The sequence below is a fragment of the Streptomyces marincola genome (assembly GCF_020410765.1).
Lineage (GTDB): Bacteria > Actinomycetota > Actinomycetes > Streptomycetales > Streptomycetaceae > Streptomyces > Streptomyces marincola.
This window is the reverse complement of record NZ_CP084541.1, coordinates 3,717,430-3,775,100: the sequence shown is the minus strand read 5'-3', so window position 1 is coordinate 3,775,100 and position 57,671 is coordinate 3,717,430. Positions and strand designations below refer to the sequence as shown.

52 protein-coding genes (2 of these 52 only partly in view) are annotated in these 57,671 nt (G+C 74.9%); 41 read left to right on the top strand and 11 right to left on the bottom strand.

The annotated features are described in order from the left end of the window. The 10 genes from LC193_RS16435 to LC193_RS16390 form a co-directional block, all read left to right on the top strand. Nucleotides 1-150: the 3' portion of a type VII secretion target gene (locus tag LC193_RS16435; protein WP_226075042.1), read on the top strand. It extends 198 nt beyond the left edge of the window; only the last 150 of its 348 coding nucleotides appear in the window; its start codon lies off the left edge, out of view; it ends in the stop codon at nt 148-150. 84 nt (nt 151-234) lie between these two features. Then, entirely contained in the window at nt 235-2,628 is a 2,394-nt protein-coding gene (locus tag LC193_RS16430; RefSeq protein ID WP_226075041.1) for a TPR repeat region-containing protein, read from the top strand. 35 nt (nt 2,629-2,663) lie between these two features. Beyond that, nucleotides 2,664-6,689, top strand: coding sequence for a type VII secretion protein EccCa (eccCa, locus tag LC193_RS16425; protein WP_226075040.1), 4,026 nt, complete (start codon nt 2,664-2,666; stop codon nt 6,687-6,689). 118 nt (nt 6,690-6,807) lie between these two features. Next, entirely contained in the window at nt 6,808-8,226 is a 1,419-nt protein-coding gene (eccD, locus tag LC193_RS16420; protein ID WP_226075039.1) for a type VII secretion integral membrane protein EccD, read from the top strand. 14 nt (nt 8,227-8,240) lie between these two features. Beyond that, complete coding sequence (locus tag LC193_RS16415) at nt 8,241-9,614, top strand: S8 family serine peptidase (RefSeq protein WP_226075038.1); 1,374 nt, start codon at nt 8,241-8,243, stop codon at nt 9,612-9,614. Next, a complete protein-coding gene (gene eccB, locus LC193_RS16410; RefSeq protein ID WP_226075037.1) occupies nt 9,615-11,153 on the top strand; it encodes a type VII secretion protein EccB in 1,539 nt (512 codons plus the stop codon). Beyond that, entirely contained in the window at nt 11,150-12,349 is a 1,200-nt protein-coding gene (locus LC193_RS16405; RefSeq protein WP_226075035.1) for a type VII secretion protein EccE, read from the top strand. The genes eccB and LC193_RS16405 overlap by 4 nt, the downstream gene beginning before the upstream one ends. After that, complete coding sequence (locus LC193_RS16400; protein ID WP_226075034.1) at nt 12,346-13,071, top strand: hypothetical protein; 726 nt, start codon at nt 12,346-12,348, stop codon at nt 13,069-13,071. The genes LC193_RS16405 and LC193_RS16400 overlap by 4 nt, the downstream gene beginning before the upstream one ends. Nucleotides 13,072-13,228: 157 nt before the next feature. Continuing rightward, complete coding sequence (locus LC193_RS16395) at nt 13,229-13,861, top strand: response regulator transcription factor (RefSeq protein WP_226078665.1); 633 nt, start codon at nt 13,229-13,231, stop codon at nt 13,859-13,861. A gap of 245 nt (nt 13,862-14,106) precedes the next feature. Beyond that, nucleotides 14,107-15,150, top strand: a complete 1,044-nt coding sequence (locus LC193_RS16390; RefSeq protein WP_226075033.1) for a methyltransferase domain-containing protein — start codon at nt 14,107-14,109, stop codon at nt 15,148-15,150. A 56-nt stretch (nt 15,151-15,206) separates the two neighbouring features. Here LC193_RS16390 and LC193_RS16385 read toward each other — a convergent pair whose 3' ends face one another. The 3 genes from LC193_RS16385 to LC193_RS16375 all read right to left on the bottom strand — a co-directional run bounded on the left by LC193_RS16385 (nt 15,207) and on the right by LC193_RS16375 (nt 16,380). Beyond that, nucleotides 15,207-15,470, bottom strand: coding sequence for a type II toxin-antitoxin system RelE family toxin (locus LC193_RS16385; protein ID WP_226075032.1), 264 nt, complete (start codon nt 15,468-15,470; stop codon nt 15,207-15,209). After that, entirely contained in the window at nt 15,467-15,745 is a 279-nt protein-coding gene (locus LC193_RS16380) for a type II toxin-antitoxin system prevent-host-death family antitoxin (RefSeq protein ID WP_226075031.1), read from the bottom strand. Before LC193_RS16380 ends, LC193_RS16385 begins: the two co-directional genes overlap by 4 nt. Before the next feature lie 239 nt (nt 15,746-15,984). Continuing rightward, nucleotides 15,985-16,380 carry a winged helix-turn-helix transcriptional regulator gene (locus LC193_RS16375; protein ID WP_226075030.1) on the bottom strand — a complete coding sequence of 132 codons (396 nt, stop codon included), beginning with the start codon at nt 16,378-16,380 and terminating at the stop codon, nt 15,985-15,987. Between the two features lie 111 nt (nt 16,381-16,491). Between LC193_RS16375 and LC193_RS16370 the strand changes: the two genes are divergently transcribed. Further along, a complete protein-coding gene (locus tag LC193_RS16370) occupies nt 16,492-16,899 on the top strand; it encodes a RidA family protein (RefSeq protein ID WP_226075029.1) in 408 nt (135 codons plus the stop codon). Between the two features lie 42 nt (nt 16,900-16,941). Here the strand turns inward: LC193_RS16370 and LC193_RS16365 are convergent, their stop codons facing one another. Next, complete coding sequence (locus tag LC193_RS16365) at nt 16,942-19,302, bottom strand: sensor histidine kinase (RefSeq protein ID WP_226075027.1); 2,361 nt, start codon at nt 19,300-19,302, stop codon at nt 16,942-16,944. A gap of 126 nt (nt 19,303-19,428) precedes the next feature. Between LC193_RS16365 and LC193_RS16360 the strand changes: the two genes are divergently transcribed. The 3 genes from LC193_RS16360 to LC193_RS16350 all read left to right on the top strand — a co-directional run bounded on the left by LC193_RS16360 (nt 19,429) and on the right by LC193_RS16350 (nt 22,752). Further along, the gene (locus LC193_RS16360) at nt 19,429-20,571 is read left to right on the top strand and encodes a ParB/RepB/Spo0J family partition protein (RefSeq protein WP_226075025.1); all 1,143 of its coding nucleotides are present in this window, start codon (nt 19,429-19,431) and stop codon (nt 20,569-20,571) included. A 418-nt stretch (nt 20,572-20,989) separates the two neighbouring features. Beyond that, complete coding sequence (locus LC193_RS16355; protein ID WP_226075024.1) at nt 20,990-22,150, top strand: sensor histidine kinase; 1,161 nt, start codon at nt 20,990-20,992, stop codon at nt 22,148-22,150. Then, entirely contained in the window at nt 22,147-22,752 is a 606-nt protein-coding gene (locus LC193_RS16350; protein WP_226075022.1) for a response regulator transcription factor, read from the top strand. The genes LC193_RS16355 and LC193_RS16350 overlap by 4 nt, the downstream gene beginning before the upstream one ends. Nucleotides 22,753-22,884: 132 nt before the next feature. On the opposite strand, the gene LC193_RS16345 is transcribed toward LC193_RS16350, so the two are convergent. Beyond that, nucleotides 22,885-23,094, bottom strand: a complete 210-nt coding sequence (locus LC193_RS16345; protein ID WP_226075020.1) for a hypothetical protein — start codon at nt 23,092-23,094, stop codon at nt 22,885-22,887. Between the two features lie 84 nt (nt 23,095-23,178). Here LC193_RS16345 and LC193_RS16340 point away from each other — a divergent pair, with 84 nt between their 5' ends. The 19 genes from LC193_RS16340 (at nt 23,179) to LC193_RS16250 (ending at nt 42,982) form a co-directional block, all read left to right on the top strand. Continuing rightward, nucleotides 23,179-24,609, top strand: coding sequence for an NDP-hexose 2,3-dehydratase family protein (locus LC193_RS16340; RefSeq protein WP_226075019.1), 1,431 nt, complete (start codon nt 23,179-23,181; stop codon nt 24,607-24,609). 41 nt (nt 24,610-24,650) lie between these two features. Further along, a complete protein-coding gene (locus LC193_RS16335) occupies nt 24,651-25,655 on the top strand; it encodes an NAD-dependent epimerase/dehydratase family protein (protein ID WP_226075017.1) in 1,005 nt (334 codons plus the stop codon). A gap of 46 nt (nt 25,656-25,701) precedes the next feature. Further along, nucleotides 25,702-26,421: a class I SAM-dependent methyltransferase gene (locus tag LC193_RS16330; protein WP_226075015.1), complete on the top strand. Its 720-nt coding sequence runs from the start codon at nt 25,702-25,704 to the stop codon at nt 26,419-26,421. Nucleotides 26,422-26,539: 118 nt separating this feature from the next. Continuing rightward, the gene (locus LC193_RS16325) at nt 26,540-27,649 is read left to right on the top strand and encodes a DegT/DnrJ/EryC1/StrS family aminotransferase (RefSeq protein ID WP_226075013.1); all 1,110 of its coding nucleotides are present in this window, start codon (nt 26,540-26,542) and stop codon (nt 27,647-27,649) included. Nucleotides 27,650-27,711: 62 nt separating this feature from the next. Beyond that, nucleotides 27,712-28,332, top strand: a complete 621-nt coding sequence (locus tag LC193_RS16320) for a dTDP-4-dehydrorhamnose 3,5-epimerase family protein (protein WP_226075011.1) — start codon at nt 27,712-27,714, stop codon at nt 28,330-28,332. A gap of 50 nt (nt 28,333-28,382) precedes the next feature. Next, on the top strand, nt 28,383-29,858 hold the full coding sequence (locus LC193_RS16315; protein WP_404819423.1) for an FAD-dependent monooxygenase: 1,476 nt from the start codon (nt 28,383-28,385) through the stop codon (nt 29,856-29,858). Between the two features lie 39 nt (nt 29,859-29,897). Next, a complete protein-coding gene (locus LC193_RS16310; RefSeq protein ID WP_226075007.1) occupies nt 29,898-30,221 on the top strand; it encodes a TcmI family type II polyketide cyclase in 324 nt (107 codons plus the stop codon). A gap of 31 nt (nt 30,222-30,252) precedes the next feature. Further along, nucleotides 30,253-31,527, top strand: a complete 1,275-nt coding sequence (locus LC193_RS16305) for a beta-ketoacyl-[acyl-carrier-protein] synthase family protein (RefSeq protein ID WP_226075006.1) — start codon at nt 30,253-30,255, stop codon at nt 31,525-31,527. Beyond that, complete coding sequence (locus LC193_RS16300) at nt 31,524-32,738, top strand: ketosynthase chain-length factor (protein WP_226075005.1); 1,215 nt, start codon at nt 31,524-31,526, stop codon at nt 32,736-32,738. The genes LC193_RS16305 and LC193_RS16300 overlap by 4 nt, the downstream gene beginning before the upstream one ends. Nucleotides 32,739-32,816: 78 nt before the next feature. Continuing rightward, the gene (gene fabG / locus LC193_RS16295; RefSeq protein ID WP_226075004.1) at nt 32,817-33,614 is read left to right on the top strand and encodes a 3-oxoacyl-ACP reductase FabG; all 798 of its coding nucleotides are present in this window, start codon (nt 32,817-32,819) and stop codon (nt 33,612-33,614) included. 43 nt (nt 33,615-33,657) lie between these two features. Then, nucleotides 33,658-34,605, top strand: coding sequence for an aromatase/cyclase (locus LC193_RS16290; RefSeq protein WP_226075003.1), 948 nt, complete (start codon nt 33,658-33,660; stop codon nt 34,603-34,605). A 4-nt stretch (nt 34,606-34,609) separates the two neighbouring features. Next, complete coding sequence (locus tag LC193_RS16285; protein WP_226075002.1) at nt 34,610-36,040, top strand: FAD-dependent monooxygenase; 1,431 nt, start codon at nt 34,610-34,612, stop codon at nt 36,038-36,040. A 17-nt stretch (nt 36,041-36,057) separates the two neighbouring features. After that, nucleotides 36,058-36,945: a glucose-1-phosphate thymidylyltransferase RfbA gene (gene rfbA, locus LC193_RS16280; RefSeq protein ID WP_226075001.1), complete on the top strand. Its 888-nt coding sequence runs from the start codon at nt 36,058-36,060 to the stop codon at nt 36,943-36,945. Between the two features lie 119 nt (nt 36,946-37,064). Beyond that, nucleotides 37,065-38,069, top strand: coding sequence for a dTDP-glucose 4,6-dehydratase (gene rfbB / locus LC193_RS16275; RefSeq protein ID WP_226074999.1), 1,005 nt, complete (start codon nt 37,065-37,067; stop codon nt 38,067-38,069). A gap of 70 nt (nt 38,070-38,139) precedes the next feature. Beyond that, entirely contained in the window at nt 38,140-39,318 is a 1,179-nt protein-coding gene (locus tag LC193_RS16270; protein WP_226074997.1) for a glycosyltransferase, read from the top strand. Between the two features lie 2 nt (nt 39,319-39,320). Beyond that, nucleotides 39,321-40,475 (top strand): nucleotide disphospho-sugar-binding domain-containing protein, encoded by a 1,155-nt coding sequence (locus LC193_RS16265; protein WP_226074995.1) that lies wholly within the window; start codon nt 39,321-39,323, stop codon nt 40,473-40,475. 106 nt (nt 40,476-40,581) lie between these two features. Next, nucleotides 40,582-40,857, top strand: coding sequence for an acyl carrier protein (locus LC193_RS16260; RefSeq protein WP_226074993.1), 276 nt, complete (start codon nt 40,582-40,584; stop codon nt 40,855-40,857). Then, the gene (locus LC193_RS16255; RefSeq protein WP_226074991.1) at nt 40,857-41,945 is read left to right on the top strand and encodes a ketoacyl-ACP synthase III family protein; all 1,089 of its coding nucleotides are present in this window, start codon (nt 40,857-40,859) and stop codon (nt 41,943-41,945) included. The genes LC193_RS16260 and LC193_RS16255 overlap by 1 nt, the downstream gene beginning before the upstream one ends. Next, nucleotides 41,942-42,982 (top strand): acyltransferase domain-containing protein, encoded by a 1,041-nt coding sequence (locus tag LC193_RS16250; protein ID WP_226074990.1) that lies wholly within the window; start codon nt 41,942-41,944, stop codon nt 42,980-42,982. The genes LC193_RS16255 and LC193_RS16250 overlap by 4 nt, the downstream gene beginning before the upstream one ends. Before the next feature lie 100 nt (nt 42,983-43,082). On the opposite strand, the gene LC193_RS16245 is transcribed toward LC193_RS16250, so the two are convergent. After that, a complete protein-coding gene (locus LC193_RS16245; RefSeq protein ID WP_086159328.1) occupies nt 43,083-43,277 on the bottom strand; it encodes a MerR family transcriptional regulator in 195 nt (64 codons plus the stop codon). Continuing rightward, the gene (locus LC193_RS16240; RefSeq protein WP_226074989.1) at nt 43,274-43,909 is read right to left on the bottom strand and encodes a hypothetical protein; all 636 of its coding nucleotides are present in this window, start codon (nt 43,907-43,909) and stop codon (nt 43,274-43,276) included. The genes LC193_RS16245 and LC193_RS16240 overlap by 4 nt, the downstream gene beginning before the upstream one ends. Before the next feature lie 370 nt (nt 43,910-44,279). Here LC193_RS16240 and LC193_RS16235 point away from each other — a divergent pair, with 370 nt between their 5' ends. Both LC193_RS16235 and LC193_RS16230 read left to right on the top strand, forming a co-directional pair. Beyond that, nucleotides 44,280-45,317, top strand: coding sequence for an ATP-binding cassette domain-containing protein (locus LC193_RS16235; RefSeq protein ID WP_226074988.1), 1,038 nt, complete (start codon nt 44,280-44,282; stop codon nt 45,315-45,317). Further along, entirely contained in the window at nt 45,314-46,168 is an 855-nt protein-coding gene (locus tag LC193_RS16230) for an ABC transporter permease (RefSeq protein ID WP_226074987.1), read from the top strand. Before LC193_RS16235 ends, LC193_RS16230 begins: the two co-directional genes overlap by 4 nt. Nucleotides 46,169-46,204: 36 nt before the next feature. On the opposite strand, the gene LC193_RS16225 is transcribed toward LC193_RS16230, so the two are convergent. Further along, nucleotides 46,205-49,453, bottom strand: coding sequence for an ATP-binding protein (locus LC193_RS16225; protein ID WP_226074986.1), 3,249 nt, complete (start codon nt 49,451-49,453; stop codon nt 46,205-46,207). An 82-nt stretch (nt 49,454-49,535) separates the two neighbouring features. On the opposite strand from LC193_RS16225, the gene LC193_RS16220 reads away from it, so the two are divergent. From LC193_RS16220 to LC193_RS16210, 3 genes are all read left to right on the top strand, one after another. Beyond that, entirely contained in the window at nt 49,536-49,889 is a 354-nt protein-coding gene (locus LC193_RS16220; protein WP_226074985.1) for a VOC family protein, read from the top strand. Between the two features lie 323 nt (nt 49,890-50,212). After that, nucleotides 50,213-51,772 carry a DUF6851 domain-containing protein gene (locus tag LC193_RS16215; protein ID WP_226074984.1) on the top strand — a complete coding sequence of 520 codons (1,560 nt, stop codon included), beginning with the start codon at nt 50,213-50,215 and terminating at the stop codon, nt 51,770-51,772. A gap of 188 nt (nt 51,773-51,960) precedes the next feature. Next, nucleotides 51,961-52,809, top strand: a complete 849-nt coding sequence (locus tag LC193_RS16210) for a transposase (protein ID WP_404819422.1) — start codon at nt 51,961-51,963, stop codon at nt 52,807-52,809. Between the two features lie 79 nt (nt 52,810-52,888). On the opposite strand, the gene LC193_RS16205 is transcribed toward LC193_RS16210, so the two are convergent. Next, nucleotides 52,889-53,524, bottom strand: a complete 636-nt coding sequence (locus tag LC193_RS16205; protein ID WP_226074982.1) for an NAD(P)-dependent oxidoreductase — start codon at nt 53,522-53,524, stop codon at nt 52,889-52,891. A 91-nt stretch (nt 53,525-53,615) separates the two neighbouring features. Between LC193_RS16205 and LC193_RS16200 the strand changes: the two genes are divergently transcribed. After that, nucleotides 53,616-54,233 (top strand): TetR/AcrR family transcriptional regulator, encoded by a 618-nt coding sequence (locus LC193_RS16200; RefSeq protein ID WP_226074981.1) that lies wholly within the window; start codon nt 53,616-53,618, stop codon nt 54,231-54,233. Nucleotides 54,234-54,264: 31 nt separating this feature from the next. Here the strand turns inward: LC193_RS16200 and LC193_RS16195 are convergent, their stop codons facing one another. After that, nucleotides 54,265-55,008: a tetratricopeptide repeat protein gene (locus LC193_RS16195; RefSeq protein ID WP_226074980.1), complete on the bottom strand. Its 744-nt coding sequence runs from the start codon at nt 55,006-55,008 to the stop codon at nt 54,265-54,267. Nucleotides 55,009-55,363: 355 nt separating this feature from the next. Here LC193_RS16195 and LC193_RS16190 point away from each other — a divergent pair, with 355 nt between their 5' ends. Beyond that, nucleotides 55,364-56,119 carry an alpha/beta fold hydrolase gene (locus LC193_RS16190; RefSeq protein WP_226074979.1) on the top strand — a complete coding sequence of 252 codons (756 nt, stop codon included), beginning with the start codon at nt 55,364-55,366 and terminating at the stop codon, nt 56,117-56,119. Nucleotides 56,120-56,156: 37 nt separating this feature from the next. Here the strand turns inward: LC193_RS16190 and LC193_RS16185 are convergent, their stop codons facing one another. Then, on the bottom strand, nt 56,157-57,362 hold the full coding sequence (locus LC193_RS16185; RefSeq protein ID WP_226074978.1) for an MFS transporter: 1,206 nt from the start codon (nt 57,360-57,362) through the stop codon (nt 56,157-56,159). Nucleotides 57,363-57,500: 138 nt separating this feature from the next. Here LC193_RS16185 and LC193_RS16180 point away from each other — a divergent pair, with 138 nt between their 5' ends. Further along, nucleotides 57,501-57,671: the beginning of a LysR family transcriptional regulator gene (locus LC193_RS16180; RefSeq protein WP_226074977.1), read on the top strand. It continues 723 nt past the right edge of the window; only the first 171 of its 894 coding nucleotides appear in the window; its start codon is at nt 57,501-57,503; its stop codon lies off the right edge, out of view.

Below are 57,671 nucleotides of genomic sequence, written 5' to 3'. Positions count from 1 at the left end.
GCGCAGCGCGTGCAGGACACCCGCGGCGAGATCGCGACCGGCGCGGTCACCGCGGCCAACATCGGTGACGAGACCGACGCGGACGCCGGTTACGTGCTCGGCGCCGCCTCGCTCGGCGACGTCGGGCAGGGGATCGCCGACCGCATCTGAACGAACCGACCGTGGCCATTCCGGCCCACTCAACTTACCCGTCACTGCCGCTCTTTCGCGCCCCTGCCCTTCCGGAGCCCCATCGTGTCCGACATTTCGATAACCAAGCAGGACGTCATCGACAAGGCGGGCTGCGATCCATGGGAGCTGGAAAGCGAATTCGCCTCCGACACCGATCTGGAAATGATCGATTCGCTCGCGGGAATCTTCCGGAACGGCGCGGAAGAGGCCGACGACGCGGGCGGGGTCGCGGCCTACGCCTCCACGCTTGAGGAGCGCGCGGGCACGCGCGGCAGCAACGCGATCTACGCGGACGCCTCCGAGCACCTGACGCAGACCTACGAGGACCTGGGCGCGGAGAACCTGGAGAACATCTCCTCGGTGCTGAACCAGGTCGCGGGCGAGGCCGAGGCGGTGCTTGAGTCCAACGACGAGGCGATCACCGGGCCCATGGGGCTCGACTGGGTGGTGGAGACGCAGAACACGGCGGCCCAGGACGACTGGAGCGCGTTCGAGTCCTGGTTCGCCGAGCAGAGCGGCGGCGAGCACGACCTGTTCTCCTACACGATCCACGAGGAGACGTTCACAGGCACGCGGCCCACGTTCCCCAAGGACGACCTGAAGTCCCACATCCGCGACTACCGGCTCGAACTCGCCGCCGACAGCGCCTCGCGCGCGTACGACCGGATGTTCGAGGACGTGGACGACTACTACGCGATGCTGCACCAGAAGGAGGGGCAGCTGAGCGAGTACGGCTACGACGTCTCCGACTCGCCGGTGCCGTTCTGGCACACCGACGGCCGGGCCGAGCACGAGGCGGAGCAGCTGCACGAGCTGCTTCAGGAGGACAACCCGGACCCGGAGGAGCTGGAACGCTACAGCGCGGGCGTCGACCGCCTGGTCAACGGCCTCGACGGCGGCGAGCTGACCTCGCAGGAACGCGCCTACCTGCGCAGCTTCTACGACACCCTGAGCGCGGACGACCTCGCCACCCTCGGCGCCCTGGAGGGCGAGGCCTACGACGGCGTGCGGGAGACCGTGGCCAACGGCGTCAACACGCTGATGTCCCCGGCCCGGGGCGGCCTGCACCCGACGGAGGACGCGGCCCTGGTGCCGGACTCGATCAAGCCGATGATGGACGACGACCTGCTCGACCCCGACCTGTCGGAGGACGAGGTCCGCGAGCGCGTCGCGCAGTACAACGGCCTGGGCGAGCTGATGTCCCACGCGTCGATGCGGCCCGGCGACGTGTTCGGCGAGGAGGTGGCCACGGCCGCCATCCACATCGAGGAGGACTACCAGCACTGGGACCGCGAGATCGCGTCCCAGGCCATCTCGGGCAGCGGCAACTACATCCGCGACGTGGACGACCTCGCCTCGCTCACCGGCGGCTCCGACATGCTGACGATGGTGTCCACCAACCCGGAGGCCGCGGCCCGCACCCTGACCGACCCCGAGCTGCTGGAGAAGCTGGTCACGCTCCGCTGGAACGCGGACGAGGGCGAGGCGGCGGGCGCGTTCATCGGCGCCGCGACCACGCCGCCCGCCGACGGCGAGCCCAGCAGGAACCAGCTCGACGCGGCGCGCAACGTCCTCCAGGTCGTGGGCCCGGACACCGCGATCGGCGATGGAGCCCAGCCCCGCGAGGCCGTGACCAGCGCGATCCTCGACACGGGCCTCGCCTACCTGGACTTCCTCGCCAACACCGGCCAGGAGGGCGTCGAGGAGAACACGGCCCTGACGCTGCTCGGCGATGAGGTGCCGGGCTTCGTGCTGACCCAGGAGGAGCGCGCCGCCTACTTCGAGTTCGTCGCGGGGCAGGAGCAGAACCTCAAGGACCAGTTCTACGGCGGCGTGCAGCGGCACGCGTACGAGCGCACCCTCGACGCGTTCAACGACGACAGCGTGGACATCGGCCAGTACATGGGCAACCTGGCCGACCTGCACGGCGCGATCGACGCCGGCGAGTTCGCGCTGGCCCGCGAGAACCACCCGTTCAACGAGGAACGCGCCACCGATGAGGCGGGCACCGCCGTCCAGCGCAACTGGGCGGCCGGCTTCGAGCTGGCCACCGCCATCAACGACACGATCGGCCTCATCCCGGCCGCGGGCAGCGTCACCGGGATCACCGGCGAAGTGCTCGGTGTCGCCGAGACCGTGGTCGGCGAGTACGTGGGACCGCCGCCCACCCAGGAAGAGATCATGGAGAACCGCCGCTACGAGACGATCCTCGACCAGGGCGGCGACATGCGGTACTGGTTCGCGCAGGCCGCGGCCGAGTCCGGCAACATCCCCGGGGTCAGCCGCGAGGACGCCGAAGCGCTCGCCGACGTCCGCGAGAACAGCCCGAGCCAGTACCGTGACCGTCTGGCCGAGCTTGAGACGTCCGGCGGATACCACGACCCGGTGCTCGACCGGTACTGGGACCGGCGTTCCGAGCTGGTGCTCGGCGCGCCCAACCCCGCGCCCGCCGAGTGACCGCCGCGTGACCGGGGAGAAGTGAGGGACGCACCATGAGCAGCCCGACCACCGTGGTCCGGCGGCCGGCGCGGGCCGCGCAGCCGGCGGTGCCGGAGAACGAGTTGGTGCTCAAGGCGCCGCCGCCGCTGCCGCAGCCCGAGGACAGCAACATCTGGATGACGGCGCTGCCCGCGCTCAGCGGCCTCGGCTCCGTGCTCTACATGCTGACCATGGGGCGCGGCGCCATCGGCTACATCGTGGGCACCATGTTCCTGGTGTCCTGCCTGGCGATGGTGATCGGCTCGGTGCTGCGGCAGCGCGGCTCGGCCAAGAGCCAGGCGCGCAACGACCGGCGCGAGTACCTGCGGTACCTGGAGCGCACCCGCGCGCAGGTGCGGCGCACGGCCGAGGCGCAGCGCGAGGCGCTGGAGTGGAACGCGCCAGAGCCGTCCGTGCTGTGGTCCGTGGCCGAGAGCCGCAGGCTGTGGGAACGCCGGGGCGCGGACGCCGACTTCGGGACCGTGCGGGTGGGCGCGGGGCCGCGCTACCTGGCGACGCCGCTGGTGCCGGGCGAGTCGCCGCCGGTCGAGGACCTGGACCCGCTGTCGGCGGTGGCGCTGAAGCGGTTCATCGACGCGCACTCGGTGGTGCCCGACCTGCCGGTGCAGGTGGCGCTGCGCAGGTTCGCGTCGCTCGCCGTCACCGCGGACGACCCCGAGGCGGCGCGCGCGCTGGCGCGCGCGGTGGTGGCGCACGCCGTCACGTTCCACTCGCCGCGCGACCTGCGCGTCGTGGTCTGCGCCCGGGAGGTGGAGGGCGCGGACTGGGGCTGGGCGAAGTGGCTGCCGCACGCGCACCACCCCGACGAGGTGGACCACGTGGGGCCGGTGCGGATGACGCACGGCGTGCTCGGCGTGCTGGAGGAGTGGCTGGGCGCGGAGCTGACCCGCCGCACCCGTTTCAACCGCAACGCCGACCCCGACCCGGAGCTGCCGCACCTGCTCGTGGTGCTCGACGGGGGCCGCGTGACGGGCACCGAGGCGCTGCTCGACGCCAACGGCATGCAGGCCGTGACCGTGCTCGACCTCGACGGCAGGGCCGCGCACCTCACGGACGCGCACGGCGTGCGGCTCGACATCACGGGCACGGCGCTGTCCGTGGTCGCGGGCGAGACCCGCGACGGGCTCGGCACGGCCGACGGCCTGTCGGCCGCGCAGGCCGAGGCGCTCGCCATGCAGCTGGCGCGGTTCAGGACGGACGCGGCGACCACGCAGGCGGACGCGGAAGACCTGACCACCGCCGTGAACACGCTGCCCGCGCTGCTGAACATCCCCGACCCGGGACGCCTCGACCTCGACGCGCTGTGGCGGGCGCGCCCGATCAGGGACCGGCTCGCGGTGCCCATCGGCGTCTCGGCGGACGGCGGGCTGCTCGAACTGGACATCAAGGAGTCGGCGCTCAACGGCATGGGCCCGCACGGCCTGCTCGTGGGCGCGACCGGCTCGGGCAAGTCGGAGCTGCTGCGCACCCTCGTGCTCGGCATGGCCACGACGCACGGGCCCGACCAGCTGAACTTCGTGCTGGTCGACTTCAAGGGCGGCGCGACGTTCGCCGGGATGGCGGAACTGCCGCACGTGGCCGCGGTCATCACGAACCTGGAGGACGACCTCACCCTCGTGGACCGCATGCGCGAGGCGCTGTCGGGCGAGATGAACCGCCGCCAGGAGGTGCTGCGCGACGCGGGCAACCTGGTGTCGGTGCGCGACTACGAGCGCGCGCGGCAGCGCGGCGCGGCGCTCGCGCCGTTGCCGAGCCTGTTCATCGTGGTCGACGAGTTCTCCGAACTGCTGGCCCAGAAGCCCGACTTCGCCGACCTGTTCGTGCAGATCGGGCGGCTGGGCCGCTCGCTGGGGCTGCACCTGCTGCTGGCCTCGCAGCGGCTCGACGAGGGCCGCCTGCGCGGCCTTGAGGCGCATCTGTCGTACCGGGTCGGCCTGCGCACGTTCTCCGAGTCGGAGTCGCGCACCGCGATCGGCGTCACGGACGCGCACCACCTGCCGAGCGCCCCTGGCCACGGCTACCTGAAGACGGACACCGCGACGCTGAAGCGCTTCCGCGCCGCGTACGTCTCCGGCCCGTACCGCGTGAACGGCGAGGACGGCGGCGCGCTGGCGCTCGGCGGCGGGGTGAACGTCCGCCCGTTCCCCGCCGGTTACGTGCCGGTCCCCGCCGAGCAGGTCGCGCCCGAGCCGGAACCGGCCCGCGAGCCGGACGAGTTCGACGACAACGAATCGCTCGGCAGCACCGTGCTCGGCGTGATGGTCGAGCAGATGACCGGGCAGGGCCCGCAGGCCCACCAGGTGTGGCTGCCGCCGCTGGACCGGCCCGAGCCGCTGGACGCGCTGCTCGGCGACCTGTCCGTGCGGCCCGGGCGCGGCTACGGCTGCGCGCCGGACGGGCCGCCGCTGACGGCCGTCGTCGGCATCGTCGACCGGCCGTTCCACCAGCGGCGCGACCCCATGACGGTGGACCTGGCGGGCGCGGGCGGGCACGCGGCGATCGTCGGCGGGCCGCACGCGGGCAAGTCGACGGCGCTGCGCAGCCTCATCGCGTCGCTCGCGCTGCGCCACACGCCGGCCGAGGTGCAGTTCTACTGCCTGGACTTCAGCGGCACGCTGTTCGGCATGGCGCAACTGCCGCACATCGGCGGCGTGGCCGGGCGGCTGGACTCCGAGAGCGTCAACCGCACCGTCGCCGAGGTCCTTTCCGTGCTGGAGAGCCGCGAGACGCGGTTCCGCGAACTCGGCGTGACGTCGATGGCCGACTACCGCGCGGCCCGCGCGGCGGGCAGGACCGGGTACGCGGCCCGGGAGGGCGAGCCGGTGGGCGAGGACGCGCACGGCGACATCTTCCTGGTCGTCGACGGCTGGGCCGTGCTGCGGCAGACCTACCCGGAGCTTGAGCAGACGCTGATGGCCGTCGCCGGCCGCATGCTGACCTACGGCATCCACCTGGTGATCACCGGCAACCGCTGGCTCGACATGCGCATGGGCCTGCGGGACCTGATCGGCACGAAGATCGAGCTGAAGCTCGGTGACGCGCTGGACTCCGAGGTGGACCGCAAGGCGCAGCGCACCATCCCCGGCGGCCGTCCCGGGCGCGGCATCACCGACCCGAACGAGAAGCTGCACTTCCTCACCGCCGTGCCGCGCGTGGACGGGGTCCCGTCGGCCGACGGGCTCGCCGAGGGCATAGCCGACCTCGTCCGGCGCGTCGACTCGGCCTGGGAGGGGCCGCGCGCGCCGGGCGTCCGGCTGCTGCCGACCGCGTTCCCCGTGACGGCCGCCGCGCCCGGGCCGCGGCCCGGCATCACGGTGGCGACCGAGGGCAACCGCCTCGAACCCGTGGTGTTCAGGCCCGGCGAGGAGGCCGGCCTGATCGTGCTGGGCGACAGCGAGTCGGGCAAGACGTCGCTGCTGCGCTCGGTGGCCCGCCAGGTGATCACCGCCTACACGCCCGAGCAGGCGCAGTTGATCATTCTCGACCACCGGATGACGATGCTGCGCGAGTTCGACGGGCCGCACCTGCTCGGCTACTCGACGACGCACGAACGGTCCATGGAGGTCGTCGGCGGCCTCGCGGAAGGGCTCAAGAAGCGCCTGCCCGGCACCGACGTGACGCCCGAGCAGCTGCGCGACCGCTCGTGGTGGACGGGCCCCGAGATCTACCTGCTCGTCGACGACTACGACCTGGTCGCCACCTCGCGCGGCAACGCGCTGAAGTACCTGCTCGACTTCCTGCCGCAGGCGCGCGGCATCGGCCTGCACATCTACCTCACGCGCCAGGCCGCCGGCGCCTCCCGCGCGGTGGCCGAGCCGGTCGTCGGCCGCCTCAAGGAACTGAACACCCCCGCCGTCCTGTTGAGCATCCCCAAGGATGAGATGCCCATCTGGGGCCTGAAGGCCGTCAAGCGGCGCAAGGGCCGCGGCCTGATGCTGCACCGGCGGCTCGGCACCGTTCCCGTGCAGGTGGCCCGCGCCGAATCACCCCTCACCCAAGCCCCGGGAAGCACCTCATGAACGGGAAAAGCCCCGAGCGGGCCCCGACCGCCCGCACCACCGGCACCACCCGAACCACCCGCACCGTTTCCACGACCGCCGAGACGGCGGCGCACGCCCGCACCGCAGGGACCGCGTCGTGAACGCGGGCACCGCGGGCCCGCGGCAGGCCCCCGGCGGCACCGACTTCGTGCGCGTCGGCCTGGCGGGCCCCGCCGGCCGCGCCGACCTGGCCGTGCCCACCGGCGTGCCGCTGGCCCGGCTCATGCCGGGCCTCCTGGCGCACGCGGGCGAGGAACCGGGCCAGGACGGCGGGGTCAGGCACGGCGGCTGGATATTGCGGCGCGCCGACGGAACGCGCCTCGACCCCTCCGCGACGCTGGGCGCGCAGGACGTCCGCGAGGGGGACGTGCTGTTCGTCGGCCACGGCCACGACGACACCACGCCCCCGCTGTACGACGACGTGGCCGAGGTCATCGGCGAGCACGGCGTGCGCGTGGGCTGGCCGGCCGCCGCGACGCGCAGGACGGCGGCGGCGCTCGCCGCGTTCGCGCTGCTCGCCGGGTGCGCCGCGCTCGCCGTCGCGCCCGGGCGGCTGCCCGGCTGGCTCGGCCTCGGCACCGCGCTGCTCGCGCTGACCGTGGGCGTGCTGATGTCGCGGGCGTTCGGTGACGTGCGGGCCGGGACGTTCGCCGCGGTGCTCGCCGCGCCGCCCGCGATGCTGGGCGCGGTGCGGCTGCTGGGCACCGAGGCCGGCACGGTTGACGGCTTCACGGCCGGGCACCTGCTGCTCGCGTGCGCGGTGCTCGCCGTCATCGGCGCGCTCGGCCCGGTGCTGGTCGGCGGCGGGGACGGCACGTTCGCCGCGCTCGTCGTGACGGGACCGCTCGCGGCGACCGGCGCGCTGCTGTGCGCGGTGTGGGACGTGACGCCCGCCGAGGCCGCGTCCGTCACCGCGCCGCTCGCGCTCGCGCTGACGACCGTGTGGCCCACGCTCGCGCTGCGCCTGTCGCGCATGCCCGCGCCGCAGGTCGCGTCGGCCGCCGAGGACCTGGAGACGCTGCCGAGCCAGCTCGCCCACGACGCGCTGCGCGCCCGGATCGCCCGCGCCCGCCGCCTGCTCGCGGGCCTGCTGGCCGGCTCCCACCTGGTCGCGGGCGCGGGAACGCTCGTGCTGTTCGGGTCGGGCGAGCTGTGGCCCGGGGTGCTGGGCGCGGTGCTCGTGGTGCTGACGCTCATGCGGGCCCGGCTGTTCGTCGAGGCGGGGCAGCGGGCCGTTCCGCTGGCCACGGCCCTGCTGTCGGCGGTGGGCGCGGCGGCGTTCCTGCTGGCCGACCGCACCGGGCAGAGCCTGACGCCGCTCGGCGTCGCCCTGCCGCTCGCGCTGGTGACGGCGCTGGTCGCGGGCTGCGTCGCGCTGTTCGCCGGCCGCTACCAGGTGAACCCGCGCCTCTCGCGGGCCGTCGACATCCTGGAGACCACCGTGCTGCTGTCGGTCGTGCCCCTGGCGCTGGCCGTCTGGGAGGTCTACTCCGCGCTGCTGAACCTGCGGGTGTGAGCGCGGTGCCGCCGATGACGACGAGACGAGGGCGCGCGCGGGCGGCGACCGCCGCCGCGGCCACGGCCGCGCTGTGCGCGGCGACGCTCGCGGTGCCGGGGCTCGCGCCCCGGGCCGCGGCCGAGCCGTGCCGCACCCAGGCGACCGGCGAGGAGCTGCCCGAGGGCGCGGGCCCGTACCCGCTGGTCGACCGGCTCGGGCTGTGGCAGGCGTGGGACCTGGCCATCGGCGAGGGCGTCACCGTGGCCGTGATCGACTCGGGCGTGGACGCCTCGCACCCCGACCTCGCGGGCCAGGTGAGCGACGGCAGCGAGTACAACGGCGTGGCCTCGGCGGACGAGTTCGAACGCACGGCGGTGGCGCCCGTCCAGGACTGCGCGGGCCACGGAACGGCCGTCGCCGGGCTGGTCGCGGCGCACCGTTCCGACCACATGAGCGGCGTCGCGCCCGGCGCGACCGTCTACCCGGTGCGCATGGACGACGGCGTGGACCGGGCCACGCCCGGCACCCTCGCCGCCGCGATCGACGACGCGGTCGCGGCGGGCGCCGGGGTCATCAACCTCTCCCTGGCCCGCCCGGTGGACGACGCGCCGGTGCGCGACGCGGTGGCCCGCGCGGTCGCGGCCGACGTCGTCGTGGTGGCGGCGGCGGGCAACGAGGGCAACCAGAACGTCTCGGGCGGCCTGATGTACCCGGCGGCCTACGACGGCGTGCTCGCGGTGGCTTCGGTCGGCGACGACGGGCAGCCGATGGACAGCTCGAACGCCGGTCCGTGGGTGGATCTGGCCGCGTACGGCGAGGAGTTGACGGTCGTGGCGCCGGGCGGCTCCGGCTACAGGACCGAGGCGGGCACCAGCATGGCCGCCGCCCAGGTGTCGGGCGCCGCCGCGCTGGTCAGGTCGAGGTTCCCCGAGCTGACGGCGGCCGAGGTCGCCGCGCGGCTGACCGACTCGGCCACGCCGGTGTCCGGGGGCCGCAACGACCGCACCGGCGCGGGCATCGTCGACCCGTTCGGCGCCCTGACCCACCTCGGGGGCGGCGACGGCGCAACGGGCGGCGACGGCTCGGGTTCCGGGGACGGGGCGGCGGCCCGCCCCGGGCACGTTCCCGTGCAGGCGATCCCGCGCGATGAGCCGCTGCTGTCCGCGACCGCCGCGACCGCGCTGGCCTGGAGCGGCGTGCTGCTGCTCGCCGTCGTGCTCGGCCTGCTCGCGGCGCCCGCCGTGCGCCGGGCGGCCCGGCGCGGCTGGCGCGCCGGGCCGGGCGCGGACGGCGACGAACGGCCGCCCGCCGCACCGCCGACCGCGCCCGCCGGCCTGTCCTGGCTCGACGGCACCCACCGCCCGGCGCCCGACGCCGCGCGCCCGAACCGGAACCGGACCCGTTAGATGGCAACCACACGCGAACAGGCAGAGGCGTACGCCTACGAGAACCGCCGGCGCACCACGAGCCTCCTGCGCGGCGCGGACGAGGCGCGGTTCGACCCGCGCCGCCGGCTGAACCGCGCGCTCGGCGGCGGGGTCGCCATCGGCATCCTGATCATGGCCGGGTTCGGCATCGCCGGCTGGCTCGGCGGCGGGCGCGGGCCCGCCCTGCCGGGCACGGGCGCCGTCGTCGTCGGCGACAGCGGCGACCGCTACGTCGTGAACAACGGGGTCGTGCACCCGGCGCTCAACCTCGCGTCCGCGCTCCTCGTCGGCGGCGGCGAGCTGACCGAGGTGCGGCAGGCCACGCTCGACGAGGCGCCGCGCGGGCTGCCGGTCGGCATCCCGGGCGCGCCCGACGCGCTGCCGGACGCGGGCGCGCTGGTCACCGAGGACTGGACGCTGTGCGCGACGCCCTCGGAGACCGGCGGCAGCCCGACGCGCACCGCGCTGTACCTGTCGGTGCCCGACGTCGCGCCAGGCGGGGACGCCGAGGGCGGCGCCACCGTGCTCGTCGAGGCCGCCGAGGGCGGCCTGTGGCTGCTCACGGAGGGCCGCAGGCACGCCGTCGAGCCCGGCATCCGCGACCTGCTCGGCCTCCAGAGCGTGGCGGCGGTGCAGTTGCCGACCGAGTTCATCGCGACCGTGCCCGAGGGGCCCGCCATCACGATCCCCGAGCCGGGCGCGGGCAGCGGCAGCGTTCCGTCGGCGCAGTTGCCGTTCGCGGCCGTGGTCGGGGACCTGGCGCACACCGAGGAGGGCGGCGCGGGGCGGCAGTTCTACCTGGTGCGGCCCGACGGCCTGGTGTCCGTTCCGGAACTGGTGCACACGCTGCTGAGCGCCGAGTCCACCGACCACGAGATCAGCGCGTCCGACGCGGCGCGCGCCCCGCGTTCCGACGAGAGCGCGCCGGGCGATCCGGCCTGGCCCGACACGCTGCCATCGGCCGAGGAGCCGGGCCGCAACCAGCCGGTGTGCGTCAGCAGCCCGCCCGGCGGCCAACCGGGCGACGCGCCGTGGCAGGCGACGGTGCACCTGCCGCGGACGCTGCCCGAGCCCGAGGGGCTGACCCCGGTGACCCCGGTCGACGGGGCGCGGCTCGGGCTGCTCGACGAGATCTGGATGCCCGCGGGTTCCGGCGCGCTGGTCCGCGCGACCGCATCCGGCGGCACCGGCGGCACGTACGTGCTGGTCACCGACAGCGGCACCGCCTACCCGTTCGCCTCGCCCGAGGCGGTGGAACGGCTGCGGTACGCGCCGGACGAGGCGCTGTCCGTGCCGCAGAGCTTCGTCGGGCTGCTGCCCACGGGCCCGGTGCTCGACCCGCAGGCGGCGGCGCGCGAGCAGCGCGGCGCCGGGGACACGGCGGGCGGCGCGCAGGACGCCGGGGAGACCGGCGGTTCCGAGGACGCCGAGGACGCCGAGGACGCTGGGGACACCGGGGATTCCGAAGGCACCGGGGACGCCGGGGAAGCGGGCGGGGACACGGAGGTGGGCTCATGAGCACGGCGAACGGCTCCGGGGCGCGGCTCGGCCGCGGCCGGCTCGTCGCCCTCCAGGCGGCCCTCGGCTGCCTGCTCGCCGGGGCCGCGTACCACGACAGCGGCCCGTGGGGCTACGCGGTGGCGGCGGCAGGCGCGCTGCTCGCGGCGTGCGCGCTGCTGCGCCGCCGGGGCGGCTGGGCGGACCAGCGGCTGCTGGAACGCGTGCGGCACCGGTCGCTGGCCGCGCCGCCGCACGCCGCGCCGCCCCGCGACGCGGCCGACGACCTCGGCGTCGCGCACGCGGTGCTGCCCGCGCTCGACGTGAGCGAGGTCGCCGACCGCAACGGCTACGACCTCGGCGTCCTCGCCGACGGGCGGGGCTTCGCCGCGGTCGTCGAGTTCCCCGGGGGCGCGGTGCCTTCCGTGCCCGCCGGGCCCGTCGCGCAGTGGCTCGCCGACGACCCGGCGGGCCCGGCGGCGGCGCAACTCGTCGTCGAGCAGTTCGGCGTGCCCCCGTGGGACTTCCACTACCGGTACCAACCGACCATCTGCTACCGCCAGTTGCCAGCCGGCGGGCGGCCGGTCGCCGTTCGCTCGTGGCTGGTGGTGCGGCACGAGCCGCTTGAGGCGCCCGAGGCGGCGGACCGGCGCGGCGGCGGCGCCGCCGGGGCCAGGGCCGCGGTGGCCGCGGCGACCGCGCGGCTGCGCGCGCGGCTCGCGGCGGCCGGGGTGCCGACGACGCCGCTGAACGCCGAGGCGCTGCGCGACCTGCTGCGGCAGACCGGCGACACCGCGGGCGAGGGCAAGGCGCTCGCGGGCAGTTGGGCCGGGGCGGCGGCCACGCACTGCACGCTCACGGCGCGCGTGGCCGGCCAGGCCGACTGGGCACGGCTGCTCGGCGGGCTCGCCGCGTGCACCGCGGACCGCGTGGTCACCGCCGCGACGCTCACCAGGGAGGGGACGGGACTGCGCGTCCAGGCCGCGGTCCGCGTCGTCAGCACGCTCGCGCAGCACGCGGCGTCGGAACGGGACCGGCTGGTGCGGTCCGGGCTCGTCGGCCCGCCGGCGGCCGACCAGGCCGCCGGGCTGCTCGCGACCCTGCCCGTCGCCCACCCGTCGCGTTCGCTGGTCGAGGCGGCCGGGTTCGGCCGCGCCACCGCACCCGCACCGGCGACCGCACCGGCCGCCGCCGCACCGCAAGGAGGAGCCGGATGAGCCGTTCCACCCGCCCGGCACGCACGCGGGGCCCCGCCATGCCCGATCTCGGGACGCTGCCCGCCGCGCGCTGGAACGACGACGCGGGGCCGGCGTTCGGTCTGCTGCCCGGCCACGCCGGGGTGCACCTGGGCACGACGGCGGCCGGTCAGCCGGTGTCGCTCCCGGCCCCGGGGCCCGGCGGAACGCGCGTCGCCGTGCTCGGGGAGTCGCTGTTCGGGCGGCTGTTCGCGCTCAGGCTGCTCGGCGTCGGCGCCCGGGTCACGGCGGCGACGCGCGTTCCCGACCAGTGGGTGTCCCTCGGGCAGGCGGCGGGCGACCGGCTCGTCGTGACCGACGGCGTGGGCGGCTGGCCGACCGCGCCGCCCGCGCCGCCGACGGTGGCGGACGGGCCGCAGGCCCTGATGTGCGACCTGCGCAGGGCGCCGCCCGCGGGGCTGGCCGAGGGCCCGTGGCGCACCGTGCTGCACGTCACGAGGAACGCGCCGCGCCGCTCGGTGTTCTGGTCGGCCGCGCACGTGGTGCTCGCCCTCGACGCGCGGTTCGCCGACCCGGTGGGCCGCCTGCTGGGCGAGGACGCGGCCCGGCGCACGGCGGCGCTCGCGGCGGGAGAGATCATCCTGTTCCGGCGGGGTGCCGCGGCCGAGGTGCTGAACCTGGACATCTCGCCGGGCGAGACGGCGCTGCTGACGCCGGGCAGGAGGCTGCCGGGACAGCGCTGACCCCGCGGCCCCCGGCCGCGACTCGACACTGTGTCGAGAACTACCGTGCGCCGCCGTACACTTTCGGCACACGAGCACCGTGGGGTCAGCAGTGGACGACGCATTCACCGATACGGCCGGCGGCGCGCCGCACCGGCCGCCGTCCGCCGAGATCGGCATCGCGCTGATCGACGACCACCCGGTGGTGCGCGCCGGGATACGCGGCTGGTGCGCGGCCTCGCCGCGGCCGATACGGGTGCTCGCGGAGGGCGCGGAGGTGGCGGTGGCCCTGGCGGGCCCGGGCCGTTCCGCCCAGGTCGTCGTCCTCGACCTGTACCTGACCGGGGAGACCCCGGCCTTCGCGGACGTGAGCCGCCTGGTCGCGGAGGACCGCAGGGTGATCGTCTACACGATGCGGGACAGCCAGGAGGCGGCGCTCACCTGCATGGACCTCGGCGCGTTCACCTACCTCACCAAGGCCGAGGGCGAACGGCACCTGGTGGCCGCGATCCACGCGGCGGCCGACGGCCGCCCCTACACCCCGCCGGGGCTCGCCGGCGCGTTCGGCTCCGACCGCAGGCCGGGCCGGCCGCCGCTGACGCCGCGCGAGGTCGAGGTGCTGCTCGAATGGTTCCAGTGCGAGTCGAAGGCCATGGTCGCCGAGAGCCTGGGCATCTCGGTGAGCACCGTGAACACCTACCTGGACCGCGTGCGCATCCGCTACGCGAACGCCGGCCGACCCGCCAACACCAAGGCCAACCTGGTGGCCAGGGCCGTGCAGGACGGCCTGATCTCCCTCGACGAACTCTGACCCGCGCCGCCGCGGCGGCCCCGGCGCGCCGGTCCGCCCCCCAGGGCCGAGGCCGCGGCAGTTCCCGCCCGGGCCGCCGCGCACCACAGCCTTCCCTCGGACCGGGCCGGGCGCGACACCGCGTCGCCGTCGGCACCCTTATTGATTTGGGTTGACCGGTCCCAAGCGCGTTCCCGACCGTGTCCTTCACTCGGCCGGGGCAGTTGAGAGGACGCTTCGTTCGCCACGCACAGGAGTGAACGCCCGTGAGCCTGATCGCCCCTCCTGCCCCCGATGTCGCCCAGGCAGCCGCCGCCGTCCCCGAACGTCACTACACCCACCACACGGGGCGTGGTGAGACCGCCCAGCGCTCCAACCCCCTGGTCGTGCAACGTGAATTGACCACACTTGAGGTCACGGAAGGCATGAACGTACTGGAGATCGGCACCGGCTCCGGGTACTCCGGTGCCCTGCTCTCCCACCTCGTCGGCAAGGACGGTTCGGTCACGAGCATCGACATCGACCCCTACCTGGCGCGCTGGGCCAACCTCATCCACCACCAGCACGGGATCGACAACGTCCGCTGCCATCCCGCCGACGGCACGCGCGGTCACCCCGGACAAGCTCCCTACGATCGGCTGGTCGCCTGGTGCACCCCGCCCCTCCTACCGCGCTCCTGGGTCGAGCAGATGACCGATGGCGGGCTGATCGTCACCCCGCTGCCCATCGCCGCCGTCCCCAAGGTGACTGTCGTCGTCCGCATCCGCGTGACCGCGGGCACGCCGCACGTGGAGGAGATCCACCACGGCGGCTACGTGGAGACCAGCACGGGCGGCGAAACCGACTCCGACGTGCCGCTGCGCTGGGTGGACTGGGAGAACCGCCTTCCCGCGCCCTCGTGGATCTCCCTGGCCCGGCGTGCGGAGGACGACTGGAAGCACACGGCGGCGCGCGCCGCCCTCGACCTGCTGCGGGTCCCCGGCCACACCGAGGCCTATCGGGGAGCGGCCGTCGACTGGACCAGTTGGCGCACCTTCGCCGCTGCCATTGTCGGCCCTCACCTGACCGTGGCCGGTCTCGCTCCCGAAGCCCTGGCCCTGGGGCACTCTGCGTTCACCACGGCCGCTGTCCTTCAGGACGACGGCACCATCCTCGCTGACGCCCCTGACTCGGCTTCACTCACCGCCCTCCACGACTGGCTCGCGCGCTGGGAAGAAGCCGGGCGCCCATCCCCCGAGGCGTACACCCCGGCCTTGAACCCGCACACCGGCCCCGACGGCATCGGCTGGGACCTGCGGCTGACCCGGTAGCCCTTCACAGTACCGAGGGCCCAGGCCCGCCTCGGCCGACTGGGCAGAGACTGGAGTCAGCGATAGATGTCGCGGCGGTGATCGACGTCGATGACGGTAATCGTCAGAACGGCGTTGGCGATGCCGTACACCACCCGGTAGTCCCCCACCCGCAGGCGGTACTCCTCGTCCCGGCCGCGCAGCTTCTTGATGTCGAGTGCCGGGGCGTACGGGTCACGCGCGAGTTTGTCCAGGGCGGCTTTGATACGCCGTTTCGTCGCGTCGTCCAGGCGGCGGAGCTGGCGTTGGGCGGTGGAGGTGAACGCGAGGCGATAGCTCACCGGCCGTCCTGGGGGGCGATGTTCCCGAAGTTCCCGAATACGTCGTCCGACGAGTAGCGGGTGCCGTCGTCCTCGTACGTCCTCGCGGCCAGCGCGTCGTCGATCGCGTTCTCGGCGACCTCGTAGTCCTTGATGGACATGATCGCCGCGATGCGTGTCCCGTCGCGGGTGACCACCGTGGCGCCGCCCCTGGCGGCGCGTTCCAGCAGAGCGGACAGCAGGGCGGGCAGCTCGGTCTCCTCCACGGAGTCGGGCAGTTCGGAGTCATGGACCATGGCGGTCACCGTAGCGTCGCGTCCCCACACGGCGGGGGAGGACGCGGCGGGACAACCCTGTTCAGTGACCGCGAGCGCTTTTCGCCGAGGCCTGCCCGGAGTTCGTCCCTCCCGGTGCGGCCCCTCGGCCGGTCGGCGGGCAGCGCTCTTTCCGACGGCCGTCGGGGGCCGTCGGCTTTCCGTCGGACGAGCAGCGCGGCAGCCCCGTCGGCCTGCGTTCTCGTGCTTCCGGGGCGCGGTCAGGTGCCGGGGGTGCCGGGGGTGAAGCGGCGGCGGGCCTCTTCGATGCGGGCGAGGTGTGTGCGGGTCCAGTCGCACATGCCGTCGACCGTCGACCGCAGGGCGCGGCCCGGGCCGGTGAGGGTGTACTCGACGCGCGGCGGGACGGTGGGGTGCACGGTGCGCTCGACGAGGCCGTTGCGCTCCAGCATCCGCAGGTTCTGGGTGAGCATCTTGTGGCTGATGCCGTCGACCTCCGCGCGCAGCTCGCCGAAGCGCAGGGTGCGCTCGTCGAGGGCGGTGATGATCAGAAGGGCCCACTTGTTGGCGATGTCGGAGAAGATCTCCCGCGCCAGGGAGTCCGCCCGCCGCAGGTCGGCGTCCTCGGGCGAGCCCGTGTACTGCTTGGTCACCATCGGGTTCCTCAGTCACTGAAAAGTGCGTTCTTCCATGTCAGCGCACACTTTCCTACAGTTCTCAAGTAACCACAAGAGAGCAAGACGTCGTACGGCGAGGAGCGGAGCAACATGGCCATCACCCTGGTGAACCCGAGCGGACTGCCGGAGATCGGCGCCTACCGGCAGGTGTCGGTCGCGACCGGGTCGAAGCTGGTCTTCGTCGCCGGGCAGGTCGCGTGGGACGCCGACGGCGTGACGGTGGGCGCGGGCGACCTGGCCGCCCAGGTCGAGCGGTGCTACCTCAACGTCGGCACCGCCCTGGCCGGCGTCGGCGCGTCCTTCGCCGACGTCGCGAAGCTGACCGTTCATGTCGTCGACTGGACCCCGGACAAGATGCCGCTGTTCGAGCAGGGGCTCGCCAGGGCCGCCGCGCGGCTCGGCACCACGCCCGTGCCGCCCGCCACGCTGCTCGGGGTGGCGGCGCTCGACGTGCCCGAGCACCTGGTCGAGATCGAGGCCGTCGCGGTCCTCGACTGAACGGGCGCCCCGGCCCGTCCACGCCCCGCCGGTCGGCGCCGCTCAGGCCGCGCAGGCGGCCTCGACGAACAGCCGGCCGTCGCCGCTGACCCGCCGCACCCGGACGCCGTCCGGCGCGTCGTGCTCCGCGCGCGCCGCCGGGAGCGCCGGCGCGTCCGGCACGTCGATGACGACGCCCACCCGCACCTGCCCCGGGGCGCGCACCACCGTGGCGCGCGCCGTGTGGCGGGCCGCGGCGAGCGCGGCGATCACCGGATCGGTCAGCGCGCGCCGCACCTCCTGCGGCAGGTGCAGCGGCTCGCCGCGCACCGCGAGCGACACGGTGACGCCGGCCCGCTCCGCCACGTCGATGCACGCGCGCAGCTCGTGGATGAGCTGGTCGCCGGCGTAGTCGCTCTCCGCGAACAGCCGGCGCAGCCGCGTCGCCTCCCGGGCGCAGGCCCGGCGCACGGCGGGGTCCTCGGGGTCGGCCGTACCGCGGGCGAGCGCGCCGAGCAGCGGCAGGACGGTGGCCTGCAACGCGCGGTAGCGCTCCCGCTGGTCGGCGTGGATGTGCAGCGCGGCGGTGGCGCGGATGCGCAGCGACTCCCGGTCGCGGGCGGCGGCGGCGATGGCGTCGGTGCGGTCGCGCAGCAGCCCGAGGCCGAGCACGACGGCCACCTGGAAGCCGCACACGGCGAGCGCGCTGAGCGCCATCCCGGCGGCGTCCGGCCGGGACGGCGCCCCGGCCGCGTACAACAGGCCGATCATCAGCGCCAGATGGCCCGCGATGAACGCCCCGACCGCCTGGAAACCGCGGTGTCCGAGCAGGACGACGCCGAACCACCCGGCTTCGAGGAACGACCAGTGCGGCGTTCTCAGGAAGTCGTCCGCGGGCAGCTGGCTGGTGGCGGCCACGGACGCGGCGAGCACCGCGCCGAGCGCCGGGGCCGGCCAGCGCGCGGGCCACGGGCGCCCGCGCAGCAGGTAGGCGGCGGTCACGAGGAGCACGCCCGTCAGCACGCAGAACGCGGCGACCTGGAGCGGCGGGTGGCTGTAGCCGGGAAGGCTGCCGAGCAGCGAGGGCAGGGCGAGGGCGAAGTGGATCACGGCGAGGATGACGAGACCGGCGTGCCGCAGCCCGCGGAAGAGGTGGCGTTCGACCGCGGGGAACCGCCCGGCCGCCCGGTCCCCGCCGCCCTCGGCGGCGTCGCCCGCCCGGGCGCCCGCCGCTTCGTCCGGCCAGGTCAGGCGCACGGTCGTGCCCTCCCCCGGCCGGGAGGCGATGTCCGCGCTCCCGCCCGCGGCGGCCATGCGCCCGGCGACGGACAGCTTCAGGCCCTGCCGGTGCGCGGGCACGTCCGCCGGGTCGAACCCGGCGCCGAGGTCGGAGACGGTCACCGTGAGCACGCCGCGGGAACGTTCCGCCGCGACCCGCGCCGCGGTGACCCCCGCGTGCCTGACGACGTTGCGCAGCGCCTCGCCCACGCTGTCGCGCAGACTGGTCACGGCGGCGCGCGGCGCGCCGCCCAGGTCGTCGGCGAACGCGGCCGTGATGTCGAGGACGGGGTGCGCGGCGAGTTCGGCCGTGAGTTCGGCCGCCACGTCCGCCTCCTCCGGCCCACTCGCCTCGCCCGATCCGTCCGTCGCGTCCGGAGCGACGCCGTCGCGGGCGGCCAGCAGCCGGTCGAGATCACGCGCCGCCTGCGCGCGCAGCGCGCCGGGGCGCACGCCGGAGCCGGGGAGCGAGGCCATGAGCAAGGTCGCGGACGCGGTGTCGTGGAGCACGGCGAGGTGCTCGCGTTCCGCGGCCCGGCGCGCCTCCGCCACCTCAAGGTCCCGCCGCGCGGCGGCCGCGGCGCGCAGCGCGGCGTCGGCCGCGCGGCTCTCCCTGAGCACGACCACGAACAGCACCCGGGCCAGCGCGGCCTCCATCAGCACCCAGCCCACCACGGGCACCGCGCGCGTCCAGCCGTCCGGGTCGGCGAGAGCCGCGCCCGCCAGGTCGGCCGCGCCCAGCAGCACGGCCGCGAACGCACCGGTCAGCGGCGGGTGCGTCAACTGGTAGGAGACGGCGAGGAAGCTGATGGCGACGACGATCCACGTGCCGTCGTACGCGGTCTGCGACTCGGGAACGACCAGCGGCCGGCTCAGGCACATGCCCGCCATCACGGCCAGGTCGCAGACCGTCGCCGCGCGGGGCCGCAGCGCGGCGGCGGGCGACAGGCGGACGCAGCACCAGGCGAGAACGGCCAGGCACACGGCGGCGGTCACCGGCATGTCATCGGCCGGCATGGCCAGGACGGCCAGCACGGAGCAGAGGGCGAGGACCACCGTGCGCCCGTAGAGCGCGAACCGGTGGGCGAACGCCGTGAACTCCCGTTCCGCGGGCCCCCGCGCCGCAGAAACCGTCGGTGTCGTCAACGTACTCGCCCCCGCCGTGCCCGTTCGCGCCCGCCGCCGCATGTGGGTCGAACAGCCCTCACGGCCCGCGGAAAGCGCCCATAGTATGCCGAAGACCGCCGACGAGTGACAACGTGGAGCTGAAGCGTGGGCGTTGAACCGGGTGCGCATCTCGCCGAGCACTCCTGGGGGCACGCGGTGGTGCGGACCACCCAGCCGGTCGACGGCGTCCCCGTCACCGTGGTCCCCATCTCCCTGCTTCAGCTGTCGGACTCCCCCCGCCTGACCGGCCTCGACGTCGAGCACGTCTCGGCGCTCGCGTCGGCGGGGAACGCGCTGCCCCCGATCTTCGTGCACCGGACGACGATGCGGGTGATCGACGGCCGGCACCGGGTGCGGGCCGCCGTGCTGCGCGGACGCGAGACGATCGAGGCCAGGCTGCTCGACGGCCACGAGGACGACCTGTTCGCGCTGGCCGTGCGGCTCAACGTGGTGCACGGCCTGCCGCTGACGACCGCCGACCGCACCGCGGCCGTCCGCCGCCTGCTCGGCACGCATCCGCAGTGGTCGGACCGCGCCATCGGGCACATCGCGGGGCTGTCCGCGAAGAGCGTCGCGTCGCTGCGCCGCCGCCTCGCGGGCGAGGCCGCGCAGCTGGCCGGCCGGGTGGGCAGGGACGGCAGGACCAGGCCGTTGAACGCGGTGCAGGGCCGCCTGCTCGCCAGCCGGCTCATCAGCGAACGCCCCGCCGCGAGCCTGCGCGAGATCGCGCGCGAGGCGGCCATCTCCATCGGCACGGCGCACGACGTCAGGCGCCGGCTGAAGTCCGGCCAGCACCCGGTGCCCGCGGGCCTGCGGCGCCGGCAGTCGGCGGGCCGCGCCGACGCGTCCCGGGCCGAACGGGCCCGTGGCGGCCGGCCGGCGGCGGCCGGCCGGGACGACGCGGCACCCGCCGCGGCGGCGCCACCGCTGTCCCCGGCGACAGGGGGGCCGGGCACGGCGGTGGCGGCGGGGGCCGGCGCGTCGGGGGCGCGCGAGGTGCTCGGGAAGCTGAAACGCGACCCGTCGCTGCGCTTCTCCGAGGCGGGCCGCAGCATCCTGCGGCTCATGGACGCCCACGCGGCCCCGCCCGCGGCCTGGCAGCGGCTGGCCGACGCGGTACCGGCCCACTGCGCCGGCCTCGTCGCGACGGCGGCGCGGGACTGCGCGGCGGCCTGGCTCGCGTTCGCACAGCGCGTCGAACAGCGCGCCGAACACCGCGCCGGCCACGGCCCGCAGGGCCGCCCCTGACCGGCGGCGCATCGGCGGCCGTACGCGGTGGACAGGCCCGCCGGGCGGGCCCCGCCACCATGCCCCCGGCATGCGCGGCCATCATCTCCCCGGAATGCGCAAATACCCTTCGCAACAGCGTTGTTGAACCCCCACGACCCTTCCCTGGCAACGCCCTGTGCGCCTATCATCGCCATGCTGCCGCGTGTGGCCTCGCAATGCGACAAGGGGACCGGAGAAGCAGAAGCCGCGACGGCCGCCCCGGAAGCGAAGTAGCACCGACTTCCCGTCCCAGCGACCGGCAAACGGAACCCAGAACGCACTTGCCCCACCCCGGCCTTCAACCGTGCTTCGGCGGCGCGGCCCCGACCAGGCCGCGCCCCCACGGCTACCGGGCGACGGCCAAGTGTTTCTCATCAGGCACTCGGGGGTGTCCCACGTGGGAGAAAGATCCGGACCGACCAGGGAGCAAGTGGATTCGGCGGCCAGACTCGCCGGAACCGTCGTCATCCTGATCGGACTGGCAGCCGTCGTCCATGCGAAAGTCCACTGGCTGAGCGACGATCCTGTCTCCGGGCACATCGCGCCCGTCTTACTTCTCACCTCGTGCTTCCTCGCCCTGAGCTACCGACTGGTCCGGTGCGCGATGTGCGGCTGGCGTGAACCGGACGACATATGGCGGGAACTGGGCCTCTTTTCCTGCGCGACCATCGTTCTCATCGTTTATTTCCAGGCCCATTCCGGTGGGCTCGCCATGACGTTCGTCGGCGTCGTCGTCCTGGCGGTGCGGCTGCTGCTCGCGGCCCTGCTGGCACTCCCCGTGCTGGGCACCACCTGGGCGACGTTCATCGCCGAGGGCCTCTCCCCCTTCCACCTGCTCGCCGTGCTGGCGCTCGTGCTCTCCACGGGAACCGCGTACTTCTTCGTCGGCTGGATCACCTCCCGCTACCAGGAGGCCGTCAGGTCGGCCGCGCGGCAGCGGCAGGAGGCGCTGGTCGAGGAGCGGATGCGCTTCGCCAGGGACCTGCACGACGTCCTCGGGCACAGCTTGTCGGTGATCGCGCTCCAGAGCGAGCTGGGGGCGCGCCTGGTGGCCACCAACCCGGAGGGCGCGCGCAGCGCCCTGAAGTCGGTGGCGGACCTGTCCAGGAGTTCGATCGCCGACGTGCGCGAGGTGGCGAACGGCTACCGCATGCGGCGGCTCGCCGCGGAGATCGGCGAGGTGGTGGACGTGCTGCGCATGGCGGGCGTGGCCGTCGAATGCGACGACGTGCCCGATGAGTTGCCCCCGAACGTCGAGCAGACGCTCGCCTGGGTCGCACGGGAATCGGTCACCAACATCCTGCGGCACAGCGACGCGGCGCGCTGCCGCATGCGGCTGTCGCGGGTGTGCGACCGCGTCACGTTCGAGATCAGCAACGACGGCGTGGGGCCGTGGGACGGGCAGGCGGGCAGCGGCCTGCTCGGCCTGCGCGACCGGGTGGAGGCCCAGGACGGCGTGCTGGTCTGGGGGCCGCACGCGGACTCCTGGTACAGCGTGCGGGCCGATGTCCCGCTGGCCGCGGCGCCGGGCGGGGCGCGGGCGGGGGGTCGGCAGTGATCAGGATCGTCGTCGCCGAGGACGAGGGGCTGACGCGTGAGGCGCTGGTGGCGCTGATCGGCCTCGCCGAGGGGATGCGCGTCGTCGCCAGCACGGGACGCGGTGACGAGGTGCTCGGCCTCGTCGAACGGCACGACGCGGGCCTGGCCGTGCTCGATGTCGAGATGCCCGGCATGGACGGCATCCAGGTGGTCGAGCAACTCCAGTGCCTGCGGGCCGGCTTCCCCGCCCTCATGCTCACCAGCCACGCCCGTCCCGGCCGCCTCCAGCGCGCCCTGAAGTCGGGCGCCAGCGGGTTCCTCACCAAGGAGGTTTCGGCGGAGAAGCTGTGGGACGTCATCCGCGCGCTGCACCGGGGCGACCGCTATGTCGATCCCGCCCTCGCCGCGGCTGCCCTCGCGGCCGGTGAGAGCCCCCTGACGGCCCGCGAGGCTGAAGTGCTCCAGCACGCGGGGGAGGGCAACCAGCTCAGCGCCGTGGCCCTCGCGCTGAACGTCAGCGAGGGAACGGTGCGCAACCACATGTCGTCCGCCATCAGGAAACTCGGCGCCCGCAACCGCATCGTCGCGTTCCGCCGCGCGACCGAGGCCGGGTGGATCTGACCGGGCACATCCCCGCGGGGCGCGGCGCACGCGAAAGCCACCCATGACAATGGTCATGGGTGGCTCTGTGCTTTTTCGCATTCCCCTCCGCCCGTCACGAAAACGTCGGTTGACACGCGCGGGCCGCACGTGTCACGCTCTTTTCGGCAGGCGAGGTGTGCCCAAATCCACCGCGCCGGACCCGGCGTCGCCTCCCTTTCGCGAGTTCGTACGCGACGCGCTTCCCCTTTTCCTCCCGGCCGTGAAGTCCGCGACGAACTTTTCGACGAAGTCCTCGACGAAGTCCTCGACGAAGTCCTCGATGAGGTTTCTCGACGCGTCCGGCCTCTCGCCCTCCGGCACGACAGCGCGCCGCGTCGGCCCATCGCTCCGTCCGGTATCGGTCCCGCAGAAAGGCCGGCCCCCATGCCGAGCACCGTGTCCGCCATGTCGCAGAAAAACACGGAACACCGCGTCTTCTCCTCCGCCCTCGCCCGCGAGGGCGCCCGCACCGGCACCGCCCGATTCCTGGCGGAGCGGCGGGAACTCCAGAGCCGCGTCTGGACCCGGACGACACGCGTCCCCCTGGCAGAGCTGAACGGCTGGCACTGCCCGCCGGAGGCCGACGCGTTCCGGCACGAGAGCGGCGGATTCTTCCGTATCGAGGGCCTGTCCGTGCACGCGCAGGACAGCGCGGTCCCGCAATGGCACCAACCGATCATCAACCAGCCGGAAGTCGGCATACTCGGAATACTCGCCAAGGAATTCGACGGCACCCTGCATTTCCTGATGCAGCTGAAAGCCGAGCCGGGCAACGTGGGCGGGCTCCAGATATCGCCCACGGTGCAGGCCACCCGGAGCAACTACCTGGGGCTGCACCGCGGCAGGCCGGTCCCGTACCTGGAGCACTTCCGCGACCCCGATCCGGCCGGGGTCCTGGTCGACGTGCGGCAGTCGGAGCAGGGCGCCTGGTTCCTGCGCAAGCGCAACCGGAACATGGTGGTCGAGACCACCGAGGACGTGCCCGTCCTCGACGGCTTCCACTGGCTGACCCTGGGCCAGCTGCACACCCTGCTGGCCATGGACGACCTGGTCAACATGGACACCCGCACCGTCCTCGCCTGCCTGCCGCGCCGCGCCCCCGGCGCCGCCGCGCCCGGGGCGGCGGACGACGCGTTCACGGCCGCCCTGTGGCGCTCGCTCGACCCCGCCTCCGGCGCCCTGCACGGCATGCGGTCCGTCCTCGGCTGGATCACCGACGTCCGCAGCCGCACCCTGCTGCGTGCGGAACGCGCCCCCCTGTCCCACCTGCCGGGCTGGACGCGGGACGAGGACGGCCTGCGGCACCGCACCGGGCGGTTCTTCGACATCGTGGGCGTCCGGGTGGAGGCGGCGGGCCGCGAGGTCGGCGCGTGGGACCAGCCGATGCTCGCCGTGCGCGGCACCGGGCTGCTCGCGCTGCTCGTCACCCCGATCGACGGCGTTCTGCACGCCCTGATGCACCTGCGCGCCGAGCCGGGTCTCGTCGACGTCGCGGAGCTGGCGCCCACGGTGCAGTGCCACGTCGACAACTACGAGGTGCTGCCCGCGGCGGCCCGCCCCGCGTTCCTCGACCTGGTCCTGAACGCCGACCCCGCCGCCGTGCGGTTCGACACCAGGCTGTCCGACGAGGGCGGCCGGTTCGACCGCGTGGGCAACCGGCACCTCATCGTCGAGACCGGCAGGCTCCCCGAGCCGCCGGAGCACCGGTGGCTGCCCGTGCACCAGCTCGGCGCCCTGGTCGACCACAGCAACTACCTCAACGTGCAGGCCCGCAGCCTGCTCGCCTGCCTGCACGCGCTGGCGGCACCGGGCGCGACGCCCCCGCACCGGCCGTGAACCGCGACGCAACCCAAGCGCCACAGCGAGGAGACCACGCCATGAGCGGCACAGAAGCAACGGCCCCCGTTCCCCTCATCACCGTGCTCGGCGCGTCAGGATTCGTCGGGGCCGGCGTCGCCGCCGCCCTGGCCCGCCGCCCGGTGCGGCTGCGCCTGGTGTCCCGCCGGCCGGCCGGCCCGCCGGTGCCCGAGGCGGGCCGCGCGGCCGTCGAGACGCTGCGGGCGGACGTCACCGACCCCGAGGCGCTGGCCCGCGCCGTCGACGGGGCCGACGCCGTCGTCAACGTGCTGCTGAACGACGGGGGGTGGCGCGCCGCCGAGAACGACCCCGCCAGCGAGGCGGTCAACGTGGGCGTCGTCCGCGGCCTGGCCGCCGTGCTGCGCCGGGGCATCGGAACGGGCCGGCCGCCCGTCGTCGTCAGCAGCGGCGCGGCCTCGCAGATCGGCGTGCCGCCTGAGCACCCCATCGACGGCAGCGAGCCCGACCGCCCCGAGACCGCCTACGACCGGCAGAAGCTCGCGGCCGAGCAGGCGCTGAAGGCCGCCACGGAGGAGGGCGTGCTGCGCGGGATCAGCCTGCGCCTGCCCACGGTGTTCGGCGAGGCGACCGGCTCGGGCAACGCGGACCGCGGCGTCGTCTCCCTCATGATCAAGCGCGCGCTGGCCGGGGAGCCGATCCAGATGTGGCACGACGGGACCGTGCGCCGGGACCTGCTGCACGTCTCGGACGTGGCCAGGGCGGTCGAGGCCGCGCTCGACCAGCCGGACCGTCTTGTGGGCGGCCACTGGGTGATCGGCTCGGGGTCGAGTCCTTCGCTGGGCGAGGCGTTCAGGACGGTGGCCGACTCCGTGGCGCGGCACACCGGCGCGCCCGCCGTGCCCGTGGAGTGCGTCCAGCCGCCCGAGCACGCCCCGGTGACCGACTTCAAGAGCGTGCTGATCGACCCCTGGCGGTTCCACGCGGTCACCGGCTGGAAGCCGGAACTCTCCCTGTCCGAGGGCGTGGACCGCACCGTCGCCGCGCTCACCGCCCCCCTTGCCTGAAGGCTTCCCCGCAGGCTTCCCCGAAGGCGTCCCCGAAGGAGACAGCATGTACGGTTCCGACTTCGCCAGGATCTACGACGACGTGTACACGTTGCGCGGCAAGGACTACGGGCGGGAGACCGCCGACGTGGTCGACCTCATCCGCGAGCTGGCCCCGAACGCGGCCTCGCTGCTGGACGTCGGCTGCGGCACCGGCGGCCACCTGGTGTACCTCGCCGACCACTTCGACGAGGTCGAGGGCCTCGAACTGTCCCCCGACATGCTGGCCGTCGCCAAGGAGCGGCTGCCGGGAACCACGCTGCACCAGGGCGACATGCGGGCGTTCGACACCGGCCGCCGCTACGACGCGGTGATCTCCCTGTTCGGCACCATCAGCCACGCCTACACCGAACCCGACCTGCGCGCCGTCTTCGACTGCTTCGCCGCCCACCTCAACCCCGGCGGCGTGCTCGTCGCGGAACCGTGGTGGTTCGAGGAGGACTTCATCGACGGCTACATCTCCGCCGACGTGATCGAGCCCGAGGGGCAGACGATGGCCCGCGTGTCGCACTCCAAGCGCGAGGGCGACAGCTCCCGCATGGAGGTCCACTACCTGACGTCGGACGCGAAGTCGGGCACGCGGCACTTCTCCGAGGTCTACCGGCACCGGCTCTACACGCGCGACCAGTACGAGGCCGCGCTGCGCCACAGCGGGTTCTCGCCCCGGCACAGGCCCGGCATCGCGCAGGGCCGCGGCCTGTTCTTCGCCGTCCGCGACGGCTCCTGACCCGCCGGGTGCCGCCGGCCGCGGGCCGGCGCGCCGCGCGACACCGCCCGAGAGCGCCGGCGACGGCCGAGGAACACCGAGGACACCGAGGAACACCGAGGAACAGCAAGGAGAAGCGATGACCACGCGCGTGTGGGACTACCTGCCGGAGTACGAGAAGGAACGGGCCGACATCCTGGACGCGGTCGAGACGGTGTTCGCCTCGGGCCAACTCGTCCTGGGGAGAAGCGTCCGCGGGTTCGAGGAGGAGTTCGCCGCCTACCTCGGGGCCGCCCACTGCACCGGCGTCGACAACGGCACCAACGCCGTCAAGCTCGGCCTCCAGGCCCTCGGCGTCGGGCCGGGCGACGAGGTGATCACCGTGTCGAACACCGCGGCGCCCACCGTCGTCGCCATCGACTCCACCGGGGCCACCCCGGTCTTCGTCGATGTGCGCGAGGACGACTTCCTGATGGACGTCGACCAGGTCGAGGCCGCCATCACCGGGGCCACCAAGTGCCTGCTGCCCGTGCACCTCTACGGGCAGTGCGTCGACATGGACGCGCTGCTCGCCGTGGCGCGGCGGCACGGCCTGCCCGTGCTTGAGGACTGCGCGCAGGCCCACGGGGCCCGCCAGGGCGGCTCGCTCGCCGGGACCAGGGGCGACGTGGCCGCGTTCTCCTTCTACCCGACGAAGGTGCTGGGCGCCTACGGCGACGGCGGGGCCGTCGTGACCGGCTCGGCGGAGACCGACACGGCACTGCGCCGGCTGCGCTACTACGGCATGGCCGAGCGGTACTACACGGTCCAGACGCCGGCGCACAACAGCCGCCTCGACGAGGTGCACGCCGAGATCCTGCGCAGGAAGCTGACCCGCCTCGACGCCTACATCGACGGCCGCCGCCGCGTGGCCAGGCGTTACGAGGAAGGGCTCGGCGACACCGGCCTGAAGCTGCCGGCCACCGTGCCGGGCAACGAGCACGTCTACTACGTCTACGTGGTGCGCCACCCCAGGCGCGACGACATCATCGAACGCCTGGCCGCGTACGACATCCAGCTCAACATCAGCTATCCGTGGCCGGTCCACACGATGTCCGGGTTCGCGCACCTGGGCTACGAGCGGGGCAGCCTGCCCGTCACCGAGCGCCTGGCCGGCGAGATCTTCTCGCTGCCGATGTACCCCTCGCTGCCCGAGGACGTGCAGGACAAGGTCATCGACGCGGTGCGCGAGGTGCTCGCCACCCTCTGAGGCGGCGCCCGGCCCTCGTCCCGCCCCCCGTCCCCATCGAACCGCTGAGAGGCGGAAAAGGCATGGAAGTCAGAGAACTCGCCGTCGCCGGCGCCCTGGAGTTCACCCCGCGCGTCTTCGGAGACGAACGCGGCCTGTTCGTCTCGCCGTTCCAGGGCCAGGCGTTCACCGACGCGCACGGCGCGCCGCTCTTCCCGGTCGCGCAGACCAACCACAGCGTCTCGCGCCGCGGCGTGGTCCGCGGCGTCCACTACACGGTCACGCCGCCTGGCAACGCCAAGTACGTCTACTGCGCGCGCGGCAGCGCCCTCGACATCGTCGTGGACATCCGCGTCGGCTCGCCGACGTTCGGCCGGTGGGACGTCGTGCTGATGGACCAGCGGCACTTCAGGACCATGTACTTCCCCGTGGGCGTGGGGCACGCGTTCGTCGCGCTCGATGACGACACGGTCATGTCCTACATGCTCTCCGAGGGCTACGTGCCGGAGAACGAACTGGCGCTCCAGGTGCTCGATCCCGCTCTCGGGCTGCCGATCCCCGAGGAGATCGGCGAGCCGATCCTCTCCGACCGCGACCGAGTCGCCGTCACGCTGGCCGAGGCCCAGGCGAGCGGCGCGCTGCCCGACTACGCGCGCTGCCAGGAGATCGAGCGCGGATACGCGGGAGCGGGGGCCGGCCGATGACGGCGCGGGACACCGCGGCGGACGCGGGCCCGGGAGGGGGAACGAGCGGCATGGACAACCGGGTGATCGTGGTCGGCGCGGGCCCGACCGGGCTGATGCTGGCGGGCGAACTGCGCCTCGCGGGCGTCGAGGTCGTCGTGCTGGAACGGCTGGCCGAGCCCACGGGGCAGTCCCGCGGCCTCGGTTTCACGGCCCGCACGATGGAGGTGTTCGACCAGCGGGGGCTGCTGCCGCGGTTCGGTGAGTTCCACACCTCGGCGGCCGGGCACTTCGGCGGCCTGCCGCTGGACTTCGGCGTGCTGGACGGCATCCACTTCCAGGCCAACGGCATTCCGCAGTGGCGCACCGAGGCGGTCCTCTCGGCGTGGGCCGAGGAGCTGGGCGCGGAGATCAGGCGCGGGCACGAGCTGACCGCGATCCCCGACCACGGCGACCACGTCGAGGCCCGGTTCACCGGGCCGGGCGGCGCGGGGTCGCTGCGCGCTGCCCACCTCGTCGGCTGCGACGGGGGCCACAGCACGGTCCGCGCGCTGACCGGCATCGGGTTCCCCGGTTCCGCCGCGACGATGGAGATGTTCCTGGCCGACCTGAAGGGCGCGGGGCTGCCGCCGCGCCCCATCGGGCAGCGGGTGCCCGGCGGCATGGCGATGAACGCGCCGATCGGCGACGGCATCGACCGCATCATCGTGTGCGAACGCGGCACCGAGCCGTCGGAACGCACCGGGCCGCCGCCGTTCGCCGAGGTGGCCGCGGCCTGGCAGCGCCTGACGGGCGAGGACATCTCGGGGGCCACGCCGCTGTGGACGAGTTCGTTCACCGACTCGGCGCGGCAGGCCGAGGAGTACCGGCGCGGGCGCGTGTTCCTGGCGGGCGACGCGGCGCACGTGCACCTGCCCGCCGGCGGCCAGGGCCTGAACGTCGGCATCCAGGACGCCGTCAACCTCGGCTGGAAGCTGGGCGCCGCGCTGCGCGCGGGAACGCCCGTCGACCTGCTGGACACCTACCACGAGGAGCGGCACCCGGTCGGCGCCCGCGTGCTGATGAACACGCAGGCGCAGGGCCTGGTCTACCTCGGCGGCACCGAGGTGGACCCGCTGCGCACGGTGCTGGGCGAGCTGATGGCGTTCGACGAGGTCAACCGGCACCTGGTCGGCATGGTCAGCGGCATGGAGATCAGGTACGGCGACGCCGGGGAGTCCGCCCACCCGCTGCTGGGCCGCCGCGTCCCGCCGGTCGAGCTGGTCACCGGCGGCCGGGCCACCGACCCCGTTTCGCTGCTGCGCGACGCGAAGGGCGTGCTGCTCGACCTGTCGGGCGACGACAAGCTGGCGCGGCTGGCCGCCGGCTGGTCCGACCGCGTCGCGTTCGTTCCGGTCGCCCCGGCGCCGGCGGGGGACGGCGCGGGGGCGCTGGCCGGGGCGGACGCGGTGCTCGTGCGCCCGGACGGCTACGTGGCCTGGGTGGCGCCCGGGACCGTCGACGCCGCCGCCGCGCTGGAGCAGTGGTTCGGTCAACCCGTCCGGTAGCGCCGAGCGACCGGACCTCGCACACGAGGAGGCACAGTCATGTACAGCACACTGATCGTGGCCCGGATGAAGCCGGGCGCGGCCGACGACATCGCCCGGGTCTTCGCCGACTTCGACGCCACCGACATGCCGCACGTCATGGGCACCAGGCGCCGTGAGCTCTTCACCTACCAGGGCCTGTACTTCCACCTCCAGGACTTCGACTCCGAGGACGGCCCCCGGAACATCGCCGACGCGCGCTCCCACCCGCTGTTCGTCAAGGTCAGCGCCGAGATGCGGCCGTTCGTCGACCCGTACGACCCGGAGACATGGAAGTCGCCGGCCGACGCGATGGCCACCCGGTTCTACCGGTGGCAGGGCTGACCGCGGAACCGACGGTCCACGAGCGGAGGGGATGACAGTGGAACGACGCGCAGTGATCACCGGGGTCGGCGTGATGGCGCCGGGCGGCACGGGCACGAAGGACTTCTGGAAGATGCTGGTCGAGGGCAGGACCGCGACCCGGGGCATCACGTTCTTCGACCCCTCGCCGTTCAGGTCCCGCATCGCCGCGGAGATCGACTTCGACCCGGGGGCGCACGGGCTCGGCGGGCGCGAGGTGCGCCGCATGGACCGGGCCGCGCAACTCGCCGTCGTCGCCGCCCGCGAGGCCGTCGCCGACAGCGGCTTCGACCCGGTCGAGGCGGGCCCGGCGCGGGTCGGCGTGAGCATCGGCAGCGCCGTGGGCGCCTCGACGTCCCTTGAGGACGAGTACCGGCTCGCCAGTGACGACGGCCGCCTCGAAGCGGTCACAGGCGACTACCTGCCGCCGTGGTTCTACCACCACTTCGTGCCCAGCTCGTTCGCGGCCGAGGTGGCCTGGGCCGTCGGCGCGGAGGGCCCGGCCACGGTCGTGTCCACCGGGTGCACCTCGGGCCTCGACTCGGTCGGCCTGGCGGCCGACCTGATCCGCGAGGGCTCGGCCGACGTGATGATCTGCGGCGGGACCGACGCCCCGATCACGCCGATCACCGTGGCCTGCTTCGACGCCATCAAGGCGACCTCGCCGCGCAACGACGACGCCGCGCACGCCTCGCGCCCGTTCGACGCCTCACGCAACGGCTTCGTACTGGCCGAGGGCAGCGCGGTGTTCGTCGTGGAGGAGCTGGCGGCCGCGCGGCGCCGGGGCGCGCACGTCTACGCCGAGATCGCCGGGTTCGCCTCCCGCTGCAACGCCTACCACATGACGGGGCTGCGGCAGGACGGCGCCGAGCTGGCGGAGGCGATCCGCTCCGCCCTGGACGAGGCGCGGCTCGACCCGGAGGACATCGACTACATCAACGCCCACGGCTCAGGCACCAAGCAGAACGACCGCCACGAGACCGGCGCGTTCAAGCGGAGCCTGGGCGAGCACGCCCGCCGCACGCCGGTCAGCTCCATCAAGTCGATGGTCGGGCACTCGCTCGGCGCGATCGGCTCCATCGAGATCGCGGCCTGCGTGCTCGCCATGCGGGACAACGTCGTGCCGCCGACCGCCAACTTCTCGACCCCCGACCCCGAGTGCGACCTGGACTACGTCCCGGTCACCGCGCGGGAATGGCGCACGGACGCGGTCCTCACCGTGGGCAGCGGCTTCGGCGGCTTCCAGAGCGCCATGGTGCTGGCCGGCGCGGAACGGAGGGCCGCATGAGCGCGTCCGCCGTCGTGACCGGCTTCGGCGTGGCCGCGCCCAACGGGCTCGGCACCGAGGACTACTGGGCCGCGACCCGCGCGGGACGGGCCGGCATCGGGCCGCTCACCCGGTTCGACGCGCGCGGGTACCGGGCGCGGCTGGCCGGCGAGGTGCCCGACTTCGCCGCCAGGGACCACGTGCCGGTCCGGCTGATCCCGCAGACCGACCACATGACGCGCCTCGCCCTCGCCGCCGCCGAGTGGGCGTTCGACGACGCCGGAGTCCGGCCCTCTGACCTCGAACGGTTCGGGTCCGGCGTGGTCACGGCCGCCACCGCGGGCGGCTACGCCTTCGGCGAGCGGGAGTTGCGCGCCCTGTGGGCCGAGGGTCCCGACCACGTCAGCGCGTACCAGTCGTTCGCCTGGTTCTACGCCGTGAACACCGGCCAGCTCTCCATCAGGCACGGCGTGCGCGGCGCGAGCAGCGCGCTGGTCAGCGACCAGGCCGGCGGCCTCGACGCGCTGACGCAGGCCAGGCGGCTGATCCGCAAGGGCCAGCGGCTCATGCTCGCCGGCGGGGTCGACTCCTCGCTGTGCTCCTGGGGCTGGGTCGCGCACCTGGCCGGCGGCCGGGTCAGCGAGAGCGGCGACCCGGAACGGGCCTACCTGCCGTTCGACCGCGAGGCGCGCGGCCACGTCCCGGGCGAGGGCGGCGCCCTCCTCGTGGTCGAGGACGCCGCCGCCGCGCGCCGGCGCGGCGCCCGCGTGCACGGCGAGATCGCCGGCTGCGCCGCGACGTTCGACCCGCCGCGGGACAGCGGCAGGCCCGGCAACCTCGCCGCCGCCATCCGGGGCGCGCTCGACGACGCGGGCGCGCGCCCGGCGGACATCGACGTGGTGTTCGCCGACGCGGCGGCCGTTCCCGAACTCGACCTGGCGGAGGCCGACGCGCTGCGCGCGGTGTTCGGCCCCGGCGCGGTCCCGGTCACCGCGCCCAAGACCATGACCGGGCGGCTGGGCGCGGGGGCCGGCGCGCTCGACGTCGTGACGGCCCTGCTCGCGCTGCGCGACGGCGTCATCCCGCCGACCGTGCACGTCACCCCCGACCCGGCGTACGGGCTCGACCTGGTGACGCGGGCCCGCGCGGCCGACCTGCGCACCGCGCTCGTCCTCGCCCGCGGGTTCGGCGGGTTCAACTCCGCCGCCGTCCTGCGCGCGCCCGCCGGCTGACCGGCCCGCGCCCGCCGGCCGACCGGCCGCTTCCGACATCCCACCGCGCGTTCCGAGAAAGGCTCGGGTGAACCACACATGGCACCGACGACACCGACCGGGCGGGCGCGCGTCGCGCTCGTCACCGGCGCCACCAGCGGCATCGGCCTCGAAGTGGCCCGCACGCTCGCCGCGCGGGAGCACCGCGTGTTCCTGTGCGCGCGCGACGCGGACAACGTCGCGGCCACCGTCGCGAAGCTGCGCGCCGAGGGGCACGACGTGGACGGCACGCGCTGCGACGTCAAAAACCGCGAGGAGGTCAGGGCGTTCGTCGGCGCCGCCGTGGAACGGTTCGGCACCGTCGACGTCCTGGTGAACAACGCGGGGCGCGGCGGCGGCGGCGTCACGGCCGACCTCAGCGACGAGCTGTGGGCCGACGTGATCGAGACGAACCTCACCAGCGTGTTCGTCGTCACCCGCGAGGTGCTGACCACCGGCGGCATGCGGCACAAGGACTGGGGCCGCATCATCAACATCGCCTCGACCGCGGGCAAGCAGGGCGTGGTGCTCGCCGCCCCCTACTCGGCCTCCAAGCACGGCGTGGTCGGCTTCACCAAGGCGCTCGGCAACGAACTCGGCGGCACCGGCATCACCGTCAACGCCGTGTGCCCCGGCTACGTCGAGACGCCGATGGCCCAGGGCGTGCGCGAGCGCTACGCCGCCGCCTGGCAGGTCTCCGAGGCCGACGTCCTGGCGAAGTTCCAGGCCAAGATCCCGCTCGGCCGCTACTCCCTGCCGCACGAGGTGGCCGGCCTGGTGGGCTACCTGGCCACCGACACGGCCGCGTCCATCACCTCCCAGGCCCTGAACGTGTGCGGCGGGCTCGGCAACTTCTGACCGGCCCGGCACCCGGGCACCATCCCCGAGCGGAGGAGGCATCGTGGCCGACACAGGACCGCGAGAGACAGAACACACGATCACGGTGGCCGCGCCGGCCGCCGCCGTCTACGACCTCGTCGCCGACGTGTCCCACTGGCCGTCGGTGTTCCCGCCGACCCTGCACGCCGAACGCGTCGACGGCGACGGCGCGCGGGAGCGCATCCGCATCTGGGCGACCGCCAACGGCACGCCCAAGAGCTGGACGTCGCGCCGCCACCTCGACCCGGCGGGCCTGCGCGTCACGTTCCGCCAGGAGGTCTCCGCGCACCCGGTCGCGGCCATGGGCGGCGCCTGGATCATCGAGCCGCTGGCCGCCGACCGCTCGCGGGTGCGGCTGCTGCACGACTACCGCGCGGTCGACGACGCGCCCGACGCGCTGGAGTGGATCGACCGGGCCGTCGACCGCAACAGCCGCACGGAGCTGGCCGCGCTCAAGGCGAGCGCGGAGCTGGCCGCGGGCGCCGAGGAGCGCACCTTCACCTTCGAGGACGCGGTCCACGTGAACGGCCCGGCCAAGGACGTCTACGACTTCCTCGACGAGGCGGCGCGCTGGCCGGAACGGCTCCCGCACGTGGCGCGCGTCGCCCTCACCGAGGAGGCGCCTGGGCTCCAGCGGCTTGAGATGGACACGCGCGCCAAGGACGGCTCGGCCCACACGACCGTGTCCTTCCGCGTGTGCTTCCCGCACCACGCGATCGTCTACAAGCAGACCACGCTGCCCGCGCTGATGACCCTGCACACCGGCCGCTGGTCGCTGACGGAGCACGCGGACGGCTCGACCACGGCCGTCTCCCGGCACACCGTGACCATCGACACCGACCGGATCACCGACGTGCTCGGCCCGGACGCCGACCTCGCCGAGGCGCGCGCCCGGGTCCGCGACGCGCTCGGCACCAACAGCCGCGCCACGCTCGAACTCGCCCGCGCGCACGCGGAACGGAACCGCTGACGCCGTGCGCACCCAGGTGCTCGTGGTCGGCGCGGGCCCGGTCGGCCTCATGCTGGCCGCCGAACTGCGGCTCGGCGGCGCGGACACCGTCGTCGTCGAACGGCTGCCCGCGCCGCTCAGCCAGTCCCGGGCGTCCACGCTGCACGCCCGCACGATGGAACTCCTCGCCCAGCGGGGACTGCTTCCCGCGTTCGGCGCACCGCCGCACGCGGGCACGGGACATTTCGGCGGGCTGCCGCTGGACCTCAGCCGGGTCCCCAGCCCGTACGCCGGACTGTGGAAGATCCCGCAGCCCCGGATCGAACGTGTCCTGGCCGACCGCGCGACCGCGCTGGGCGCCACCGTCCTGCGCGGGCGCGCGGTCACGGCCCTCGACACGGCGGCGGACCGTGTCACCGCCGCGGTCGACGGCCCCACCGGGCCGTCGACCGTGACGGCCGACTGGGTCGTCGGCTGCGACGGCGAGGACAGCACGGTCCGGCGCCTGGCCGGCATCCCGTTCCCCGGCACCGACGGGACGCGGGAGCTGCTGCGCGCGGACCTCGCGGACATCGACCTGCCCGCCCGGCGGTTCGAACGGCACCCGCGCGGCCTCGCCGTGGCCGGGCCCGTGGCGGAGGGGGTGACGCGCGTGATGGTCCACGAGTACGGCGGCGCGCCGCGCGAACGCGGGGGGCTCGCGTTCGGCGAAGTCGCCGCCACGTGGGGACGCGTCGTCGGGGAGGACATCTCCGGCGCGCGTCCCCTGTGGGTCAACGCGTTCGACGACACCGCCCGGCAGGCCGCGCACTACCGCGCGGGACGCGTCCTGCTCGCGGGGGACGCCGCCCACCGGCAGCTGCCCGTCGGCGGGCAGGCCCTCAACCTCGGCCTGCACGACGCCGTCAACCTCGGCTGGAAGCTCGCCGCCACCGCGCGCGGCCTGGCCCCCGCCGGGCTCCTCGACACCTACCACGGCGAACGCCACCCCGCCGGGGCCAGGACGCTGACCGCGATCCGCGCCCAGACGCTGCTGCTGCTCGGCGGCCCGCGCGTGGACGGCGTCCGCGCACTCGTCGGGGAACTGCTGCGCCTGCCGGGGCCCCGCGCGCACCTGGCGGCCGGCATCGCGGCGGTCGAACCCGACCCGCCCGGCCGCCCGGCGCACGACCCCGGCGCGTCGGCCGCCATGGACGCCGCGCTCCGCGCGGCGCGCGGCCTGCTCCTCGACCTGTCGGGCAGCGCGGCACGGACCGCCGCGCTGCGCGCGCGCTGCGCCGGCTGGGCCGGCCGCGTCGACGTGGTCGGCACCGCGCCGCGCCCGCCGGGCGCGCCCGGGCCGCCGCCGGGCGCCGCCACCGTACTGGTCCGCCCGGACGGGGTCACCGCGTGGCGCGGCGGCCGGGACGCCGACCCCGAGGACGCGCTGCGCGGCTGGTTCGGCGCGCCGCACTGATCTCAACGGAGGCAACCGTGAAGGGAATCATCCTCGCGGGCGGCAGCGGCACCCGCCTGCGCCCGCTGACCGGCGCCCTCTCCAAGCAGCTGCTGCCGGTCTACGACAAGCCCATGATCTACTACCCGCTCTCCGTCCTCATGCTGGCCGGAATCCGCGACGTGCTGGTCATCTCCTCGCGCGCGCACGCCGACCTGTACGAGGAACTGCTCGGCGACGGCTCCCGGCTCGGCATCCGCATCGAGTACGACGAGCAGCCGGAGCCGCGCGGCATCGCGGACGCGCTGGTCATGGGGGCCGACTTCGTCGGGGACGACCGGGTGGCGCTGATCCTGGGGGACAACATCTTCCACGGCCCCGGCTTCTCCGCGATCCTGCGGGACAGCATCGAACGCCTCGACGGCTGCGCCCTGTTCGGCTACGCGGTGCACGATCCGCAGCGGTACGGCGTCGCCACCGTGGACGCGTCGGGCCGGCTGCTGGCCATCGAGGAGAAGCCGGCGGCGCCCCGTTCCCGCCTCGCGGTGACCGGCCTCTACCTGTACGACAACGACGTCCTCGGCATCGCGAAGAACCTGGGCCCCTCGGCGCGCGGCGAGTTGGAGATCACCGACGTCAACCTCGCCTACCTCGCCCAGGGCCGGGCCCGGCTGACCGAACTCGGCCGCGGCTTCGCCTGGTTGGACATGGGCACGCACGACTCGCTGCTCCAGGCCGGGCAGTACGTGCAGCTGCTTGAGCAGCGGCAGGGCGAGTGGGTCGCGTGCGTGGAGGAGATCGCCCTGCGCATGGGGTTCATCTCGGCCGACGCGTGCCTGCGGCTCGGCAAGGAGATGGCGAACTCCGCCTACGGCAGATACCTGATGGAGATCGCCTCCCGGCACGCGGTGGCGCCCGTCGGCTGAGCCGCACGCCCGCTCCCCCGCGGCCCCCGCGCGCGCCACGGCGCGGCGGACCCGCACCCGAACCCCCTGACGACATACGGGACGGACTCCCGTCTCCCGAAGGAAAGGCAGCGGAAACCATGCGTGTTCTGGTGACCGGAGGCGCCGGTTTCATCGGCTCCGCCTTCGTGCGCAACCTGCTCGGCGGCGCGTACCCGCAGCTGCCCGCCGCCCGCGTGACCGTGCTCGACCTGCTCACGTACGCGGGCAACCTCGCCAACCTGGCACCGGTGGCGCACCGCGCCGACCTGCGTTTCGTACACGGCGACATCGGGGACCCCGGCCTGGTCGCCGACCTGATGCGGGACACCGACCTGGTCGTCCACTTCGCCGCCGAGTCGCACGTCGACCGGTCCATCTCCGCTGCGCGCGACTTCGTGCGCACCAACGTGCAGGGCACCCAGGTGCTGCTCGACGCCGCGCTCGCGGCGGGCCGCCCCACGTTCGTCCACGTCTCGACGGACGAGGTGTACGGCTCGATCGACAGCGGCTCCTGGACCGAACGGCAGCCGCTCGCGCCCAACTCCCCCTACGCCGCGTCGAAGGCGGCCTCCGACCTGCTCGCCCTCGCCTACCACCGCACGCACGGACTCGACGTCCGGGTGACGCGCTGCTCGAACAACTACGGTCCGCACCAGCACCCGGAGAAGGTGCTGCCGAGGTTCGTGACCAACCTGCTGGACGGGCTGCCCGTGCCGCTGTACGGCGACGGGGGCAACGTGCGCGAGTGGCTGCACGTGGACGACCACTGCCGGGCCGTCGCCCTGGTCGCCGGGGCCGGCCGCCCCGGCGGCGTGTACAACATCGGCGGCGGCACGGAACTCAGCAACCGGCAGCTCACCGACCGCCTGCTCGCCCTGTGCGGCGCGGACTGGAGCGCCGTGCGCCCGGTGGCCGACCGCAAGGGGCACGACCGGCGCTACTCGCTCGACTCGACCCTGATCGAGGGCGAACTGGGCTTCACCCCGCTCGTCCCGTTCGACACGGGTCTCGCCGCGACGGTGGCCTGGTACCGCGACAACCGCGACTGGTGGGAGCCGTCGCGGTCCGGCGGGCGCGGGCTCCACCTCGTCGCCGGGGCCTGACCCGGCGCGGCAGCCACGACCGGCCGCCCCCGCGCGGCAGCCACAACCGGCCAGAAGAAAGGACCGCCGCGTGCGTTACCTGTTCACCGCGATGCCAGGCGCCTCGCACCTCTACCCCATGGTCCCGGCGCTGCGCGCCGCCCGGCTCGCGGGCCACGACGTCCTCGTCGCCACCGCGGGCGACGCGGTCGGCGCCGCCGCGCGGGCCGGGCTCCCGGTCCTGGATGTGGCCGAGGGCCAGGAGATCGCCCCGGTCTTCGACCGCATGCTGGGCGACATCCTCGAACCCGGCCTGTCGGACGGCGCCCTGATGAACGTGGTCGCGACCGCGTTCGCCACCATCGGGGACCGCATGATCGACGGGCTGCTCGCCGCCGCCCGCGCCTGGCGTCCTGACGCCGTCGTCTACGAGCCCGGCATGTCGGGCGGCCTGATCACCGCCAGGGAGACGGGGGTGGCCGGCGTCGTGCACGGCGTCGGGCTGCGCCACCCCACCGCCTGGGGCATGTTCGGCATGGCGCCGAGCGCGCGCCGCCTGGGCATCGAGAACCTGCCCGAGCACCCGGAATTCGAGATCTGCGTCAGCCCCGACTCCCTCGAAGCGCTCAACGAGACGCCGGGCGAGGACGAGGCGTTCGTCATCAAGCTGCTCATGAACCCGACCCCGTTCAACGGCGGCGGCGAGCTGCCCGAGTGGGCCCTGAGCCGGGGCGACCGGCCGCGCGTCGTCGTCAGCATGGGCTCGGCCTCCGCCGCCATGCGCGAGGGGCGCGTGCTGACCGAACTGGTGCGCGGCGCCGCCGCGTTGGACGCCGAGGTCGTCGTCACCACGGGCAGCGGCGGCCTGCCCGCCGCACTCGACCCGCTGCCGAAGAACGTGCGCGCCGTCTCCTGGCTGCCCATGAGCGAGCTGCTGCCGGTGTCGGACGCGGTGATCCACCACGCCGGGATGGGCACTTTGTACGCCGCCTACGCGGCCGGCGTTCCCCAGCTGTCCGTCCCGCCCTCCGGCGGGCAGCCCGCTCCGCACGAGGTGACCGAGGCGCGCGGCGCCGGGCTCACCCTCACACCCGACGAGCTGACGGCGCGGGAGGTCACCGGCGCGGTGCGCGCCCTGCTTGAGCAGCCGGGCTTCCGGACGGCGAGCCGCGAGGTCGCCGCCGAGATGGCCGCCATGCCGGGACCGACGGCCGTGATGGACCGGCTCACCCGGCTCATCCGCGCCACCGCCGACGACGGAGAGGAATAGCCGTGCGCCTGCTGTTCACGACCACGCCCGGGTTCTCGCACACCACACCGCTGCTGCCGCTGGCCCACGGCGCCCGGCTGCACGGCCACCAGGTGCTGTTCGCCGTCAGCGGTCCGGCCGCCGGCGCGGCGCGGAACGCCGGGCTGCCCACGGTCGACGCGGTACCGGACGACGACGTGACCCGCCCGTACGTCACGCTGGCCAGGACCGCCGCGCAGGAGGACCTGCCGGTCGCGGAGACGATGCGGATGGTGTTCTCCGCGTTCGGCGAGATGTCCTCGATGATGCTGGACGGCATCGTCACGACCGCGCGCCGGTGGCGGGCGGACGCCGTCGTCCACACGCCGATGCTGTCCGCCGGGCCGCTCGCGGCCCGGGCGAGCGGCGCGACCTCCGTGCTGCACGGCATGGGCCTGCGGCACCCGGCGTTCCCCACCCCGCCGGAGCTGGCCGAGGACGCGGCGCGGCGCTACGGCATCGACCCGGCCGACTGCGGTCCGCACGCCGAGCTGGTGCTCGCGCCCGCGTCGCTCGAACGCGTCAACCCGACGGCGCCCGGCACCACCGTTCCGCTGCTCCCCCTGCGGCCGAGCCCCGACAACGGCGGCGGGCGCGTGCCCGCGTGGGCGCTGGCCCGAAGCGACCGGCCGCGCGTCGTCGTCACGCTCGGCTCCGTGCCCTCGCACACCGACGGGCACAAGAACGTCATGGCCACCGCGCTCGACGCGCTGGCCGACGACGCGGTCGAGGTGGTGCTGACCGCGGGCGGCGCCGCGCTCGACGCGCTCGGCCCGCTGCCGCCGTGGGTGCGCACGGTCGACTTCGTGCCGCTGACCAGCCTCCTGCCGACGTGCGACGCGATCGTCCACCACGGCGGCATGGGCACGATGTTCAGCGCGCTCGCGGCCCGCGTGCCGCAACTGATCGTGCCCACGACCAGCGGGGACGCCCTCACCAACGGCGAGGTCGTCGAGAAGAGCGGCACCGGGCGCGTGCTGCTGCCCGCCGACCTGTCCGCCGACGCGCTCGGCGCGGCCGTGCGCGACCTGCTGCACGCGCCGGGCCGCCGCGAGGCCGTCGCCGGGGTCGCCGCCGAGATGGCGGCCATGCCGGGTCCTGGGGCCGCGCTCGACGCCCTGGCGGCGCTGCGCGCCTGACCACGGCACGGGAGAACGCCGGCACGAGGAACCGCCGGGAGAACGCCGGCAAGAGAACGCCGCCGGGAGAACGCCGCACCACCACGTCACGAGAAGGGGACGACCGATGAGCGCACTGAGCATGGACAGCCTGCTGGAGACCATCAACCGCTGCCTGGGCGAGGACGACGACGTCACGCTCGGGCCCGAGGCCGCCGACGCCGACTTCGACGACCTCGGCCTCGACTCGCTCGCCGTCCTTGAGACGCTGAACCAGGTCGAACGCCAGGTCGGGGTCAAGGTGCCGGAGGAGCTGCTGGCCGACGTCCGCACCCCGGCGGCGCTGCTGACCCTGGTGAACGAGCGCGCGGCGGAGCCCGAGCAGGCGGCGAGCGCGGGCTGATGGCCGGCGACGACCTGTTCATCGCGAGCCTGGGCACCCGGCTTCCGCCACCGCTCCCGGTGGCGGAAGCCGTGGCGTCGGGGAGCTGCGCGCCGGGCGTCGCGCGCGCCTCCCGGATGCGTTCGGTCGTCGTCTCCGACGGTGAGTCGGGGCCCGAACTCGCCGCGGGCGCCGCCTCGGTGGCGCTCGAACGCGCGGGCGGCCAGGCGGCGGCCGACGTCGACCTGGTCCTGCACGCGCACGTGTACCACCAGGGGCACGTGGTCTGGGCGCCCGCCTCGTACGTGCAGCGCGTCGCCGTGGGCGGCCACTGCCCGGCGTTCCAGGTGCAGCAGGCGTCGAACGGCGGCCTCGGCGCGGTCGAGCTGGCGTCGGCCTACCTGCTCGCCGCGCCGGAGCGCTCGGCCGCGCTCGTCACGACGGGCGACCGGTTCGCGCCGCCCCGCTTCGACCGGTTCGGCAGCGACCCAGGCACGGTGTACGCCGACGGCGGGACCGCGCTGCTGCTGTCCCGGCGCGGCGGGTTCGCGCGGCTGCGCAGCCTGGTGACGGTCTCGGAGCCGGAACTCGAAGGGATGCACCGGGGCGACGACCCGTTCGGCGCCGCCCCGTTCGAGCACAGGCCGATGGTCGATCTCGACGCGCACAAGCGGGACTTCGTCGAACGGCACAGCCTGTCGTTCAGCATCGCCCGCGTCGGCGCGGGGCAGCGCGCCGCGATCAAGCAGGCGTTGAGCCGCGCGGGCGCGGGGCTCGCGGACATGGACCGCGTCGCGCTGCCGCACCTCGGCCACCGGCGGCTGCGCTCGGGCTACTTCCGCGCGTTCGGCCTCGACGAGGAGCGCACCACCTGGCACTGGAGCAGGACCGTGGGCCATCTCGGCGCGGGCGACCCGATCGCCGGCCTCGACCACCTGGTCGGCAGCGGCGAGTTGCGTGCGGGGCAGCTCGCCCTGCTGGTCAGCGTGGGCGCCGGCTTCACGTGGTCGTGCGCCGTGGTGGAGATGCTGCGGGACGTGCCGTGGGCGACGGGCCGCTGCGCGGCCCGCGAGGAACCGGAAGAACATGAGGGAGGGGAGGCGGCGTGACGGCAGGGACGGCGGGCGGCGGGCCGCTGCCGGTGGCGCTGCTGCTGCCGGGGCAGGGCGCGCAGTACCCGGGGATGGCCACGGGGCTCTACCGAAGCGAACCGGTCTTCGCGGAGGCGGTCGACGAGGTGTTCGCCGCGCTCGGCGCCGAGGGGCGCGAGCTGCGCGCGGACTGGCTGGCCGACCGGCCCGCGGTGCCTTTGGACGACGCGCGCCGCTCGCAACCGCTGCTGTTCGCCGTCGACTACGCACTCGCCCGGCTGGTCGAGTCCTGGGGCGTCGCACCGGCCGCGCTGCTCGGGCACAGCGTGGGCGAGGTGGTGGCGGGCGCGCTGAGCGGGGTGTTCGCCGTCGGGGACGCCGCGCGGCTCACCGTCGCGCGCACGCGGGCGCTGGCCGGGGCCCCGCCCGGCGGCATGCTCGCGGTGTCCGCCTCCCGCGCGGAGGTCGAGCGCGTGCTCGGGGGGCCGGGGGGCGAGGTGGTCGTCGGGGCCGTGAACGCGCCGAGGCAGACGGTGCTGGCGGGGCCCGACGCGGGTCTCGACAAGGCCGCTCGCGCGCTCGGGGACGCCGGCCTCACCTGCCGGCGGGTCGCCTCGCGTACCGCGTTCCACAGTCCCGCGCTCGCGGACGCGGCGCGCGCCACGGCCGGCCTGTTCGCGGGCGTCCCGATGGCGCCGTGCCGGGTGCCGGTGTGGTCGGCGTACACCGCCGCCCCGCTGACGCCGGACGAGGCGGTCGACCCGTCGTTCTGGGCCGCCGGCCCTGCCGCGCCCGTGCTGTTCTGGGACGCCCTGGACGCGTTGCTGGCCACGGGCGACCACCTGCTGGTCGAGGTGGGCCCGGGGCAGGTGCTCACGCGGGCCGCGCGCCGCCATCCGGCCGTCAGGTCGGGCCGCGGCCGGGTGGTGCCCCTGCTCCCGGCGCGCGCCACGGACCCGGACACGGAACGCGCGGCCGTGCGCCGTGCCGAGACGGCCCTGCGCGAGGCTGTGACGTCGCGCGCCGCCACGGCCCCACGCGCCGCCATGGCGTGAACGCCCGGCCGCTCCGCCAAGCCCTGCGAGGGCGGGCGGAGCGGCCGGGCGCTTTCTGCGTTGTGCCGGGCGTTCTCCTCGGTGCGGCGCGCGGGTCCTGTCACCCGGCGCCGTTGTGCCGCCTGGCCGCGATGGCGACGAGTTCGTCGAGGTCGTACTCGGCCCGGCGCGGACTGCCGTAGCGGGTGATCTTGCCCCTGCTGGCCCACTTGCGGATCGTCGCCTCCGACACGCCCACGGCGAGCGCGGCGAGTTCGGTCGGCAGCGTGCGCTCGGGAGCCGCCCGCCCGCTCACGCGGCGGCCCGCCGCGCCCCGGCGACGGCCGCGGGACGCTCCCCGCCGGGCCGCATGCGGTGGACGAGCAGCAGCAACTGGCCCGGACCCCACCGGTGCCCGGCCGGGCAGCCCGCGCCGCCGTCCGGCAGCCCGGCGATGGTCGCCGAGCAGCCCGGGTGCACGCACGGGCCGAGTTCGGCCACGGGCGCGTCCCGGCCCGCGGCGCGGCGCGCGGCGCGCAGGGCCGCGGCCAGCTCCGCGGCGAAGTCGCCCGCCGCGGGGTGGACCGCGAGCCAGTCGAGGTGCCCGAGCAGGAACGCGGCGAGCGGGCCAGGATCGCGGCGCGGCGCGGGCAGCCCGCGCCCCGCGGCGACCACCCCGCTCCACGAGGCGAGCAGGGACAGCGCCTCCGCGCGGGCCTCGATGGCCGCCCCGCGCAGCGGCGCGGAACGGCCGCGCGTGCCGCTCACCCGTTCGCGCGCACGCGCCGACCCGCCGGTCCGCGTCATGGCCAACGCGCTGTGGATCGACGGGAGTTCGGCCAGGGCGGCGGCGGCCCGCTCCCGGCATTCCTGGCACAGCCCCGGGGCCGGCCCGCCGGGGTCCTCGGTCCGAGCGCAGTCCGGGGCGGGGCAACGATCCGTGCTCATCGTCCTTGCTCTCCTTCGGCGTTCACATCGGGACGCCCTCAAGGCTCACCCGCCCCTCGCGGCAGCGGAAACGGAAGTGCGGAAGGCTCCCGGGCCCCTCCGCTTCGCGCCCGGCTGCCCGTTCTCGCGCGGACGGCCGCCCGTTCCGCGCGCCCGGCTGCCCGTTCCCGAGCGGGCGGCTGCCCGTTTCCGCGCGCGGGCCACCGCGCGGGTTCCGCGGCGCCGCAGCCGCCCGCAGACGGTTTCTGCGCCCGCCAGAGCCGTTCTCGCGCCCCGGAGACGAACGGCGAGAACGACCGGACCGACCGGACCGACCGGTAAGCAGCCGGCAGCCAGGCGCTGCCCCGGCGACAAGGAGAAGTGGACGGACATGGACCCCACCCCAGCCAGCGAGGCCGACGCGGCGATCGTCACCCGCGGCCTCGTCAAGACCTTCGGCGGCCACCGCGCCGTCGACGGCATCGACCTGACCGTTCCGGCCGGGAGCGTGTACGGCGTCCTCGGGCCGAACGGCGCGGGCAAGACCACCACGGTCAGGATGCTCGCGACGCTGCTGCGCCCGGACGGCGGGCAGGCCAGGGTCTTCGGCCGGGACGTGGTCGAGGACCCCGACGGCGTGCGTTCCCTGGTGAGCCTGACCGGCCAGTACGCGTCGGTCGACGAGGACCTGACCGGCGTGGAGAACCTGGTGCTCCTCGGGCGGCTGCTCGGCTTCGGCAAGGCGGAGGCGCGCAGGCGCGCGGAACTGCTGCTCGACGCGTTCGGGCTGTCGGAAGCGGCCGGCAGGCAGGCCAAGACCTACTCGGGCGGCATGCGCCGCAGGCTGGACATCGCCGCGAGCATGGTGAACCGGGCCAGGCTGCTGTTCCTCGACGAGCCGACCACGGGCCTCGACCCGCGCAGCAGGGCCCAGGTGTGGGAGGTCGTGCGGATGCTCACGCACAGCGGGACGACCGTCCTGCTGACCACCCAGTACCTGGAGGAGGCCGACCAACTCGCCTCCCGCGTCGCCGTCATCGACCGCGGCTCGGTCGTCGCCGAGGGCACCCCGGCCGCGCTCAAGTCCCGCCTGGGCGCCGGAACGGTGCGGCTGCGGCTGCGGAACGCGGGCCAGCGCCTTGAGGCCGAGTACACGCTGCGGCGCGCGCTTGAGGTGGCCGTGCAGCCCGGCAACGAGCCCGGCACGCTGTACGCGCTGCTGAACGCCGACGACCTGGTGGGCGACCGCGCGAACGACCGCGTCGCGCACTCGCTGTCCGAGCTGGCCAGGGCGGGCATCGGCGTCTCCGAGTTCTCCCTCGGGCAGCCGAGCCTCGACGAGGTCTTCCTCGCGCTCACCGACGGGGCCGGGGCGAACTCCTCGGCCCTCGCCCAGCACACCGACCGGACCCGGGAGGGGGACCGATGACCACCCAGGAGCGGACGCACGCCGCCGCGCCGACGGAGTCGGCCAACGTGGACGCGCTGCGGGAACTGATGGAGAGCACGCGGGCGCCGCGCCGGCCGGGGGCGTTGTCCACGTCGATGACGTTCGGCTGGCGGGCGATGCTCAAGATCAAGCATGTGCCCGAGCAGTTGTTCGACGTGACCGTGTTCCCGGCCATCATGACGCTGATGTTCACGCACCTCTTCGGCGGCGCGCTGGCCGGGTCGACCACCGAGTACCTCCAGTTCCTGCTGCCCGGCATGATCGTGATGAGCGTCATGATGACCACGATGTACACGGGCACCGCGCTCAACATCGATGTCAACAAAGGGGTGTTCGACCGGTTCAGGACACTGCCGATCTGGCGCCCCTCCGCGCTGGTGGGGGCGCTGCTCGCGGACCTCGTGCGCTACATGATGGCGTCGGTGGTGATGATCGCGCTGGGCTACGCGCTCGGCTACCGGGCCGACGGCGGTGTCGTCGGCGTCGTGGCGGCGCTGGCCCTGCTGCTGCTGTTCTCGTTCAGCTTCTCGTGGGTGTGGACCATGTTCGGCCTGCTGATGCGCTCGGAGAAGTCGGTGCAGAGCGTGAGCTTCGCCGTGCTGTTCCCCCTGGCGTTCACCAGCAACGTGTTCGTCGACCCGGAGACCATGCCGGACTGGCTGCGGGCCTGCGTCGAGGTCAGCCCGGTCACGCACCTGGTGGACGCGATGCGCGGGCTCATGGACGGCACGTCGGTCGCGGGGCCCGTGGGCTGGGTGCTGCTGTGGAGCGTGCTGCTGACGGCCGTCTTCGGCGGCGTCACGATGCGGCTGTACAACCGGAAGCTGTGACGCGCGGCCGTCCCCCGGGCCCGCCGCCCCGCGCGGTCACAGGGTCCACTCCACCGGCGGGTCCGGCCGGTACGCGCACACGTGCCCGGTGGTGACCGAGTCACCGAGGTGGTCGGCCAGTTCGGGGTGCAGGCCGCCAAGTCGCCGCAGCACGTACCTGATCCGGCCCGAGACCGCCTTCCTGGCCCGTTCCGCCTCATCGCCGGCCGGCTCGCGCCGGCCGGCCGGGCCCCCGGCGGCCAGGTCCGCGAGCAGGGCCGCCCGTTCCCTGTCCGCCTCGGCCGCCTCCGCGTCCCGCCCGGCGGCCAGGGCCCGCGCGATCCGCCGCTCGACGGCCGCGAGCCGCCGGGCGGCCTCGCCGGCCGACCCCGCCGGGGCGTCGGCCGGGTCGGCCGGCGGGCCGCCGGCCGGCGCGAGGAGCCGGACGGCCGGCACCTCGGTGCCTGGCCGCGCCAGCAGCCGGCGCAGATCGTGCAGCCCCTTCGCGTCGGGCACGTGCACCGTCCGGCCGGAGAAGCGGAGCGTCCAGGCGCCGTCGCGCAGTTGGAACAGGTTGTCCCCGGCGCCCGCGCCCCCCGGCGGCGCCTGCCGTCCCGCCGCGCGCAGCGGCGCGGGCCCGCCGAGCCCGGCGGCGGCGCGTTCCGCGGCGCGGGCCATCCCGAGCGCGGTCGCGTCCCGGCGCGCCTCGTCGAACAGCGCGGCGGCGCGTTCGGCGTCACCGCGCCCGGAGCGCGCGGTCAGCACACCGGCGAGCCGCAGCGTGGCCTCGACCGACCACGGCAGCGCGCCGAGCCGCCCGGCGGCGCGCCTTGCCTCCGTCAGCCCGGCGACGGCCGCGTCACACCGGCCGAGGGCCGCGTCGAGCACCGAGGCCCACAGCAGGTAGGGGCCGTGCACGTCGTAACCGGCGATGGAGACGGCCCAGTTGCCTTCGAGCGGCGCCAACTCGGCGCGCAGGCGGCGGCAGCGCGCCGCGTCCCCGGCGAGCGCGGCCGTCTGCGCCTGGAACCGCAGCCACAGCGGCGCGAACCACACCGGGTGCCGCACCCCGTCCGCCTCGCACGCCCTGAGGTAGCGCACCGCCCGGTCCACGTCGCCGCGCTGCACGGCCGTGAGCGCGGCGGCCAACCCCGCGCCCGCGTCCCAGCGTTCGGTACTCGCGTCCTCGCGTCCCGCGCCCGGGTCCTCGTCGTCGCGCCCGCCGGCCCCGGGGCCCGAGCCGCCGCGCGCCAACGACAGCGCCCACGCCTGGTGCCGCCACAGGCTCGCGCGGTCGAAGGAGACCTGCTCGCCCCCTGCCCGCGCGTTCCTGATGAACTCCTCGGCGTCCTCGAAGCGCCCGGTCAGCGTCGCCACCGCGCACCGGCTCAACCGCGCCTCGTCCCGGTCCCGCGGCGCCCCGGAGCGCTCCGCCCTGGCCGCGAACGCCCGGTGCTCGTCGAGGAACCGCGGGTCCCCCACTTCGAGCAGCGCGCCCAGCCGCCGCCCCGCCGCCTGCAACTCCAGCGTGAGGTCGCCGCGGCGCCGCGCGACGCCGAGCAACTCCTCGCTCAGCGCGCGCCGTTCCGCCGTCGTCCGGGGCGACCAGATCGCGTCGTGCCGCGCCAGCAGACCGAAGCCGAGTGCGAGATCGTCGCCGCTGCGGCGCGCCAACTGCACGGCGCGCAGGCTCAGTTCCTGCGCCCTGCGGTCCAGCGGAACTCCCCCGGCCGTCGCGCCGGACGCGGGACCGCTCCCTGCGGCCAGCGCCTCGTGCGCCTCCCGCACGGCGTCAGCGAGCAGCGGGTCGTGCCGCCCGGGATCGCGCAGCGCGTGCAGCGTCAGGGCGGCACGCGCGAGCAACTGGTCGTCGCGCAGCTCCCTGGCCAGGATCAGCACCTCGCCGAACGCGGCGTGCGCGCCGGTCGCGTCGCCCAGCGCGTAGCGGGCGGCGGCCAGGTCGAGGGTCACCAGGGCCCGGCGCTCCACCTCCCGCGCGGGCACGGCCTCGCGCGCCCGCCCGTAGTGGCCGACGGCCTCCTCCATCGCCAGCCGCCCCACCGCGTCCCGCGCGGCGGCCAGCAGGTACTCGACGGTCTCCGCCGCCTGGACCTCGTCCCCGGCGGCGACGGCGTGCCGCGCCAGGTCGGCGGGCAGCGGCACCTCGTCCGGGTCACGCCGCAGCGCGCGCAGCGCGGCGGCGTGCGCGCGGCGCAGCCCGGCCGCGTCGAACCGCGCGTACAGCGCCTCGCGGATCAGATCGTGCGCGAAGCCGAACCGGCCGCCGTCGAGCGGCGCCACGAGCCGCGCCGCCACGGCCCGCGCGACCAGCGCGTCCGCGTCCTCGGGCGCCGCGCCGAGCACGGCGGCCGGCTGCCGGGGCCAGAACGCCTGCCCGAGCACGGCCGCCGCCGAGAGGAACGCGGCCAGGTCGGCGGGGAGTCGCGCGAGCCGCTGCTCCAGCGTCCAGCGCACCCCGGGCGCCATCTCGTCCACCGGGCTGCCCTGGGCCCACAGCCGCGCGGTCTGCTCCACGAAGAACGGGTTGCCGCCGGTGCGCCGGTGCACCTCGGCCGCCGTCCCGCCGTCCGGCTCCCTGCCGGTCGTCCGCGCCATGAGCCGCGCGACGGCCTCCGGGGCGAGGCCGGTCAGGGCGAGCACGCGGGCGCGGGCGAGCAGGGGTTCCGGCAGCGCGCCCCGCGGGCCTTCGGCCGCGTCGTCGCGGTAGGTGCCGATCACCAGGACGCGTTCCGACCACGTGTGCCGCACGAGGAACTGGAGCAGGCGCACGGAGGCCGCGTCGGCCCAGTGCAGGTCCTCCACGACGACGACCACGGGCCGCCACTGGGCGGCCGAGAGCAGCAGGTCGGTCACGGCGTCGTGCAGGAGGAAGTCGCGCGCGGCGGGCGGCCGTTCGCCGTCGCCGCCGGGTCCTGCGCCGGGTCCTGTGTCAGGTGCGGAACGCGCCTCCCCGCCGCCCTCGCCGAGCAGCGCGGCCAGGCCGGGGCCCGAGGTCTCGGCCAGGGCCGGCCAGCGGCCCGGTCCTGCCGCGCGGCGCAGCGCGCGCACGACCTGCATCCACGGCCAGTACCCGGGGCTGCCGCCGTGCTCCCAGCACGCGGCGGCGAGCACGAGGGCGCCGCGCGCCCGCGCGTGCCCGAGGGCGCTGGTCACGAGGGTCGTCTTGCCGATGCCCGCCTCGCCGGCGACAAGCACGAGGCCGCCGTGGCTGTCGGCGGTGCGGTCGATCTCCGCGCGCAGCAGGCCGGCGGAATGCTCGCGCCCCAGCGGGTCGGATGCGTGCACGGTGTCCGGTCCCCTCCGCGACTCCGCGTTGCGGCATGGCGAAAAACCCACCCTAGCAGGGGCGTTGACTATGCTCAGGCCCATGGCACTGGAATGGGAACAGATCATCGTCGACTCCGCCGACCCCGTCGCCCTCGGGCGCTGGTGGGCCGAGGCTCTCGGCTGGGTGGTGGTCGACGAATCCGAGGAGATCATCGAGATCCGGCCTGAGCCGGACCGGATGCCGGGGCTGCTCTTCGTGCCTGTTCCCGAGGGCAAGGCGTCGAAGAACCGGCTCCACCCCGACTTCCGCCCCGACGACCAGGAGGCCGAGGTCGCCCGGCTGCTCGCTCTGGGCGCCCGGCGCGCCGACACCGTGCGGGAGGAGCAGCACTGGGTGACCCTCCTCGACCCGGAGGGCAACGAGTTCTGCGTCCTGAGTGAGCGGAGGAGCTGAGCGCAGGCACCGGCGCAAGCACGGGGCGGGGACCGGGCAGTTGCCCGGGGCCCCGACGTCCCACGCCGCGACACGGACAGGTCCGACACGGCGGCGGGGCGGCGCCGTGGCGGCCCCATCCGTTCCGGGTTCGCCGGGTACCCCTTCGACGCCCGCGCCCTCAAGGCGCCCGCGCCCTCAAGGCGCCCGCGCCCTCAAGGCGTCCGCGACAGGGCCTCTTCCGCAGTTGTGCTGACGCGGCGGGCGGGCGGGCGGAGGCTGGTCGGCGACTGGTGGAACCGAGCCGGCGACCGCGGGGGCGGTCGCCCGAAGGGACGGTACTCATGGCTGGAACCAGAGGCCGCGGGCCGCGGCGCGCACGCGGCCGTGCGGTGCTCGCGTGCGCCCTGGTCGCGACCTTCGCGTTCGGCGGGCACGCCACCGCGGAGCCGGGCGGCGGCGAGCCGGAGGCGGCGCGGCACGCGGACCGCTTCGACTTCAGACGGGGCAACGCCGCCCTTGAGGTCATCGTGCCGGACGCGCAGGACAGGCTGCGGCAGACGGTGTCGCCGCACGGCATGGACGCGCCGCTCGTGCTGCGCTACGTCGCGGTCCTTGAGACCGCCTGGTTCGACGCGGTCGCGCCGTACCATCCGACGGCCGTCGGCATCTACTCCGACCTGGGGCGGCGCCCGGCCCGCGAGACGCGCGACAACCGGCACGTCAACACCGCCCTGCTGTACGCCTCCTACCACGCGCTGATGTCGCTGCTCCCGCAGCACGAGGCGGACTGGCGCGCGATGCTGACGGACGTGGGGCTCGACCCCGACGAGGACACGACGGACCTGCGGACGGCGGCGGGCATCGGCATCGCCGCGGGCCGCGCGGTCGTCGAGCACCGCGTGCGCGACGGCATGAACCAGCTGGGCGACGAGGGCGGCGTCGAGTACCACCGCGTGCCCTACTCGGACTACACCGGCTACGTTCCGGTCAACACCGGTCACGAGCTGCGTGATCCGGGCCGGTGGCAGCCGGCCGTGGTGTCGATGGGCAACGGCATCTTCCGCACGCAGAACTTCGTCACCCCGCAGTTCGGCAGGACCGACGCGTTCTCCTACGACGACGTGGAACGGTTCAGGGCCGCGCCGCCGCACGACAGCGACCCGGAGAACGAGGAGGCGTACCGGGCGCAGGCCGACGAGGTGCTGGCCGTGTCCGCCGCGCTGACCGACGAGCAGAAGATGACGGCGGAGTTCTTCGACGACAAGCTGCTCTTCCTCGGCGGCGGCTTCTCGGCCGAGACCGCCGCAGCCCCGGGCCGCGGGCGCCCCGGGGGCGCCGAGGAGCTGATCGCGTTCGTGCACACGGCGGCGACGCTGCACATCGCGGCGTTCGACGCGGCCGTCGCGATGTGGGACAGCAAGCTCGCGTACGACGCCCCGCGCCCGTTCACCGCGATCCGCCACCTGTACGCGGGCGAGGAGGTCACGGCCTGGGGCGGTCCCGGCCGCGGCACCGTCGACGACCTGCCGGGCGAGCACTGGAACAGCTACCTGCCCGTGGGCGACCACCCCGAGTACCCGTCAGGCTCGGCCGGCATCTGCGCCGCCGCGGCGGCGGCCGGCGAGCTGGTGGGCGGCACGGACCAGGCGGGGATCAGCTTCACCTACCCCGCGGGCTCCTCGTGGATCGAGCCCGGTGTCACCCCGGCCGAGGACCTGACGCTGAGCTGGGACACGTGGCAGGAGTTCGCCGCGTCCTGCGGCGAGTCGCGCCTGTGGGCGGGCGTCCACTTCCAGCCCTCCATCGACGCGGGGCTCGACATCGGCGCGGAGATCGGCCCGCTGGCGCACGCCTTCGTCGCCGGCCACATCGAGGGTTCGCCGTCCAGGACCCTGCGCTGAACCGGCGTCCGCCCGGGCCCGGCGGCGGGCGCCGCGCCCGGGCGGGCACCCGCGCCCCCCATGACCGATGTCATGGGCGGCGCCCGCGTTCCTCCCGCGCATCAGGTGACGGAATGCGCATGGTTTCCGCGCGTCCGGCCGCATAGGTTCGCCTCACCGAAACGTGCGCACGGGGAGGGAATTCTCGGATGAGCGGTACGGTCCACGCGTTCGCCGCCGATGACAGGCGCCGGTGTTCCTCAGGGCTCAGGAAATTCTTCCGCTCCGTCGAGGACGTGTTCGTCCGGGAGGAGCCGAGGGAGCAGGCGTTCGCCTACCTGTGCGAACTGCTCTCCCACCCGTACGCCGGCGGCCCGGTGAGCACCGACGGCCGCAACAGGCTGCTGACCACGGCACGTTGGGACGAGGACCGGGTGCGGGACCGGATTCGCGACATGGCCGCGAGCCAGGTGGGGAACGGCGGCACGCTGCTGGTCACCGAGCAGGGATTCCTCAAGAAGGGCAGCAATTCCGCCGGTGTGGAACGGCAGTTCTGCGCCGCTTCTGGGCGGTCCGGCAATTACCAGATAGGGCTTTTCCTGCTGTGGGCCGACCAGTACGGAACGGTGACCGCGATCGACAGGGAATTACTGCTGCCGCCGTCCTGGCTCGTTTCGCCGGCACGCCGCCGCAGCGGCGGCATTCCGCCCGATCTGCCGCCCGCGACCAGGGACCGGCTCGCGGAGGGCATGATCGCCCGCGCGCTCGGCCCGGTGGCCCCCGCCCGCGTCGTCGCCCCGCCGACTCCCCGGGTGACGGCCCTGCTGGCCGGGCACGGCATCCCGCACACGGCCACGGCCGGCGCCGAGGCCGACGGGGCCGCCCGGTTCTTCCGCGCGGCCCGCCACCGGGCGGGGCTCGACCGCTACTCGGCCAGGCAGTGGCGGGCGTGGTACCGGCACATGACCCTGTCGATGCTGGCGCACGCGTACCTGACCACCACCCGGCCCGCGACCGCCGCGCGGCCCCTGCCCGCCACGGCGCGGGCCGCCGCGTGACGCCGACGCGCGTTCGAGAGAAGCCGGCGCGCGTTCACGGGAAGAGGCGCGCGGCCGATCAGCGGGCGGCGCCGACCGTTCAGTAGGCGACACCGACCGGTCGGCCGAACGTCTCCGGCTCGTCGAGCGCGGCGAGCATGGCGTGGGCCAGGTCGGCGCGCGCGATGGTCCGGCCGCCGCGCACGTTTCCGCCCACCTCGCGCCGGTAGTCGCCGGTCAGCGGCCCGTCGAGCAGCCGCGGCGGGCGGATCACCGTCCAGTCCGCGTCGGCGGCCCGCAGCGCCGCCTCCATGCCCGCCAGGTCCCGGTAGACCGCGCGGAACGCCCGGCCGATCAGCGGGTGCAGCACCGCGCGGTAGGCCAGGCTCTCGCCCTCGGGCATCGGGCCGACGGGCACCGCGCTCACCGCCACGACGCGCCGCACGCCCACGGCGGCCATCGCGTCGAGGGCGGCCCGGGTGACCGAGGTGACCACACCGGCGCCCCGGTTGTTCGTGCCGAGGGCGGACAGCACCGCGTCCCGCCCGGCGAAGACCTTCGCGAGCGCGTCCGCGTCCGTCTGGTCGGCGACCCGCGCCACCTCGGGCTCCGGCCGCTCCCCGGCCAGCCGGGCCGGGTCGCGGACGACCGCGACGACCTCGTGCCCCGCCGCCAGCGCCTGCCGGACGAGGTGCCGCCCCGTGCCGCCGGTCGCTCCGAGTACGGCCAGTCTCATGGCGCCGCTCCTTCACTGGGTGGGTGAGTGTTCACTCACCACTAGTGTGAGGGCAGCCGAGCCGCTCCGTCAAACCTGTGAGGACCCAGCCGTGGCGTCGACCCGCGACCGCATCCTGACCGCCGCCGAGGAGTTGATGCGCGACATCGGGCTCGCCCGCGTCACCACCAAGGAGATCGCGCGCGCGGCGGGCTGCTCCGAGGCCGCGCTGTACAAGCACTACCGCGGCAAGGAGGAGATCTTCGTGCGGGTGCTTGAGGAGCGCCTTCCGTCCGTCGGACCGCTCATCGCCCGGCTGACCGAGGACCCGGGGGGCAGGAACGTCCACGACTGCCTCGCGGACATCGCCGTGCACGCCGTGCGGTTCTATGCGGCGAGCACGCCGATCGCCGCGTCGCTGTTCGCGGAGCCCGCCCTGCTGCGCCGGCACCGCGCCGCGCTGCGGCGGCTGGAACGCGGCCCCGAGACGTTGTTCCTGTCCCTGACCGGCTACCTCGAACGCGAGCGCCGCGCCGGACGGCTCGGCGCGGCGGCCGACCCTGCGGCGGGCGCAGCGCTGCTGCTCGGCGCCTGCTTCCAGCGGGCGTTCCTCGGTCACTTCTGGGACGAGGAACCGGCGCGGGACCTCGACGCGTTCGCGGACGGGCTGGCCCGCACCCTGCTCGACGGGCTCGGCGGGCCGGGCGGCACAGGCGGTCCCGGCCGCTGAGCCGCGCATCCAACGGCCGCCAGGCGCGGGCTCATCGGCCGGGCGGGGGGCCGACCGCGTCGAGGGCGGCGCGGGTCTGCCGCGTCAACTCGTGCTTCGGGCCGAGGGCGCGCGTACAGCCGTCGTGCAACTCCGCGAGCAGCCGGGCCGCCTCGTCGGTGCGGCCCATGGCGTGCCGGGCGGCGGCGAGGTTGCCGCCCGCCGCGAGCGTCTGGACGTGCTCGGGGCCGAGGGTGTCCGCGTAGTGCTGCCACGTGCTCTCCAGCAGGGCGGCGCCGCGCTCGTGCTCCCCGGTGGAGAACAGCACCGCGCCGAGCACCGCGGCGGTGTCCAGCGTGTCGGGGTGCCCAGCCCCCAGCACGGCCTCGCGGTGTTCGAGCGTCGTGGTGAGCAGCGTGATGCCCTGCGTGGGTTCGGCGCCGATGACCAGGGCCGCGCCCAGGTTGTGCGCGTAGCCGAGGGTCCTCGGGTGGGCCGGGCCGTCCACGACGGTGCTGCGCTGGTACGCCTCCCGGTGCATCGCCTCCGCCTCGGGCAGCCGCCGCAGCCGGTACAGGACGTGGCCGAGCGCGTCGTAGAGGGAGACCGTGGTGGCGTGCCTGAACCCGAGGTGGCGCTCGTAGTCGCGCAGCAGCGCGCGCATCAGCTCCGCGGCCTCCTCGTGCAGGCCGGCGTCGAGCAGGCGGGCCAGCGCCCGTTCCCGTTCCGCCGTCTCCTCCGGCAGCGCGGCCGGCCCCTCGGGTCCGCCCGGTTCCTCCCGGCGTCCGAACTGCATGCTGCGAGAACCTCCTCGTGTGGGTCGCCGCCCGGGTGCGCGGACCGGCGTCCGCCGTCCGCCCCGGCCCCCCGGCCTGGGCGCGGGCCCGCCCGGTGCCTACCCCGCATCGGCGGGGGGAACCGGCCCGGCGCGCATCCGCGCGCACCCGCCGCGCACCGCGCCGCGCAGTCTCGGTCACGACTGCGAATTTGATTCGCCGTTCCCATCCCGCTGAATCCTCGGACCACTCCGCTCTCGCGGCGTCGGAAACTTCTGCTCGACCGCACCGCATTCCGCCGTTAGAGTGAGCGGCATGCCTTCTCCTTCTTCTTCCCCTTCTCCTTTTCCTGCCACTCGGAACCCGGCCCCTCTTGTGCGCGGACAGGGGCCCGCGCTGCTCCTCGCGCACGGCGCGGGGAGCGATGTCGAGGACAGTTTCGGACCCGTGCTCGGCGCGCTCGCGGAACGTCGCACGGTCATCGGACCCGACTACCCCGGCTCGGGCGCCACACCCCTGCCCGACGGTCCGCTCACACTGGACGCGCTGGCCGACCACATCGTGTCGGGCGCGGCCGAGGCGGGCTTCGAGACCTTCGCGATCGCCGGGTTCTCCATGGGTACGGCCGTCGCCGTGCGCGCGGCGGCCCGCCACCCCGAGCGCGTGCGCGCTCTCGTGCTCTCCGCGGGCCTCGCCCGCCCGAACGCGCGCACCCGGCTCGCGGTGGACACGTGGCGCGCCTGGTGGGAACGGGGCGCGGACGACCCCGCGCTCGCCGCCTACCTCTCCCTTCTCGTGGGGAGTGTCGATTGGCTCGAAGGGCGAGAGGAAAAAGAAATAGCGGAACAGGTGGAGATATTCTCTGCGGGCTCTCCGCCCGGCACCGGCAAGCATTTGGAATTGCTCGCTTCGATCGATGTCCGGGCGGATCTGCCGCTCATCAAGGCGCCCACACTGGTCGTGTCACCGAGCGCCGACCTCCTCATCACTCCTGTTCACTCACGCGAACTCGCCGCGGGAATTCCAGGGGCGCGCCTGGCCACCGTGGACGCGGGGCACGCCATCGCGGCCGAACAGCCCGCCGCCTGGGCCGCGTTGATCACGGAGTTCCTCGACGCGGTGGACGGCTGAGGCCCGCCCCCCGCGCGGGCGCCGGGCGCGGCGGGCCTCAGAGCCTGCCGTGCTCCGGCGCCCGCCCGAGCAGGACGACCGCGCACGCGCCGCCGGCGAGCACGCAGCCGAGCCACATCACCGCCGTCGTCCCGATGCCGTCCGCGGCCAGGCCGCCGGCCAGCGCGCCGGCGGCGATGGCCGCGTTGAACACCCCGACGAACAGCGCGGACGCCGACTCCCTGGCCTGCGGGGCCGAGGCGAGCAGCCAGGTCTGGGTGGCCACCGAGACGCCGCCGTAGGACAGGCCCCACACCACGAGCAGCGCCGCGGCCACCGGCACGGAACCGCCGGTCGACGGGACGAGCGCCACCGTGGCCGCGAGCACCGCGCCGATGACGAGCAGCGTGCGGCGCGGGGAGCGCACGGCGCCCGCGCCGGCGGCGAAGTTCCCGATCACGCCCGCGACGCCGTAGCAGAGCAGCAGCGTGCCGATCAGCCCGTCCTCTGCGCCCGACACCTCCTCAAGCACGGGCCGCACGTACGTGTAGGCCGCGAAGTGCCCGGTGACCAGCAGCGCCACCACGGCGAGCCCGGTCAGCACGCGCGGGTCGCCGCCGAGCCGCAGCACGCCGCCGAGGCGCGCCGGCCGTTCCCCCGGCAACGGGGGCAGCAGCACGGCCAGCGCGATCAGCACCGCGACCGCGAGTCCGGCGACGGCGACGAACGCGGCCCGCCAGTCGGCGAGTTCACCGATCCAGGCGCCCGCGGGCACGCCGAGCACCGAGGCCGCGGCGACGCCGCTGAAGACGAGCGAGGTCGCCGTTCCCGCGGACGCGGCGGGCACCAGCCGGGCCGCGAGCCCCGCGGCGATGGCCCACACCGCGCCCATGCCGAGCCCGACAAGGACGCGGGCCGCCATCATGACGCCGAAGCCGGGCGCCCAGGCTGCCAGCAGGTTCCCGGCCGCGAGCAGCACCATCAGCAGGCACAGCAGCCACCGCCGGTCGGCGCGCCCGAACGCGGGCGTCAGCAGCGGCGCGGAGAGCGCCGCGACCAGGCCCGTGACGGTGAGCGTGAGGCCCGCGGTGCCCTCGGAGACCCCAAGCGACGCGCCCATCGGCGTCAGCAGGCCCACCGGCAGCATCTCCGCGGTGACCACGGTGAACGTCGCCCCCGTGACCGCCGCGACCGCCGCCCATTGCCGCGCGGACGCGCGGGGCGGCGCGGGCCTCGTGTCCTTGTGTCCATCCGTCCGAGTCATGCGGTCAGCCAACCGCCGGGCGGGATGCGGGAACAACGGCGAATCCCTCACCCTTCCATGAGCGGGGCTCATCGATCCGCCCCGCCCCGCCGCCCGCCTGCCCGTCCCACCCGCCCGCCAGAAGGGAACACCGGCCCGTTGAACGGCATCGAGATCCGCGAACTTGAGGCGTTCCTCGTCCTCGCGCGCGAGTTGCACTTCGGCCGCGCCGGGGAACGCATGTACGTGTCCCAGAGCCGGGTCAGCCAGTTGCTGCGGTCGCTGGAGCACCGGGTGGGCGGCCGGCTGGTCGACCGCACGAGCCGCCGC

Coding starts and splice junctions, on each gene's coding strand:
- eccCa (WP_226075040.1), top strand. CDS start 2,664: ATGAGCAGCCCGACCACCGTGGTCCGGCGGCCGGCGCGGGCCGCGCAG.
- LC193_RS16415 (WP_226075038.1), top strand. CDS start 8,241: ATGACGACGAGACGAGGGCGCGCGCGGGCGGCGACCGCCGCCGCGGCC.
- eccB (WP_226075037.1), top strand. CDS start 9,615: ATGGCAACCACACGCGAACAGGCAGAGGCGTACGCCTACGAGAACCGC.
- LC193_RS16405 (WP_226075035.1), top strand. CDS start 11,150: ATGAGCACGGCGAACGGCTCCGGGGCGCGGCTCGGCCGCGGCCGGCTC.
- LC193_RS16400 (WP_226075034.1), top strand. CDS start 12,346: ATGAGCCGTTCCACCCGCCCGGCACGCACGCGGGGCCCCGCCATGCCC.
- LC193_RS16380 (WP_226075031.1), bottom strand. CDS start 15,745: ATGGTCCATGACTCCGAACTGCCCGACTCCGTGGAGGAGACCGAGCTG.
- LC193_RS16375 (WP_226075030.1), bottom strand. CDS start 16,380: ATGGTGACCAAGCAGTACACGGGCTCGCCCGAGGACGCCGACCTGCGG.
- LC193_RS16370 (WP_226075029.1), top strand. CDS start 16,492: ATGGCCATCACCCTGGTGAACCCGAGCGGACTGCCGGAGATCGGCGCC.
- LC193_RS16340 (WP_226075019.1), top strand. CDS start 23,179: ATGTCGCAGAAAAACACGGAACACCGCGTCTTCTCCTCCGCCCTCGCC.
- LC193_RS16335 (WP_226075017.1), top strand. CDS start 24,651: ATGAGCGGCACAGAAGCAACGGCCCCCGTTCCCCTCATCACCGTGCTC.
- LC193_RS16330 (WP_226075015.1), top strand. CDS start 25,702: ATGTACGGTTCCGACTTCGCCAGGATCTACGACGACGTGTACACGTTG.
- LC193_RS16325 (WP_226075013.1), top strand. CDS start 26,540: ATGACCACGCGCGTGTGGGACTACCTGCCGGAGTACGAGAAGGAACGG.
- LC193_RS16320 (WP_226075011.1), top strand. CDS start 27,712: ATGGAAGTCAGAGAACTCGCCGTCGCCGGCGCCCTGGAGTTCACCCCG.
- LC193_RS16315 (WP_404819423.1), top strand. CDS start 28,383: ATGGACAACCGGGTGATCGTGGTCGGCGCGGGCCCGACCGGGCTGATG.
- LC193_RS16310 (WP_226075007.1), top strand. CDS start 29,898: ATGTACAGCACACTGATCGTGGCCCGGATGAAGCCGGGCGCGGCCGAC.
- LC193_RS16305 (WP_226075006.1), top strand. CDS start 30,253: ATGACAGTGGAACGACGCGCAGTGATCACCGGGGTCGGCGTGATGGCG.
- LC193_RS16300 (WP_226075005.1), top strand. CDS start 31,524: ATGAGCGCGTCCGCCGTCGTGACCGGCTTCGGCGTGGCCGCGCCCAAC.
- fabG (WP_226075004.1), top strand. CDS start 32,817: ATGGCACCGACGACACCGACCGGGCGGGCGCGCGTCGCGCTCGTCACC.
- rfbB (WP_226074999.1), top strand. CDS start 37,065: ATGCGTGTTCTGGTGACCGGAGGCGCCGGTTTCATCGGCTCCGCCTTC.
- LC193_RS16260 (WP_226074993.1), top strand. CDS start 40,582: ATGAGCGCACTGAGCATGGACAGCCTGCTGGAGACCATCAACCGCTGC.
- LC193_RS16255 (WP_226074991.1), top strand. CDS start 40,857: ATGGCCGGCGACGACCTGTTCATCGCGAGCCTGGGCACCCGGCTTCCG.
- LC193_RS16240 (WP_226074989.1), bottom strand. CDS start 43,909: ATGAGCACGGATCGTTGCCCCGCCCCGGACTGCGCTCGGACCGAGGAC.
- LC193_RS16235 (WP_226074988.1), top strand. CDS start 44,280: ATGGACCCCACCCCAGCCAGCGAGGCCGACGCGGCGATCGTCACCCGC.
- LC193_RS16230 (WP_226074987.1), top strand. CDS start 45,314: ATGACCACCCAGGAGCGGACGCACGCCGCCGCGCCGACGGAGTCGGCC.
- LC193_RS16220 (WP_226074985.1), top strand. CDS start 49,536: ATGGCACTGGAATGGGAACAGATCATCGTCGACTCCGCCGACCCCGTC.
- LC193_RS16215 (WP_226074984.1), top strand. CDS start 50,213: ATGGCTGGAACCAGAGGCCGCGGGCCGCGGCGCGCACGCGGCCGTGCG.
- LC193_RS16210 (WP_404819422.1), top strand. CDS start 51,961: ATGAGCGGTACGGTCCACGCGTTCGCCGCCGATGACAGGCGCCGGTGT.
- LC193_RS16205 (WP_226074982.1), bottom strand. CDS start 53,524: ATGAGACTGGCCGTACTCGGAGCGACCGGCGGCACGGGGCGGCACCTC.
- LC193_RS16195 (WP_226074980.1), bottom strand. CDS start 55,008: ATGCAGTTCGGACGCCGGGAGGAACCGGGCGGACCCGAGGGGCCGGCC.
- LC193_RS16185 (WP_226074978.1), bottom strand. CDS start 57,362: ATGACTCGGACGGATGGACACAAGGACACGAGGCCCGCGCCGCCCCGC.